The sequence below is a fragment of the Arthrobacter sulfonylureivorans genome, assembly GCF_047607445.1.
Lineage (GTDB): Bacteria > Actinomycetota > Actinomycetes > Actinomycetales > Micrococcaceae > Crystallibacter > Crystallibacter sulfonylureivorans_A.
In genome coordinates, this window is the sequence record NZ_JBLKRT010000033.1 from 1 (window position 1) to 41,593 (window position 41,593).

Genomic DNA, 41,593 nt, shown 5'->3' on the forward strand with positions numbered 1-41,593 from the left:
GCGACTTGGCCCGCTCAATAGCCAGGTTCTCCGCGACGTCTACGTGTTCACACCCGCCGTAATAGCGGCGTCCCGGGTACCCCTCGGCGTACTTGTTGGTCAGGACCGAGCCCTGGACTTCAAGCACCGAACGCGGCGCGAAGTTCTCGGAGGCGATCATTTCAAGGGTGTCGCGCTGGCGGCTGAGTTCGGCGTCGATCACAGCTGCGATTTCAGGATCAACCTGGGACAACGGCAGATCGGTCACAGAGGGCGTGGAAGTCACGGGGAGAATCTCCTGGGTGGTGGGCTTATCTCACTGCTACAGGCCAGATTACCGGGTGCCGGTACCGCACGCATGACGCGTTACCAACCCCGGACACAGTCCGGCCCAAACGTGACCTTACGTCCCAGGCGTGCGATCCGTGGTCTGCATCTACAGGGCGGCAATCGAAGAATCCCCGTCCCTGCTGCCGCTTCCTGGTGGTGTCCCACCTAACGCCAGTCGCGGCGAGCCAATCCTAACAGTTGGTCACCCCGCCGATCCGGTCGGCCCGGAACTGCCGTTACCGGTGCAACCGGCCAGAGCGAGAATGACTGCGGCGGCCACTAGGACCCGCCCGGTTTTGCGGCGCAGCGAGTTGTGACGTTCCAGATGCGTCATGGCAAGGCCTTCCGTCATCGCTGCTGCCACCCTAGCCCCAGCGGAGCCAGGAAAATATGACTTCGGGATAGCCGACCGCGCCGGAATACCCAGGGCCCTGCCGCCGTTACAGGCCATAGAAGTTGAAGCGTCAACAATCGGCAGAGGAGCACCGTGGCGGACCAGGCAACAGACAGCGGCCAGCAACTGCAGACCGTGGTGATCGGCGCGGGCCAGGCCGGGCTGAGCGCCGCCTATCAACTGGCCCGCCGCGGGCTGGTTCCCGAACGAGACTTCGTGGTGCTCGACGCCAATGACGGTCCGGGCGGCGCCTGGCGCCACCGCTGGCCCTCGCTGACCTTCGACGCCGCGCACGGCCTGCATGACCTTCCCGGCCTGCCGCTGGGGGTTCCGGATCCGCACGAGCCGTCCTCCGCCGTCGTCCGCCGTTATTACGGTGCCTATGAGCAGCAGTTCGAGCTGCCCGTGCACCGCCCGGTCCGTGTCACCTCAATTGACGACGACGGTGCCCTCCTGAGGGTGCGCAGCGACACCGGCGGCGAATGGCTGGCACGCACGGTGATCAGCGGCACCGGAACCTGGGACAAGCCGTACTGGCCGCACTACCCCGGGCAGGAGACCTTCCGCGGCCGCCAGTTGCACACCCGGGATTTCTGGTCGGCCGATGAGTTCCGCGGGCAGCGGGTACTGGTGGTCGGCGGCGGCACCTCGGCGCTGCAGTTCCTCCTGCAACTGGATGCCGCCGGGGCCGGCACCCTCTGGTCCACCCGCCGCGCCCCCGACTTCACCGCCACCCCGTTCGACAAGGAGTGGGGCGTCGACGTGGAACGCCGCGTCAACGAGCGTACCCGCGCCGGCCTGCCCACGCTCAGCGTGGTGGCCGCCACCGGCCTGCCGCTGACCGAGACGTACCAGCACGGCATCGAGGCCGGCATCCTGGTGTCCCGCGGGAAACTGGAGCGCATCACCGAACACGGCGTTGAGTTCGCCGACGGCTCCATGGAGAACGTGGACGTGATCCTCTGGGCCACCGGTTTCCGGCCGTCGCTGGACCATCTGGTGCCGCTGCGGCTGCGCGAACCAGGCGGCGGGATCTTGATGGCCGAGGATGGTGTCTCGGTGGTGAAGGAGCCGCGGCTTTTCCTGGTCGGCTACGGAGCGTCTGCGTCCACGGTCGGTGCCACCCGCGCCGGGCGGGCCGCCGCCGTTGCGGCCACCCGTCGCCTTGCCGCAGAAGCCCAACCCCAGCCGGTACCCTAGGACTCGTGACTGACGCTGCCGCTCCCACCGCCTACACCCTCACGCTTTCCTGCCCGGACCGCCCCGGCATAGTGCATGCCGTTGCCGGCGCCCTGGTGCAGGCCGGGGGGAACATCACCGAGTCCCAGCAGTATGAGAGCCCGCAGTCGGGTCGCTTCTTCATGCGGGTGGCGGTGGCCACCCACCAGTCCTACACATCTCTCCACGAACGGCTGCAGCCGGTGGCGCAGGAGTTCGGCATGACCTGGCGACTGCGCCGCGAGGGCGTCAAGATGCGCACGCTGCTGATGGCGTCGAAGTCGGCCCACTGCCTCAACCACCTGTTGTTCCTGCAGCGCTCCGGCACACTGCCGATCGAGATCCCTGCCATCGTCTCCAACCACCCGGATCTGGCCGATCTCGCCGCGTTCTACGGCATCCCCTTCCACCACATCCCCGTCACGCCGGACACCAAGCCGCAGGCCGAGCAGGCCCTGCTGGACCTGGCCGCCGAGCACGACGTGGAACTGGTGGTCCTGGCCCGCTACATGCAGGTGCTCAGCAACGAACTCTGCACGGAACTAGCCGGCAAGGCGATCAACATCCACCATTCCTTCCTGCCCAGCTTTAAGGGCGCCAGGCCGTACCACCAGGCACATGCCCGCGGCGTGAAGCTCATCGGCGCCACCGCGCACTACGTGACCGCGGACCTGGACGAGGGCCCGATCATCGACCAAGAAGTCATTCCGGTGCGCCACTCCCACACCGCCGAACAATTCGTGGCGCTGGGCCGCGACGTCGAAGCCCGCACTTTGGCCCGCGCGGTGCAGTGGCATGCCGAGCACCGTGTGCTGCTGGACGGCAACCGCACCGTCGTCTTCAACTAGTCCGGCCTGCAGGGCACCCCCGGGACGCTTGATCACGACGGCGGCGCCCGGCTCTGCCGTGGGGCGTCCGGCCCGCCGGGCACCCCGGGGACGCTTGATCACGACGGCGGTGCCCGGCTCTGTGCCGCGGCGCGCCGGAGGCGTACGCTCGACGGATGGGCAACCATGAGCCGGAGCTGAAGGCGTTCTATGACCGCCAAGCCCCCGCCCGTGATCTGCGCGCCCGGGATCCGAAGCGGGACGAGGCCAGGCAAGCGTTCATCGCGTCCCTGATCGCGGCACACCGGCACAGTGTGCTGGAGATCGGCTGCGGCACGGGTGCGGACGGATTGGCGTTCAAGGCCGCCGGTATCCACTACACCGGCGTCGACTTGTCCGAGGAAAATGTCCGCTTCGCCCGAGCCAAGAACCTGGACGCGGTGGTCGGTTCGGCGCGCGAGCTGCCGTTCGCCACCGGCACGTTTTCGGCAGGCTGGACGATGAGCACACTGCTGCACATTCCAGATCAGGACCTCCCAGAGGTCTTGGCCGAGACGATGCGTGTGCTGGCCGAGGGCGCTCCGCTGGCGGTCGGGCTCTGGTCCGGCGACGACGAAGAGGTCATCGTTGCCCACGACGACTTCGAGCCGAACCGCTTCTACAGCCGCCGCCGAGACGACGCCGTGCGCCGGCTCTTCGGCGAACATGGCCTGGTTTCCGGCTTCACTACCTGGGACCGTCCGGGGACAGATCGGCACTACCAGTTCTTCATCGTCACCAAGCCCTGACCGGGCGCAGCCAGCGCGGCCAGCCGTCACGAACCCCCTGAAGCTCCGTCGACTGGCTAGGCTGGTGCAATGGCCCACATCATCACCATTGCCGGCATGCTGCCGGCCGTCGACTTGTCCGCCTTCGTTGCCCCCACGGCCACGCTTAGCGGGGACGTGGCCCTGGCCGCTGACTCCAGCGCGTTCTACGGCGTGAGCGTCCGCGGTGACACCGCTCCAATCCGGGTCGGTGAGCGCAGCAACCTGCAGGACAACGTGGTCCTTCATGCGGACCCCGGTTTTCCCTGCACGGTCGGCGCCGGCGTCAGCGTCGGCCATGCCGCCGTGATCCACGGCTGCACCGTCGAGGACAACTGCCTGATCGGTATGAGCGCCACCATCATGAACGGAGCTGTGGTGGGCGAAGGTTCGCTGGTGGCAGCCGGCGCCGTCGTGCTGGAGGGAACGCAGATTCCACCGCGCTCCTTGGTTGCAGGTGTCCCCGCCAAGGTCCGCCGCGAGCTGACCGAGGAAGAGTACCAGTCCGTGCTGGACAACGCCGCCCGCTACGTGGAGATTGCAGCCCTGCACCGCGATGCGATCGACGACGCCGCCGAGCAGTAGCCCTCCGTACCGCACCACCAGCCGCCCCGGTGCAACCGCTCCGTACCGCACCACCAGCCGCCCCGGTGCAACCGCTCCACCCCGCACCACCGGCCGCCCCGGTGCAACCGCTCCACCCCGCACCACCGGCCGCCCCGGTGCAACCGCTAAACCCCCGGTACCGGCCGCCCCGCGTCGCATTCCGGACGATCTTGCGTTAACTTCTTGACTACAAGTCGCCGCTGGCGCACGCTTTTGTGTATGTCAGCCGATCCGCCGTCCACCCTCGAGGCCTCGTCGCGCTCCGTTCCGCGCGGAGCCGAGCACCGGCCCGGTTCCCAGAGCGCCCTGCGCCGGCGGAACAGCCAGCGGATCCTGCAGGCGCTGATGGCTCGCGGCCCGCTGACGCAGGCCGAATTGTCCCGGCAGACCGGGCTGTCCACCGCGACCGTGTCCAACATCGTCAAGGCCATGGCCGACGACGGGTTGGTCAGCACCTCACCAACCACCAGTTCCGGCCGCCGCGCACTGTCGGTCAGGATCGACGGCCGCGGCGCGGTCGCCGTCGGGGTGGATTTCGGCCGACGGCACGTTCAGGTTGTACTGGTCAGCCTTGACCACCGGGTGCTCGCCGCGGACGCCGTGGAACTGCCCCTCGGCCACGACGCCGAGCAGGGCATCGACGCCGCCGCCCGACTGGTCCAGCGCCTGCTGGACGAACAATCCATCTCTCCGGGGGCAGTGCTCGGCGTCGGGGCCGGCATTCCCGGGCCGATCGACCGGCGGACGGGCACGGTGATCCACGGTGCCATCCTGCCCGAATGGGTGGGCATCAACCTGCTGGACCGGCTGCAGGAACGGTTCGGCGCCGACGTTTTCGTGGACAATGACGCGAATCTGGGAGCTCTCGCGCAGGTCAGTTGGGGCCCGTTCCAGCACGCCCAGAATCTGGTGTTCCTGAAAATCGGCTCCGGGATCGGTGCCGGCCTGGTCCTCAACGGCGAACTGTTTTACGGCCACATGGGAGTCACGGGCGAAATCGGCCACGCCACCGTCGCCGAGCACGGGATCATCTGCCGCTGCGGCAACCGCGGCTGCCTGGAGACCGTCGCGTCCACCTCCACCATGATCGATTTGCTCAGCCACGGCCGCGGCACCCCGCTGGGCACGGAAGACATTATCCGGATCGCCTTGGACGGAGACCCGGCAGCCCTCAGGGTGATCGACGACGCGGGTGTAGCGGTGGGTCGTGCACTGGCCAACGTCTGCAACCTGCTCAACCCCGAATTCATCGTGGTCGGCGGCCCGCTCACGGGGCTCGGCAGCATCCTGCTCGACCCGGTGCGGCGCGGGCTGCTGCGGCATGTGGTGCCGGTCGTCGGTGAATCGACTGAGCTGGCGATGTCTACCCTGGGCAACCGCACGGAGGCCCTGGGGGCCGCCACGCTGGTGCTGCAACAGGCCGAACTTCCGTTCGTCTAAGCTGGCCGCCAACCCCACTGTTGCGTAACGCTTTGCGTTCAACTCTTGACGACAAGGCCTGTGACGGAGTTAACTTCCTTCAAGCCACACATCCGTGTGCGGGTCGTGCAGACCCCGTGGCCAGAGACAGTTGATTGATGGAGGCGTTATGCGACGCATAACTATGCTCGCCAGCGTTGCGGCTGCAGGTTTGCTCCTGTCCGCGTGCGGCGGGGGAAGCGCGGTTGAGGATGCCAACCCCTCAGAAGCGACGGGTTCGGTCGGAGTCTTCACCTGGTGGGCGGACGGTTCCGAGAAGGTCGGGCTGGACGCACTGGTGGACATCTTCTCCGAGCAGTATCCGGACCTGAAGTTCGACAACCTTGCCGTAGCTGGCGGCGCCGGCAGCCAGGCCAAGAGCGTGCTGGCCGCGAACCTGAAGTCGGGCAATCCGCCGGACTCGTTCCAGGCCCACGCCGGCGCCGAGTTGCAGGACTACATCGCCGCAGACCAGCTCGAAGACCTCAGTTCTTTCTACGAGGAATCGAAGCTGAACGAGGCCTTCCCGCAGGATCTGCTGGACCGTCTCACCGTTGACGGCCAGATCTACTCCGTCCCGTCGAACATCCACCGGGCCAACGTGGTGTGGGCCAACGTCGAGGTGCTGGAGAAGGCCGGCCTGGATCCGGAGAAGCCGCCGGCCGACCTGGATGCCTGGTTCGCGGACATGGACAAGATCAAGGAATCCGGGACCACCCCGCTGGCCGTGGCCGGCACCTGGACGCAGGTACAGCTGTTCGAGAACATCCTGCTGGCCACCCTCGGCGCCGAAGGCTACAACGGCCTCTGGGACGGCACCACCGATTGGGCCGGCGCCGACGTGACCAAGGCCATCGAGAACTACAAGAAGGCACTCAGCTACACCAACTCCGACCGTGACACCCTCAGCGACTGGGGTCCTGCCACGCAGCTGGTGGAGGACGGCGCCGCGGCCTACAACGTGATGGGCGACTGGGCCGAAGCCAAGTTCTCGCAGGACGGCAAGAAGCCCGGCGAGGACTACGTCTACTTCCCGACTCCCGGGACCGACGGCGTCTTCGACTTCCTGGCGGATTCGTTCACGCTGCCCAAGGGCGCCCAGAACCCCGATGGCTCCAAGGCGTGGCTGACCACGATCTCCAGCGTTGACGGCCAGCAGGCCTTCAACGCGGCGAAGGGCTCCATCCCCGCCCGCACGGACGTGCCGTCCGACAAGTTCGGCGAGTACCAGAAGAGCGCCATCGAGGACTTCTCCACCGACACGATCGTGTCCTCGCTGGCCCACGGTGCCGCAGTACCCGTGGCCTGGCTGAACGAATTGAGCACCGCGGTGAGCAAGTTCGGCGGCCCGCAGGATGTGGCGGCGCTGCAGGAGTCGGCGGCGTCCATCGCCGAGAAGTTCCAGCAGTAACCAGCACACCCGGACGGGCGGGCGCGGCAGAACCACCGCGCACGCCCTTCCACGTCCCACCGGTGTGCCGGCGGCACAAGGAGAATTCAATGTTCAAAAAAGCCAAGACCTGGGGCCCGGCGCTGGCCCTGATCTCCCCCACCCTCATCCTGCTGGCCGTCTTTGTCTATGCACTGATTGCAGAAAACGTCCGCATCTCGATGACCAACCAGCACACCGCCCGGCCATCATCGGACTTCGTCGGCCTGGAGAACTACGTCCGGCTGTTCGGGGACGCGGATTTCCAGCACGCGCTGCGCAACCTGCTCCTGCTCACCGTGGTGTTCCTGGCCGGCACGCTGATCTTTGGTTTCCTCTGGGCCTGGATCCTGGAACGGCCCGCATTTGGCGAAGGTTTCTTCCGCTCTGTCTACCTCTTCCCGATGGCTGTCTCCTTCATCGCCTCCGGCGTGGTGTGGCGCTGGCTGCTCTCCAGCCTGCAGACCGACCAGTCCGGGGGCGAGCGCACCACCGGCCTGAACCGACTGCTGGACAGCGTGGGTCTCGGCTTCCTGCAGAACAGCTGGTGGTCGGACCCGAACTGGGGCATTGCCGCCATCGCCGTGCCGGCCATTTGGCAGCTCTCCGGCTACGTGATGGCCTTGTTCCTGGCCGGGTTCCGCGGCATCCCTGAAGAACTCCGCGAAGCGGCGCGGATCGACGGCTGCAGCGAATGGAAGCTCTACCGGCACGTGATCTTCCCGCAGCTCAGCCCGGTGATGCTCTCGGCCGTCATCATCATCGGCCACATGTCCTTGAAGTTGTTCGACCTGATCCGCGCCATCGTCCCGGATGCCAACACCTACGACATCCAGGTCCCGGCCACCATGATGTGGGTCAAGTACATCGGCAGCGACTACGCCGACTCGGCCGCCATCGGCACCATCATGCTGGTACTCGTGGCGCTGGTAGTCGTGCCCTACCTCGTCTACACCTCGCGGCAGGAGAAACGCTGATGACCACCGCAACCGTCCCGCCGCCCGTCGAGGTCGCCAGGCCCCGACCCCCGGCACCGCGCACCGGCCGGCAGCGCATGAACCGGACGCTCAAGTACGCCATCCTGCTGCTGTTCGTGTTCGTGGTGCTGATCCCGGCCTACGTCCTCTTCATCACCAGCTTCAAGGGCCCGTCCGACGCCGACCCCTCCACCGCATGGCTCTTGCCCACCACATGGGAGACCGCGGGCTGGGAAAAGGCATGGGACACCCTGGCCCCGGCACTCGGCCGCACCTTCGCGATGGTCATTCCGGCGTCGATCATCTCCGCTTTCCTCGGTTCAATGAACGGCTTCGTGCTGTCGCGCTGGCGTTTCCCGTACGCCAACGTGGTCTTCACGCTGATCCTGTTCGGCATGTTCATTCCGTACCAGGCAGTGATGATCCCGCTGACCCAGCTGATGCAGGGCCTTGGCGTACCCAACGGCATCCCCTCGCTGCTGGTCCTGCACATTGTCTACGGCCTGCCCATCTGCACGCTGATCTTCCGCAACTACTACGAGTCCGTCCCGAACGAGCTGATCGAAGCCGCACGGATGGACGGCGCGGGGCTGCTGCGCACCTACGCCTCGGTGATCCTGCCGATCTCCACCCCAGGTTTTGTGGTGGTGCTGATCTGGCAGTTCACCTCGGCGTGGAACGACTACCTGTTCGCGGCGTTCTTCTCCTCCGGCTCCAACGGTCCGGTGACCATCGCGCTGAGCTTCCTGGCCGGCGGGCAGCTGACCGACTACGCCGCATCGATGGCCGGCGCGCTGATCGCCTCGCTTCCCACGCTGCTGGTCTACATCATTCTGGGCAAGTACTTCGTCGGCGGCCTGATGAGCGGCTCGGTCAAGGGATGACCCCAGCGGGTCAGCCTCGGCGCCCGGGGCTGACCCGTCCGCGGCGGTACTTGTTGCAGAATGGGGAGCGTGACTTCGCATCGGGTATGGCAGACGGCGGCCTCTTCGGTGCTGCTGGTGCTGGGGCTGTCGGCCTGCTCGGCAGACCCCGCGCCGTCTTCTGCAGCCCCCTCCCCTGCCGTCTGCGTACCCCGGGACGGTTCCGCGTTGGCCCCGGCGTCCGGAATTCTCTCCGGCGTGAACCTGGACTGGGAGCAGGAGACGCTGCAGGAATACGGCAAAGCCCTCGGCCACCGACCGGCCGTGGTGGTCAGCTTCGCTTCCTTTCCGCTGAGCAGCGATGCTGCGGCAAACGTCGAAGCAGCGTTTGAACAGGTCAGGTCGGAGGGCGGAATCCTGCTCCTGACCCTCGAGCCGCGGGCCGGTTTGTCAGCGGTAACGTCCCAGGTCACGGATGATCTTGCCACCACCGCGGACCGTTACAACCGGGCCGGTGTGCCCGTGATCGTCCGCTTTGCCCACGAGATGAACGGCTCTTGGTACGAATGGGGCCAGCAGCCGGCCGCGTACAAGAAGGCGTTCCGCCAAGTGGCGGAATCGATCCACCGAATCGCCCCGGGCAGCGCCACCATGTGGGCGCCCAATTATGGCGGCGGCTACCCGTTTGCGGGCGGACGGCATCAGGTCGAGCCGCAGACCCAGGATTTCCTGCACCTGGACACGAACCAAGACGGGAAGATCACCGGCGATGACGATCCGTATGCGCCTTACTATCCGGGCGACGAGGCGGTCGACTGGGTGGGGATGTCGCTGTACCACTGGGGCAACAGCTACCCCTGGGGTGCCAACGTTGTGCCGGAAGAAGGGAAGTTCTTGCAGCAGCTGACCGGCACCTACAACGGCGACGGCGGTGACGACCGGGGCGTCCCCGATTTCTACGCGGAGTATGGCGAGGACCGCGGCAAGCCCGTGGCTGTCCCGGAAACGGCCGCACTGAGCATCCCCGGACGTCCCGGAGCCGAGGAGCTGGCGATCAAGCAGGCTTGGTGGCAGCAGCTGTTCGATCCAAGCATCCCGGAGGAGTACCCGCAGCTGAAGATGGTCAATTGGTTCGAATGGAACAAGAACGAGGTAGAGGTGGACGCGGTAGTTGACTGGCGCTCCGCCGGCACATCCGGCATCGCCCAGGCTTTCACCGCGGACCTTCCGGACTGGTTCCTCTTCGCCGAACAGCCACCGTCCTGCCGTCCCGCACCTTGATCCCGCTGACGCTCCAGCAGGTGATGGCGGCCTTGGGCTCGGCCGCGCTGATCGGGTTTGTGGACTACCGGCTGTTGATCCTGCCGGCCGGGGCCGGCTGCCTGTTGAGTATCCTGCCGATGCTCAGCAGGGCCAGCCGGCCGACGGCGAAAGGGCCGGTTTCCGCCTAGATGCTGTGGCTGCCGCCTTCGCCGCGGCGGGGGTCATCGGGATGCCGGGTGTCGTCGATGTGCCGGCCTGCCTGGTCGCCCTGCGCTGCGGAAGTATCGCCGTCGCGGGTCGTGTCCGCCCCGGGATCCGTGCCGCGGGTCGTGTCGGCGCCTGTTCGGCGGTCGGTATCGAAGTCGCCTCGCGGGGCGCCGCCGTCGTTCTGGGCACCTGCATCTCGCTGGGCGCCGCCGTCGTACTGGGCACCTGCGTCTCGCTGGGCACCGCCGTCGTACTGGGCACCGCCGTCGCGGTGGCGGTCCGACCTGCTGTCACGGTCCTTGGTGTTGATGTCCGGGTCCAGGTCATCGGCCTTGCGGAGCGTCTCTTCGCTCTCGCGGCGGATTCCCTGCGCGTCCTGCTGCCGCTGCTCGGCGTCCTGGCGCAGCCGCTCGGCTTCCATTTTGGCGCGCTCGGCCTCGGCGTCCGCGCGCTGGGCCTCGGCCTGCGCCTGCATCGCGTCTGCCTCACGCTCCCGCGCCTCCACCGACGAGGCTTGCGCGCCCTGCCGCATTTCGGCCGCCTGACGGCGGTGTTCTTCCTGTTCCTCAAGCTTCCGCTGCGCGCTCCGCTTCCGAGCAAAGAAGACGATGACTCCAATGATGATCAGGAGTACGACTATCGCGACGATGATGCCGATAAGCATTCCGGTATCCATGTGCAGTTCCTCCTCGTAGTGTCGGAAATACTGAGCCTGCTTACTTTGTACCACCCATAGGTCGGCACCGGTAGGGCCCCGCTTCCGTGCGGGAGGGTTGGGACAAAGGTTGATCAGCCCATGGACGTCCGGACCGGCCGGCAGCAAGATGGAGCCATGACACACATGCCCCGCATCGCGACGCCGCCCTGTGTTGAGCCCGGTTCGGCCGGCCCGCTCGAGGCCACCGGGCGGCCGCTGCGCTGGGGCGTGGTGTCCACCGGCGCCATTGCCACGCTGATCAGCGGAGACCTCACCCGGTTGGACGATGCCGTGCTGCAGGCGGTCAGCTCGCGGAACCAGGCCAATGCCGTGGCCTTCCAGCGGCGTTTCGGTTTCGCCACTGCCTATTTCGACGGCGCTGCCGGTGCCGGCTACGACCAGCTTTTCGCCGACCCGGAGGTGGACGTGGTCTACGTGGCTACCCCGCACGGCCAGCATTACGCCATCGCGCGGCGGGCGCTGGAAGCCGGAAAGCACGTGCTGTGCGAAAAGTCCCTGACCATCAACGCGAGGGAAGCCGTGGAGCTGACCGAGCTGGCCGCCGCCCGCGGACTGTTCCTGATGGAAGCGGTCTGGACCCGGTTCCTACCCATCATCAACCGCGCATGGGAGATCCTTGCCTCCGGCGAGCTCGGCGAGGTGCGCTGGGTGCAGGCCGACCTCGGGTTCCCGGCCGTGTACGATCCGGCGGCCAGGCTCTGGAATCCAGCAGCCGGCGGCGGCGCGCTGCTGGACCTGGGCGTCTATCCGCTGACCTGGGCGCTGGGCACGCTGGGCTTCCCGCAGACGGTCTCCGCTACCGGCTATGTCAACGACGACGGGGTGGACGCACAGAACGCCATGACGCTCAGCTATGGCTCAGGCGCGCAAGCGCAGCTGGCCTGCTCGCTGCAGGCATCCTCACCGCGCACCGCCACCGTGGCGTGCACCGGCGGCTGGCTGAAGAGCAACGCACCGCTGCACCACCCCACCGAGCTGACCGTCCAGCCGCATCTGGGCGAGGTACGGGTGGAAACCTTTCCGAGTGTCGGCCACGGCTACGTCTTTGAACTGCGGGAAGTCACCCGCTGCATCCAGGCCGGTCTGCAGCAGAGTCCCACCATGCCCTGGGCCGACACCGTGGACACCATGCGGCTCTTCGACGGCGTGCGCGCCCAGCTGGGCGTGAGCTACGTGAACGACCATGCCGTCCCGGTGGCGGACTGAGCTGCGCGAGCACGACGGCGGCCGGGCACCTTCACGCGGAAGGTGCCCGGCCGCCGTCGTTGTGCGGGGCGGAAGCCGGGCGAAACGCCCGGCATTTCCCGCCCGGTGCGGGTTAGTCCGTTGCGGTCAGCGTGGCCACAATGCCGTTCAGCGTGGCGGACGGGCGCATGACCTTGGCGGCCTTGGCCTCGTCCGGCCGGTAGTAACCGGCCAGGTCCACCGGGGAACCCTGCACGGCGTTGAGCTCGCCGACGATGGCCTCTTCCTGCTCGGCCATCTGGGCGGCGATCCCGGCGAAGGCCGCCGCCAGCTCGGTGTCGGCGGTCTGCTTGGCCAGCTCCTGGGCCCAGTACAGGGCCAGGTAGAAGTGGCTGCCGCGGTTGTCCAGCTCGCCGGCCTTGCGCTTGGGCGACTTGTTCTCCAGCAGGAACGTTCCGGTGGCCGCGTCCAGCGTGTCGGCCAGGATCTGCGCACGGGCATTGTCCGTGCTGGTGGCCAGGTGCTCGAAGGATACGGCCAGGGCCAGGAACTCGCCCAGCGAATCCCAGCGCAGGTGGTTCTCGGAGAGCAGCTGCTGGACGTGCTTCGGAGCCGAGCCGCCGGCACCGGTCTCGAAGAGGCCGCCGCCGTTGATCAGCGGCACGATGGAGAGCATCTTGGCGCTGGTGCCCAGTTCCAGGATCGGGAACAGGTCGGTCAGGTAGTCGCGCAGCACGTTGCCGGACACCGAGATGGTGTCCTCGCCCTTGCGGATGCGCTCCACCGTGAACGCGGTGGCCTCCACCGGCGACATGATCTCGATCTGCAGGCCCTCGGTGTCGTGGTCCTTGAGGTACTCGTTCACCTTGGCGATCAGGTTGGCGTCGTGCGCACGGGTCTCGTCCAGCCAGAACACCGCCGGGGTCTGGCTGGCGCGGGCGCGGGTCACGGCCAGCTTCACCCAGTCGCGGATCGGCAGGTCCTTGGTCTGGCAGGCGCGCCAGATATCGCCCGGGAAGACGTGGTGCTCGATCAGCACGGTGCCGGCTTCATCCACAATCTGCACGGTGCCGGCGGTCTGGATCTCGAAGGTCTTGTCATGGCTGCCGTATTCTTCGGCGGCCTGGGCCATCAGCCCGACGTTCGGGACGGTGCCCATGGTGGTGGGATCGTAGGCGCCGTTGGCGCGGCAGTCGTCGATCACTACCTGGTAGATGCCGGCGTAGGAGCTGTCCGGCAGCACCGCCAACGTGTCGGCTTCCTGCCCGTCCGGTCCCCACATGTGACCGGAGGTGCGGATCATGGCCGGCATGGATGCGTCCACGATCACGTCGGAGGGGACGTGCAGATTGGTGATGCCCTTGTCCGAGTCCACCATGGCGATGGCCGGTCCCTGGTCCAGCCCCTTGTCGATCAGTTCCTGGACGCCCTTGCGGTCCTCGGGATCCAGCGCGTCCAGCCCGTTCAGGATGGAGGCCAGGCCGTTGTTCGGGCTCAGGCCGGCTGCTGCCAGCTTGCTGCCGTAGGCTTCGAACAGTTCGGAGAAGTAGGCCTTGACCACGTGGCCGAAGATGATCGGGTCGGAGACCTTCATCATGGTGGCCTTCAGGTGCGCGGAGAAGAGCACCCCTTCTTCCTTGGCGCGGGCAACCTGGGCCGCCAGGAACTCGTCCAGCGCGGCGGCGCGCATCACGGTGCCGTCAATGACCTCGCCGGCCAGCACCGGGAAGGAGTCCTTCAGCACCGTGACGGTGCCGTCCTCGGCCACCAGCTGGATCTTGATCTTGCCGTCGGCCGGCATCACCACGGACTTTTCGTTGGAGCGGAAGTCGTCGGCGTCCATGGTGGCCACGCTGGTCTTGGAATCGGCGGTCCAGGCACCCATGCTGTGCGGGTTCTGGCGGGCGTAGTTCTTGACCGACAGCGGCGCGCGGCGGTCCGAGTTGCCCTCGCGCAGCACCGGGTTGACCGCGGAGCCCTTGATCTTGTCGTAGCGGGCGCGGATGTCCTTCTCCTCATCGGAGGACGGATCGTCCGGATAGTCCGGCAGTGCGTAGCCCTGCTCCTGCAGCTCCTTGATGGCGGCCTTCAGCTGCGGCACGGAGGCGCTGATGTTCGGCAGCTTGATGATGTTGGCTTCCGGCTGCTTGGCCAGTTCGCCCAGTTCGGCCAAGGCGTCCCCGATCCGCTGCTCCGCGGTGAGGTAGTCGCCGAAAACGGCGATGATCCGGCCGGCGAGCGAGATGTCGCGGGTCTCCACTTCCACACCCGCCGTGGAGGCGTAGGCCTCAACGATCGGCAAGAACGAATACGTGGCCAGCATCGGCGCTTCGTCGGTGTGGGTATAGATAATCTTGGCCATGGGTGAGGCGTCTCCCTGCAAAAAGTGGGTCTTCAGTGTTTACTCAACTCCTCCAATTTACCCGAGGAGGCTGAATCGGTCCCGGTCGAAGACGTGCACCCTTCATCCTGAACAGCCGCTGGGAGGCTCAGCGCGGCCCGGGTCATCTGCCCAAGGGCCGACCCTGGCTGAGGGCCGCGCCCTGCCTGCCCCCGAGCACGACGGCGGCACCCCGCCTTGCGGAGGCGGCTCGCCTCAGAGTCCGCGCTCAAGCACGACGGCGGCACTCCGCCTTTTCAAGTCGGCTCGCCTCAGAGACCCGTCCCGGGACCGAAGACCTGCGAGCGGTGTGCGGCGTTTCCTTGTTCCAAGTGGGTGTCCTTGGCGCCGCCCGGCCGGGATGCCTCGGCTTCCCGCACGGCCTCATGCTGGTCGGCCGACTCGTAGGAGCGCGGCTTGCGCAGCCTGGAGGCCATGAAAAAGGCCACCGCACCGGCCACGATGACCGCCACGATCACCACACCCAGCCAGATGTCGCCCGTTCCTGCCGCCGCCGTCGTCTGCATCGCCAGCACAGTGTGCCTCCCTTAACCGCCGGTGCCGGACAGACCGGTTCCCTTTGAACCTATGTGCCCGGCACCGCGCTGGCAAGCGCCAAGACAGGGTTTGTCGTCGAGGGCAGGGTCCACGGAGGGTGCCCTCGACGATATACCCCGCCCTCACGGCGGCCGCTACCGTGCCCGGATCCGTTCCCGGGCGGAAGCCGCCGGAGACGGCACCCTGCTAGTGGAAAAAGTGGCGCGCTCCGGTGAAGTACATGGTGATGCCGGCCGCTTGGGCCGCCGCCACTACTTCCTCATCACGGACGGATCCACCGGGCTGCACCACGGCGCGGACACCGGCGTCGATAAGGATCTGCAGTCCGTCGGCGAACGGGAAGAAAGCGTCGGAGGCCGCCACGGCGCCACGGGCCCGCTCGGGTGCTGCCGCGTCCTGCACATTGGCCGCCCCGCCGGCAGCGTCGGCTCCGCCGCCGACCGCCACGCCCAGGGTGTTGGCGCGCTCCACCGCGAGGCGGCAGGAATCGAGCCGGTTGACCTGGCCCATCCCGATGCCCACGGCCGCGCCATTGGCTGCCACCAGGATGGCGTTGGACTTCGCCGAGCGCACCGCATGCCAGGCGAAGGCCAGATCAGCCAGCGTCGCGTCGTCGGCAGCCTCGCCGGCAGCCAGCGTCCAGTTGGCGGGATCGTCGCCATCGGCGTTGATCCGGTCCGAAGCCTGCAGCAGCATGCCGCCGGAGACCTGCTTGTATTCCACCGTGTCCCGGGCGAAGCCCTCGGGCAGGACCAGCAGCCGGATGTTCTTCTTCTGCGACAGGATCTCCACGGCCTCGGGATCGAATCCCGGGGCCACGACGACCTCGGTGAAGATGTCCTTGACGGTGTTCGCCATCCCGGCGGTCACCGTCCGGTTTGCTGCGATGACACCGCCGAACGCGGACACCGGGTCGGTCGCGTGCGCCTTGGCATGCGCATCGGCGATCGGATCTGCGGCGCCCGGAGAGGCGACGGCGATCCCGCACGGGTTGGCGTGCTTGACCACGGCAACGGCAGGCTGGGCGAAATCGAAGGCCGCCCGCATGGCCGCATCGGCGTCGACATAGTTATTGAAGCTCATCGCCTTGCCGTGCAGCTGCACGGCCTGGGCGATACCGGGCTCCGCGCCGGCTTCCACATACAGTGCGGCGGCCTGGTGCGGGTTTTCGCCGTAGCGCAGCGATTCGGAACGCTCCAGCGCCAGTCCCGCGTAGGGCGGGAACTTCGGTGCCACGGCTGCGCCGGAGTCGGCGGCCTCGGCATCGTCGCCGAATTGCTCGGCGGTCCACTTGGCCACCGCAGTGTCATAGGCGGCGGTGTGCGCGAAGGCAAGGGACGCCAACCGGCGACGGGTCTTCAGGTCGAAGCCGCCGGCGGCCGCAGCCTCTACAACATCGCCGTAGCTCGCCGGATCAACAACCACGGCCACGCTCGGGTGGTTCTTCGCGGCGGCGCGCACCATCGAGGGCCCGCCAATGTCAATCTGCTCCACGACGTCGTCCTGGCTGGCACCGGACTTCACGGTCTGCACGAACGGGTAGAGGTTGACCACCACCAGGTCGAACGGCTCGACGTCGAGCTCCTGCAGCTGGCGGACGTGGTCGGCCAGCCGGCGGTCGGCCAGGATGCCGGCGTGGACGCGCGGATGCAGGGTCTTGACCCTGCCGTCCAGGCATTCCGGGAAGCCGGTGATCTCGGAAACCTCGGTGACCGGAACGCCCGCGGAGGCGATCTTCTTCGCCGTCGAGCCGGTGGACACTATGCTCACCCCGGCGGCGTGCAGGCCCTGCGCCAGCTCCTCCAGCCCGGTCTTGTCGTACACCGAGATCAACGCACGGCGAATGGGAACACGGTCAAGCTGCTTTAAGCTCACGCAAAACTCCAAGTATGGATGGCTTCGGGGATGGTCCCAGTCTAGCGCCGGGCACGTCTCGGGCCCCGAGTGTGAAGCCGGTCCGCGGTGTGGGTAACCTCATGAAGGCAGCAGAAGGAGAACAGCAGAACATGTCAACACCGGCGGCGGAAGACGCGGCACTGCGGATCGGGCGCTTTTCACTGGCGGTGTGGCTGGTCGGGCTGCTGATCCTCGGCGGTTCGTTGGCCGTTGCCGTGCCCCGGCTGGTCCCGCACCTGTTCGGCGCAGGCAGCGAGGCAGGTTCCGCAGCAGATTCGGCGGCAGAACCAGCAGCAGAGGCTGGCGCCGGCGATGCTCCGGTTCCCGGAACCGCCGACGGCGGCGGAACCAACGGGGGCGGCGGGGATGACGGGGGCAGCGGAGCCGACGACGGCGGGGATGCCAACGGCGCAGGGACAGCCCCGGAGAACGCACCCCCCGTGCAATCCGACCGGCCCGGCAGGTATGCGGGCTCCCGCAATGGCGCCATCAAGTACCAACGGCCGTCCGACTACGACGGCCCGTTCGAGGTGGTCGTTAACAGCGGCGTTGATGTCAGCGTGGCGGTGGACGACCCAGACAACCCGAAGTGGCCGGTCGACTTCCTCTACAACTCCGCCGACCGGACCGAACCAGCCACTGCGCTGCTGGCCCCGGCCCGGGACGAGTTCACCCTCACCATCGAGGCTGAAGGCGACTGGCAGTTGGAGGTCCGGCCGGTCCCCTACGCCGAGCTGGAAGGCGGCACGGTCTCCGGTTACGGGCCGGCACTGGTGCGCTATGAGGGCGAGGAAGTGCTGGCCGAATTCACTTACAAGGGGGAATCGAATATCGCCGTCTACACCTGGCAGGAATCACGCCGAAACCTGGTGGTCAACAAGATCGGCAACAGCTCCACCAAGTTCTCTTGGCAGCCGTACCCGGTGACGTATTTCCTGGTGGACACGACCGACGGCGAATGGAGCTTCCGAGTGGGCAGCTGAGGACCACGGCTGAACTGTGCCTAAAGTAGAGCCAGATCCCGAATCAGGTCCTTTAAGGGGAGACACCCATGTCGTTTGCCGAAACGCTTGACCAAGCGTTCAAGGCCCGCATCCCGGTGCTGTACGTGGAGAGCCACGAAGAGGCACGGGTCCACGCCGAAGTGCTCAAGTGCGCCGCTGCGCTGCGCACGCCGCGGCCTGTGTGGACCTGGAACGCCAGCAGCGGGCTGATCTCTCCCGGCGACGGCCAGCAGTCCAACACCACCGCCCCGGCACGGGCCCTGGACCGGGTGCTTGGCACGCACGACCCCGGCGTGTTCATCTTCTTCGACCTGCATGCCTATTTCGGCACCGAGCAGCGCCCGGCGGACCCCGAAGTGGTCCGGAAAGTCCGCGAGATCTCCGCCGCCTTCCGGCAGGGCAGCGCCGGGCGGGTGCTGATCATTGTCGCCCCGCTGCTGCGGATTCCGCCCGAGCTGGACAAAGCCGTCACGCTGGTGGACTTTCCGCTGCCCAGCCACGCCGAGATCCAAGCCATGCTCACCCACATGATCAACCAAAATTCCGACGGCGGACGGATCAAGGTCGCACTCAGCGAAGCCGACCAGGAGAACATGGTCCAGGCGGCACTCGGCCTGACCATGGCGGAAGCAGAGAACGCCTTCGCCCGTGCCATGGTCGACGACGGCGAGTTGACCGCCGACGACGTCCAGGTGGTACTGGACGAAAAGCGCCAGACCATCCGCAAGTCCGGGCTGCTGGATTACGTGGACGTCAAGATCAGCCTCGACCAGGTCGGCGGCCTGAACAACCTCAAGCGGTGGCTGGCCAAACGCCAAGGCTCCTGGCTGGATGCGGCCGCGGACTTCGGCCTGCCCTCCCCCAAAGGCGTGCTGATCACCGGCGTTCCCGGCTGCGGGAAGTCGCTGACCGCCAAGGCGATGGCTTCGGGCTGGGGGCTGCCGCTGCTGCGCATGGACATCGGCCGGGTCTTCTCCGGGCTGGTCGGTTCCAGCGAGCAGAACATGCGGAACGCCATCGCCACCGCCGAAGCCATTTCCCCCGCCATCCTGTGGATCGACGAGATCGAGAAGGGCTTTGCCGGTACCAATGGCGAAGGTGATTCCGGCACCTCCGCCCGGGTCTTCGCCTCCTTCCTGACCTGGATGCAGGAGAAACGCCATCCGGTGTTCGTCGTCGCCACCGCCAACAACATCGACCGGCTGCCGCCGGAATTCATGCGCAAGGGCCGGTTCGACGAGATCTTCTTCGTCGACCTGCCCAGCGACGCCGAACGCCGGGTGATCTGGCAGATCCAGATGGCTGGCCAGAGCACGCCGGCCAACCAGTTGGGCGCCATTGCCAACGATCCAGCCGCCGTCGAGCAGCTCGCCGCCGCTTCGGAGAACTACTCCGGTGCGGAGATCGAGCAGGCCGTGATCGCCGCGCTCTTCGACGCCTACGCCGAACACCGCCACGTACTCCTGTCCGACCTGCAGCGCGCCGTGTCCAACATGATTCCGTTGGCCATCACCCAGGCGGAGGAAGTCAGCGCCATCCGGCAGTGGGCAGCCTTGCGGGCGGTCGGTGCCACCGGCAGCGAAGACCTGGACGACGGTTCCCGGCATCCCACGGATCCGCAGCACCCGGCAGCTACCCGGCCAGCCGTAACCTCGGGCCAGCCGGTCCGCGGCGGCCGCACCGTGGACTTCTAGACCGCACCCGATTCCGAAGGAGAAGCGATGGACCAGCAACAACTCATTGTCACGGTCGGCCCCGACGGCGCCGTGGCGGCGGAAACCCGGAACATCTTCGGGAGCGACTGTCTGGACTACATCACGCTGTTGGAAGACTTGCTGGAAGCGGAAACCGTCTCCAGCTCATACACAGAGGACTACACCCGCACCGCGGTCACTGCCAGCGACTATGTACGCAATGAGTCGGCAGACTAGCCCCGGTGCGCCCGAGCAGCTAACCGCACTGGCACCGGCCCCCCGGATCAACAACCGCGCCGTGCCGCCGCGGACCGATGCCGGAACCATCCGGTATGCGCGGTTCCTTCCGGCCACCGATGCCGAAGGACCCGGCCGGCGGGCTGCGCTCTGGCTGCAAGGATGCTCCATCCGCTGCCCCGGCTGCTTCAACCCGCACCTCTGGGCCGACCGCGGCGCAGCCCTTGTCCCGACCGGCGACTTCGCCGCCGAGCTTGTTGACCAGGCGATCGCCGCCGGGTCCGAGGGACTGACCCTGCTGGGCGGAGAACCGTTCGAGCAGGCGGCGGCCAGCGCCGTCGTCGCGCGTTCCTTCCGGGAGGCCGGGTTGTCCGTGATGACCTTTACCGGCTACCTCCACCAGGACCTGGAGCGCTGGTCGGTCGACCGCGAGGACATCGCCGGCCTGCTCGCTGCCACCGATCTGCTGGCAGACGGGCCCTACCTACAGGACCGGCCCGACCTGCAACGGCCGTGGATCGGTTCCACCAACCAGGGCCTCACCGCGCTGACCGGCCGCTACCGGGACCTGCTGAAGGACATCGGCGCCCAGCCGGACCGGATCGAAATCCGCGTTGCCCCCGACGGGACCATCGGGTTGAACGGCTGGGCCTCCGACGACCAGTTGGACGCCCTGCTGGCCAATCTGGGCGCCCGCGCCGACCGGCCTGGCTCCGGCAGCCCCGCCGCGAACCGGCCCCGCTCCGGCCGTCCGGCTGCCGCCCACTCCAGCCGCGCACCGGTAGCCCGCTCCACCGCGTCCGGCCGCGCTTTTGTCCCCACCATCACGCCCCGCCCGGTCCCGGCCGGCGCCCGATCAGGAGAAACCCCGTGAGTGTTTCCGTACTGCTCATCCCCGCTGCCATCGCCGCGGTTGCCGCCGTCAACGCCGCCATCGACAACAAAGCCAAGAACAATGAAACGAATAAGGCGGCTGAGGTTGAAGCGGTGCCGCAGGTCCAGGTGCGGACACGCATGAGGGATCTGAACCTGCTGCAGGACGCCTTGGCGGACACGCAGGCCGAGGTCGTCCGCGTCGAGGAGGACTCCCTTGAAGCTGCCTGGACGGACGCTACCGCGGTGTTCAATCGCGACAGCGAAGGCATCTGGCAGGTCCACTTCAGCGGTGAGGACGTCGACCGGCCGCGGGCGGCGGAAATCGTGCAGGCCATCGACGAGGCTTACGCCCGAAGGGTCCAGCAAGCGGTGGTCCGGAAGCTCCGTGAACGGGCGCACACCGCCGGCCTGGAGCTCGCATCGGAGACGGTCGAAGAAGACCAAAGCGTCACCATGGTCCTGAATGTCCGCCGCTGACCACACCCGCACGCTCGCCTCCCGGACCGGGAAACCGCCTGCACTCTGGCTGGCTGCCGGCAGTCTGTGGTTGTTGCTGCCGCTGCTCGGCATCGGATTCCTGGGCTGGGCCGGCTTCCTCATCATTGGCTTGTTGGCCCGCCGCGCCGCCTGGCTCTCCGCTGCCGGTCTCTATTTGGTGGTGCTGCTGGTCTCCCTGGCTATGAACCCGGAAGCCGGCGGCACCGCCCGTACCCTGCTGTGGACGATCAGTTCCCTGCATGCGCTGGGAATCAACCCGGCCTGGCTGCGCAACCGCTGGGAGCTTGCCACCCGATCCTCCGGTCCTGCCTTGGCCGCCCTCATCCGCCGCGCACCAGCTGACGTTGGGACAGAAACAACGACGGCGCGTCCCACCGCCCGGGCGATTTTCGGCCGCAGGTCCCGCACAGCGGCTGCGCGCCCTGCCGGCACGGCCCCGGCCCCGCGCCCCGCAGGCAACGCTGCCGAGCTGCTCGATGATCCCGGCCTCGATGCCACCAGCTACTACGCCGGCCCTGCTCAGTCCCCCGCCGCCGGACCTTCCCGGTCCCCGGCCGATCCCGTGGACGTCAACAGTGCGTCGGCGGTAGCTCTGCAGAAGCTGAACGGAATCAGCCGACACAAGGCACGCAAGGCCATCCGGCTGCGCAACGAACGCGGACCGTTCCGCTCGGTCGAAGACTTCGGTGCCGCATTGGGGATCTCCCAGCCGGATCTGGTGGTGTTGCGTCCGCATTTGGTCTGCAAGCTCCCGCCGGCCCGGCCGGTGTCCTTTGGAAGATCGGTGGATTACTGATGGCAGCCGCACAGCCCACGCTGGGATGGAACATCCGCCAGAGCTGGTGGCTGCTGGTACCCGTGGGGACCTTTGGATTCCTTGGCGGAGCGGCCCTGCTGGTGGTTGGTTCCCGCGCGAAGCGCCCGCTGTGGTGGATTCTCGGTCTGGTCCATCTCACGCTCAGCGGTGTTGCGCTGGCCCTGCTCGATGGAGTCGGCGTCCAGGAGGAGATCGCCACGTGGCTGCTCCTGACCTGCTGGCTGGCCGGGAGCAGTTTCGCCGTCGCGATCAACCCCGAGTACTTGCGCTTCAAGTGGGACCGGGATCGCGCCACTGCCCAGCCGGCCCGCACCACGGGTCGCACCGTCCGGGCGCGCTCCGGCAGCCAATTGAACAGCCGGCGCCAGCCGCATGACCGGGCCCGGGCAGCCAACGCCAAGCCCGCGCGCCGTACACGTGCCGGCTCCCGCAACACCGCCAAGGCACGAGGTACGCAGGCTTCCGGGAAATCCCGAGCTGCACGCCGCGGCTCGGCGACTCCGACCGGCACCATGACCACTGCCGGCAGCCCACGCTCGACGCATTCGAATCCGGCGGGCGTTGCCTCCTCGGCGGGCGCCACCACAGCGGCCGAGGCCGGAGATGCTCATACCGTGGACGTCAATACCGCCTCCGCGCGCGAGCTCGAAGCCCTGCCCGGTTTCTCCCGGACGCTCGCCGAGAAGGCGGTCGAGGTTAGAGAGAAGCGCGGCGGCTTTAGCACGGAACAGGATTTCGCCGCGGCCCTGGATCTGCCGCCGCACATCTTCCAGCGGCTGCGCGGACGCATCGTCTGCGGACGCACGCCGCAGGCACCGCCGTCGTTCGGACGGATCGTGGACTACTGACGCCGTGCCGTGCCCGGCCGCGCTGCGCAATCCGCGGTTAAATGCGCCAGGTCCCGATGCTGTGGGGAGATCCGGGACCTGGCGGGCTTTGAAGGACTGCTGGTCAGTCAGCACTCTGCGCGCTCGGGGCCGAAGCAGCGGACTGGGCTGAGACCGGCGACGGCGCACTCTGCGCGGACACCGGACTGGCCGCAGTCTGGGCCGACACCGGCGACGGCGCACTCTGCGCGGAGGCCGGGCTGGCTGCCGACTGCGCGGAGACCGGCGACGGCGCACTCTGCGCGGACACCGGGCTGGCTGCCGACTGCGCGGAAACCGGCGACGGTGCGCTCTGGGCCGTCACCGCGGACACCGCGGTCTTCACGTCCTGCTTGTCCAGATTCACCGCAGCCGGGGAGATGCTGGTTTCCGCGACGGGGACAAGTGCGGGCACCTCCGCCTGCTGGACGACACCCGATGCCGGGTCCCCGTTCCCGAAGGCGGAATCCGCGACCGCAGATCCGGCGCCGATTGCCATCACGCCGAGGGTTCCGGTTGCAATCCACAGAGTGCGCTTGTTCATGTTCTGCCTTTCACAGTGCATTGGGAGGTGATGATGACTCCAGCATGCACACCCAACGTGAGACCTTGAGGAGAACTCCATGAGAACCCTCTCATCTGCCGAACGCGACTAAAGTGTGGATAGCGACTCCCCTGGAAGGCCACGAATGACGCAGACCGCCCACCTGCCTACCGGCGACCAAATTGTGCAGGAACTGCCCTGGCGCTGGCGGGTCCAAGGCAAGATCTTCCTGCTTGGCGGACTAGGTTTCATGTTCGATGCCTGGGACGTCACGCTCAACGGCGTTCTGATCCCGCTGTTGTCCGACCACTGGGACCTCGTCCCAGCCCAAGCCGCTTGGATCGGCACCGCCAATCTGATCGGCATGGCTCTGGGTGCTTTCATCTGGGGGTCCATCGCCGACCTCATCGGCCGCAAAACGGCGTTTACCGCCACGCTGCTGGTCTTCTCGGTCTTTACCGTCCTGGGAGCATTCGCACCGGACATTGTCTGGTTCTGCGTTTTCCGGTTCATCGCCGGTTTCGGACTAGGTGGCTGCGTACCCGTGGACTACGCGCTGGTCGGCGAATTCACGCCGCGCCGCCAGCGCGGCCGCGTCCTCACCGCCATGGACGGGTGGTGGCCCGTGGGCGCCGCGCTCTGCGGTTTTGTTTCCGCGATCATCATGGCCACCGTGGCCGATTGGCGCTTCACCATGCTGATCATGGTGCTGCCCGCCCTGTTGGTCTTCTGGGTGCGCAGGTCGGTGCCCGAGTCCCCCCTCTACCTGGTCAGCCGCGGGCGCACAGCGGAAGCCGAACAAGTCATCAACAGCATGGTCGAACGCACCGGCGGAACCGTACGCGAATGGCGGCTGCCCGAAGCATCCGAAGCACCACGCTTGTCCGCCGTCAACGTCCTGGCGCAATTCAAAGCCGTCTGGAAATTCAACTGGAAGATTACGACGGCGGCCTGGGCCTTGTTCTTCAGCATCCTGCTGGTCTACTACCTGGCGCTGACGTGGATGCCGATCATCCTTATCGACGCCGGATTCGCCGCGGCTCGCGCCTTCCTGACCACTGCCGGCATGGCCGCCGTCGGTCTGGTGGGCGTCATCATCGCCGCATACTTCGTCGAAAAGACCGGGCGGAAGTGGATCCTCGCCATCACCGGCCCGCTGTCGGCGCTGATGCTCGTCGTCGTCGCGCTCCTCATCGAAGTGCCTCCTGCGGTGGTGGCCCTGCTGTTGGTGTACGGGATGGTGGTGCAGATCGCTATTCCGGTGCTGTACACCTACGTCTCGGAGCTCTACCCCACCGAGCTGCGCGGGTCGGGCTTCGGCTGGGCGTCGACGTTCTCCCGCGTCGGGGCCGGCTTTGGCCCGCTGATCTTCGCGTCAGTCATGTGGCCGTATCTGGGTCTCGCGTGGTCGTTCGCCATCGCCGGGATCCTGGTGCTGTTCGCCGTACTGTGGATGTCACGCTTCTCCCCCGAGACCAAGGGCGCCGAGCTCCTCTAGTTCGGGGGTCATTTGCCTGGCGCCCACACGCAAAAGCGCCCCTCCGCCACCAGGCGGAAGGGCGCAGGCCAACCGTAGTTGTCCGAGAGAGCCTACTGAGGGATGCCGGCGTCCGGAGTCTCCTTGACAGACACCATCGACCACGCGCCGTCGGCGTAATTGGCGGTGACCGTCAGCGTGGTTCCGTCCGAATCCCATTTCTTGGTATCGACGGTCTTGCCGTCCTTGTCCAGGGTCGTGCTGCCGTCTTCCATGTACGGAACCACGGCGCTGAGATTGCCCTTGTCGTCCTTGGCCTCGTCCAGCGCCACCACGTTCAGCGCCTTCGGCTGGCCGCCCACAATCCAGCCACCATCGGCGTAAACAGCCTCGATGTCGTCCGCCTCGGCCAGGCAGCTGGCGCAGTCTGCGGCGACTTCACGCATCAGGTCTGCATCGCCCGTCTGGATCGCATAGTTCTTGGCATCAAAGTAGTAATACGTGAAGGACGCCAGACCCTGCGCGGTGTCCTCAGCCATCCGGTCATTCTTCTCCGGCGTCCGGACGTTCTGCGCCGGCGCGTCAGTGGTGGCCGACACCGGCTTGTTGCTAGTTTCGGGCTTCTCCGATGCGGCCCCGCTGCCACAGCCCACAAGTGCAACAGCTGCCACAGTCAGCACGGCACCCGACATCATCAACTTCTTCATGGTCTCCCCTTGGATAACGGATTGAGAGGGAACCGACTTCTACGCATCTAGGCGGCGTCAGCACCGTCAGATACCCTACCGCCGGGAGACATGCCAAAGTCTGAAAAGAGTGCTTCAAGTGTGCTAGATCACACCAGGATTGTGCCGCTTCAGCAACCCGCGCCCTCCGGATTGTCCAGACAGTTGTCCGCGTAGTTATTCACCACTGACCGCCAGACGCTGATCGCGACCGGGGCGGAACTAAAGTCCGCAGTGTTAGGGATCGGGATCTCCTGGCCTCCATTGACGGAGTAGTAACCCTTGAAAGTAGTCGTCAAGACAATCCCATAGTCGCCAGTGTCTTGATAAACGTGACTTGTCGCAGTCTGCTCACCCCAACGCTCCTGCGGCACCGGACCGCCCGGATCCGCTACCGGCCCAAAGCTTTGACCATCACCATAAGTCCACGTGTAACCCACGGGTTCCACCCGGATAACGACATCTTGGCCGAGCATATTCAGATCGAACGTCTGTTCTTGGGCAGCCGCATAAATGTTCGTGTGGGCACCGCGAAGAGTGTGCTCACTCGGCTGAATGAGCACCGTCCCAGCGACCACCGGTCTCTGTTCAAGCTGATGTTGGATCCGTGCCGCAATTTCTTCGAGAACGTCAACAGGGTCCTCTGAGTAGATGCACACCGGGCCTCCAAGTGGCATCCAACTCGAGCGTTCCGTGCCCAAAAGGCCCGTGTACCACTGGACTAGTCGGGGGCCCTCACTCTCCGTGCAGCGATCACGCTGCTCCAAACAAGGTGCACTTTGGTGACTCTTGTCCTCAAGGCACAGCGGCTCGAAGCGATAACCGTTCGTGTCTGATGGCAATGTATTAAAGGATCGGTGCCACATCCCAGTCGCAGGATCTTGTTGCCAGGCCTCCGCCGTTGCGTAATCATCCAAATAAACATTGTCAGTACGTGCGGCATGGGACGGCGTGGAGACCGCGGTCAGCGCGATGCACAAAAAGAGGGTGACCAGACCTCGCACACTGACTCCTGAGACAATCACTGTCAGCCAATTTTCTCGACGTTCTTAGCAGTCCAGTGCCCATCTTCGTGAACAGCGATCATTATTAGCACCGAAGAATCAACCGATTCTCCCTTGAGTTCATTCGTTCCGTCAGCCCGATAAACATCAATGGCCTCTTGCGCGTGCTGGAACAGTATCTGGTATTCGCCGTCCGATGTCGTCTTGAAATTCGTCTGTGTTGTGGCTGGAGTTATGGCTCCACCGACTACCCAACCGTCCTTGGTGTATATCTGGGAGATCCCCTCCGCGGCGTTACTACAAGCTGTGCATTCGTCACCGCTAATCGCCTTCATTGGCTTAAGATCACCGGTCGCGTAGGCGTAGGTCATCGTTTCCAACCAGTAGGCAGTGAATGCTTTTAAGCCCTGCTCAGTCTTTTTCGTCGCTGCCTTGGGGATTTTGGGCACGGGCACGTTCTCTGCTGGACCATCAGCAGTGGCCGGCTTGTAAGCGGCCGTGGCCGGCGGCGGCGTTGGAGTGGGCTCCGTCGACTGGCTGGCTGACGCCGAGGCAACAGGCGCGGGGCTCGATGACGGCTCGGCGCCGGCTGGTCCTGTGCAGGCGGAGAGGGCGAGGGCTGCCGCAGTGAGGAGGAAGGTGGTTCGGGCGCGCGTTGTAGCTATGAGTGTTGGCTGCTGGCTCACTCAGACCCCCGGGTGCTGGACGGGCTGGACGCTTAGTGCGAGACAGTCTAACCAGACGCATCAACGGATGCGGAGGTTTTCCACAGGTTTGGTGTGCAGCGGGTCTAAAGCGTGCGCCGCCCTTGACAGCGGCGGGTAAAGACCCGGTGTCTTGGCGCAAGAAAACCGCGCCGACGCCCCTAGCCGGGCACCGGCGTCGTGATTCAAGGAAGCCTAGGCGAGCTTGGCGAGTGTCTCCACGAGGAGCCGGCGTTCCTCTACCTTGATCCGTTCGTGCAGCGACTCCTCGGTGTCGTCGTCCAGTACCGGCACTGCGGCCTGGGCCAGAATGGGGCCGGTATCGACGCCGGAATCCACCAAGTGCACGGTCACGCCGGTGACTTTGACGCCGTGGGCCATGGCGTCGCGCACGCCGTGGGCGCCCGGGAAGGACGGCAACAGGGCCGGGTGGGTGTTGACCAGGCGGCCCTCGAAGCGACTGACGAATTCGGTGTCAAGGATGCGCATGAAGCCTGCCAGCAGCACCACCTCCGGGTTGTACGCCGCAACGGCTTCTTCCAGGGCGCGGTTCCATTCGGGCCGTGAGGCGAACCCGGCGGGCGCAACGGTGAAGGTGTGAATCCCCGCCGCGGCGGCACGTTCCAGCCCGCGGCAGCCGGGGACATCGCTGCCCACCGCGGCGATCTCGGCTTCCAACCTGCCCTCGCGGACGGCGTCGATGACTGCCTGAAGATTGGTGCCGGAGCCGGAAACGAGGACCACTATGCGCATGGAATCAACTTTATGCGTCCCTCTCGCCTAGGCTTAATCCATGCAGCAGACCACGCGCCCGGAGCCGACCGAGGAACAGATCAAGTCGGCCGGGCTGTTTGTCCGTGTGCTCCTGCTGTTGCTGGCGTCCACTTTCTTGGCAACGGCTCTCCCGCTCCCGTGGAAAGCGGTGGCTCCGGCGCTGGCCGTGGCGAGCATCGTGGTAGCCGTGATCGGTCTGGTGAAAGCAGTGCGTGCAGGGCTGCCGGGCTCGCTGCGGATCACCTATGTACTGGGCATCGGCGCCGGCGCGTTCTTCCTGCTGACCACCTTGGCGCAGGTGCTGTTCTGGCCTCTGACCGCTGCCTTCGAGGACTGCAACCAGCTGGCCGTCACGCAGTCCGCGCGCGAAGCATGCCTGGGCACTTATGAGGACAAGCTGCTGAACTTTTCCAACCTGCTGAACCCGTAGGTCACTTCCGGCTGCGGGCCCTGGCTGGTTCGCGCTCCAGCCACGGCGCCACGGCGTGGCCGATCATGGTGCCAAGCGCCACCTCGCCGGCAACCCACAGTGCGGTCCACAACGGATCCGGGCCGATCTCCGTCAGCCGTCCGATGCCCAGCGAACCGTTGGACAACCACACCAGCCCGGCGGCCGCGGCCCCGGCGACCGCGCCCACGAACAGTCCCAAGAGCAGCGTGGATGTGGAGGCGGTGAACCAGCGGGCCCGGATCTTGATGGAGAGCCACTCGTCGAAATGGTTCTCCCCCTCGCGCAGGAACCACCAGCCGGCCAGCACGCCAGCTACCACCGGCACGGCCAGCGCGGCCAGCCCGTAGGTCAGCTCGCCGGACGGCAGCGCGCCCAGCACCGGCAACGCGGGCATGGGTCCCACCGTGGTGGCCAGCGGCCCCAGCGAACTGCCGGAGCCGATGGCGAATCCGGCCCCCGAACTCCACGACAGCGCCCACACCACGAAGTTCGGTATAAGTCCCAGCTGCGCCACGGTCAGCACCACGCCGCCAACGATGCCGGGACTGAGCTGTTCGTAGATTTCAACCACTTCGGCCCAGTGCAGGCCCAGGTCCACGGCAAGCAGAACGGCCGAAAGTGCCACCGCAGCCGTCACCGCCAGCAGCCCGGCCCGGACTCCGGCCCACACGTAGGATCCGGCCCAGCGGGAATGCTGACTCGTGCGGGCCACCCATGCGGCCGCATCGACGCCGATCAGCCGAGCCCAGGACCCGGCTTCCCGGTACGCGCCCACAATCAGGCCCGCGCCCGCCGGCAGCAGCGGAATGAGTGCGCCGGCCAGGATGGAAATCTCCACTTCATCGGTCCGCACCAGGTATGCGGTCGCCGCTCCCACGGCAGCGTAGGTTCCGAGTGCACCGACCAGTGCCTGCCACAGTTGGTCCGTGTAGGAGGCCCTGGCTAGCCGCCGTCCGGCCCGCCAGGACAGGAAGAACGGGATCAGTGTGAGCCCCAACGGCACCAGGGACAACGTCCCGCGCATCGTTTCGGCCGAACTGGTTCCGGTTTGGATGGCCAGTTCCAGCGGGACACCGTGGATGAGCAGCCAGGCCTGGCCGCCGAGTCGAGCCAGCGAATCGAAACTGCGGTCGTCAAAACCGTCGGCAAACCACACGCCCACCAGCGGCAGCAGCACCAGGATGGCCGAGAGCAGGGCGCACTGGAAGAACTCGAAGGCACCCTGCAGCCACAGGGGCATCGGCAGTCCGGCCTGACCGCCCGGTCGCGACGTGAGTTTCATTGCTTCTATGGTGCCAGTCCGGGTGCCCCGGCCCGCTCAGCGACTCGGCGCCGTGGCCATCGGCACACGGTAACGCACCGCCGTCGTACTGTCACAAAGCACGACGGCGGAGGCTCGGCTCCCGCTGTTGGGTCCAGCCGGGCGGACTTCAGGCGGCGGGTGCGATGTTTTGGTTGCCGCTGAACACATTGAGTGGGTCGTACGTGTGCTTGATCCGGGCCAGCCTGTTGTAGTTCTCTTCTCCGAACGCTGCTTTGATCCGGTCCTGCCCCTCATGGCCGATGAAGTTCAGGTACACCCCACCGGTGGCAAAGTCGGAAATCTCGCGGCGGAATCCCTTCGCCCAACCGATGGCTTCCTCGGTCTGGGCAGGATCCTGCCACAGCGCGAAGGGGTGGCTCACCCAGGTGGCGTCGCGCCGGGCCATCGGTGTGCTTGCGCTTTCCGCCGTGGCGACGGCGCCTCCCCACGGCAGCAACAGCAATTGCGACGACGGGTGCGGCAACCTAGCACCGTATTGCAGGAAGACGTCGACTGCCGGGTCCGGAAACTCGTCATGGTATTCGGCGGACCAATAATTGAACTGGTCGGGTTGGTCGTCAAGCATGGACTGGAACTCCGCATACGGCCGCGGCGCCACAACGTCGGCAACGGGCCCCCAGCTGCGCACAGTCTCGAGCGTTCGCTCGCCCGTTTCGGGCTCTCCTGCGTGTACAAAGACCACGCCGAGCGCGGGCTTGTTCTGCAGGTCGGCCGGGACGAACTCCTCCGGAGGGGCAATCACCGACGCCAGCGCTGTCCCCACCCCCGCGGGAGCATCCGGTGCGAAGTCGCGGTACGCGCGGGCCACGTCGGGAGCAGCCTCGGCGGGCCACAGCATCAGGCCGGACAAGCTCTGCTCGCCGACCTGATGCATCCGAAAGGTCAGGGAAACCGCTACGCCCAAATTTCCGCCGCCGCCGTGCAGCGCCCAGAACAAGTCCGGATTCTCCCGCTCGCTGGCGGTGACCAGTTCGCCGGATGCCGTCACCAGGTCCACCGAGACCAGGTTGTCGCATGCCAGACCCCAAGTCCGTTCCATCCACCCGGATCCGCCGCCGAGCGTGAAGCCGGCGACGCCGGTGGTGCTGACCCGGCCGCCGGTGGTCGCCAGTCCGAAGGGCTGGGCCGCCCGGTCGAACTCGCCCCAGGTCGCGCCGCCACCTACGGTGGCTGTCCCGGCCTCGGCGTCCACCGTCACCGTCTTCATCGGGCGGACGTCGATGACGAGTCCGCCATCGTTCATGGACATGCCCGCTACTGAATGTCCTCCGGACCGCACAGCCACGTCCAACTGATGCGCCCGGGCGTACCGCAGGGCCTCCCCCACATCGTCCGGGCTGCCGCATTTGGCAATGACGGCCGGTCTCCGGTCAATCATTGCGTTGAAAAGTTTTCGAGCCTCGTCGTAGCCGGAGTCTTCCGGCCGGATCCACTCCATGGCGCTGGTCCTCTCCACATATCGGACCCCCAGCAAGAAAAACCGTACGCCGCTCACCGGCGACACGCCAGACTTCGGGCCCGCCGGAACGGACCGGGCGGGATGCCCTCCCGGCAGCCACCAACACGTCACTGAGCGCGGCATCCGCGGAAGCAATTGTTAAATGGAATGGGCGGCCGGATGAAGTTGAAATCATCCGGCCGCCCCGCAGGCGGATATTCATCGAACGGAAATTCAACGCAGGAAGACTAATTCCGCGGACTCTTTCCGTGGTTCCGCCAGTCAGCACGAACCGTGTTTCCACGGTTCTGCCGGCGCCATCGGCCCGTGCCCCCTCGAAACGTCAGCCCCGCAACTGGGCCGCGGTTCCCACAGGCGGTGATGGTTCCGGCGCGCTAACGCTTCCGGCGCTTGGGAATGGTTTCACTCTCCAAGTTCGCCTTTTCGCGCTTTTCGGCACGTTTTTCCTTAATGCTGCGGCCCTGTTTTTTTGCGCTTTCGCGCCCAGGCGTCTTTCCGGACATTCTTGCTCCTCTTTCTCAAGCGGGATGTCTTGCTAGAGACCATACCCGCTTTAGAAAATAAAGCCAGCCCCTATCTCCGGGAGCAAAAACAAACGCAAAGAAACGGCATTCAGGCCTGCAGATCCACCAGTCCTTTAACCAACGCACCGGCCGCTCCCAGAAAGGCCAGCACCACCACCGCAGCTCTGGCATGCTCGTCGCGCAGCCGCCGGCCGAGCCGTTCGCCGGCAAAGATGCCCACGATGATCGCGAGGGCAATGACTGCCCACATCCACCACGCCAGGTGTGGCACGCTGCCTGGATCCACGGCCAGTTTCACGCCCACGGTGATGAGACACAGCTGCAGGAAGAACGGCTGCAGGGTTGCTGCGAATGGTCGCGGCGGCCAATGGGACAGGATGGCGTAGGCGCTCACCGTCGGACCGCCCACTCCGGCGAGCGCATTGGTCAGCCCCGAGCCGAGCCCGGCGAGTGCCTTGGGCAGCTGCCCGGACACGGTGACCTGCGCGCGGCCCAGCACCACCGCAACGGCCAGCCCGGCCATCACCACCGCGCCCACCACGGTGGAGAGCACCGCGGGCTGGACCTGCACCGCTAGCCAGGAGCCCGCGACGGTGCCGACGACGGCGGGAACGGACAGCCACAGCAGCAGTTTCCAGTCGATCTCCTGCCACACCCGCGGCACAATCAACCCGCAGGAGACCACTGCGCAGATGTTGATCATCATGATGCCCTCGTGCGGCCCCAGCAAGATGGCCAGGATCGGCGCCACCAGCAGAGCGAACCCGATGCCCGCGATGCGCTGGGCCACCGAACCGAAAAAGATCGCGCCGGTGATCAGCGCCAAGAGTCCCATGGTCACCCGACCACCCTGCCAGAGCGGAGTTGGGCCGCCGTTCACCGACACGATCACGCCTGCTTGCCTGCGCGTTGCCGGCGGCAGGCAGGGTGGATGGCGTGAGGGTAGCTATCGTCGCCGAATCGTTCCTGCCGCATATGAACGGTGTCACCCATTCCCTGCTGCAGGTCATCGCCCACCTGAGGCGTCGCGGGGACGACGTCCTGGTGGTGGCACCGACGTCGTCGTGGCTTGAAGACACCGCACCGGCAACGGTGGAGGGCTACCCGGTCTACCGGCTGCCGTCCATCCCGCTGCGCGGCTACCCGAATGTGCGCGTGGCGGCCGGGACCGTGGCACGGATCCGCCGGGTGTTGGCCGGCTTCCGGCCGGACGTGGTCCATGTGGCCTCCCCCTTCATTTTGGGCTGGCGCGCGGTGCAGGCCGCGCAGCAGCTCGGCCTGCCCACCGTCTCCGTTTACCAGACCGAAGTCCCGGCCTACGCCGCCCGGTACGGCGCTCCGTGGCTGCAGGAACTGCTCTGGCAGCGCGTGGAGAGCATCCACAACGCGTCCACGCTGACTCTGGCGCCGTCGTCGTTCGCCATGCAGCAGCTGCGCAGCCGCGGCATCCGGGTCCACTTGTGGCGGCGCGGCGTGGATACCACCCGATTCCATCCGGACAAGTACGACGCCGGTTGGCGGGCTTCCGTCGCGCCCAACGGCGAACGAATCATCGGCTATGTGGGCCGCCTGGCGGCCGAAAAGCAGGTGGCGGATCTGGCCGTGTTGGCCGAACTCCCCGGGACCCGGCTGGTGGTGGTTGGTTCCGGCCCGCTGAAGGAGGAACTGCGGGCCGCATTGCCCGGGGCGCATTTTGACGGTTTCCAGACCGGCGAAGACCTGGCCCGACGCGTCGCCTCGTTCGACCTGTTTGTGCACCCTGGCGAATCGGAGACCTTTTGCCAGACCATCCAGGAGGCGATGGCGAGCGGCGTGCCCGTGGTGGCGGTGGGCCGCGGCGGCCCGCTGGATCTTGTTGACCCGTCGAGGACCGGCTGGATCTACCGGCCCGGGAACTTGGATGAACTGCGCGAGTACGTCCGGGACCTGACCGGCGACGATACCAAGCGCCGGGCGCTGGGCGAGGCGGCTCATCGCTCCGTGCAGGGTCGGACGTGGCCGGTACTCTGCGAACAGCTGGTGGACTATTACCGGCTTGCCATCAGGGTCAAGCGCCGGGAGCTGAACCTGGAAGCCCGGGGCGTGCTGGGTTTCCTGGCCGGGTGAATGCTTCAGCCAAAGATTAGGCTATTCAGCGCCTTGACCCGTTCCACTAGGATGTGCCCATGCCCACAGAAACCGGATCCGTATCGCCCGAATCTGCCCCGTCATCCCGGAAGGACCAGCGGCCGCCGGGCGCACCGTCCGTACCGGAACGGCTGGCCGAACAGCTCAAGTCGCTGGGCGTCGCCCGGACCTTTGGAGAACCGCTGCAGGTGGGCGGCGAGACCGTGGTGCCGGTGGCCTGGGTCCAATACGGTTTCGGCGGCGGCGGGGATGCCGATGGAGCCGCCGGCGGTGGCGGAGGCGGTATAGCCCTGCCGCTCGGAGTCTACGCCGGACGCGGCGACGGCCCCGCGACATTCCGGCCCAACACCGTGGCACTGCTGGCGGTGCTGATTCCCTTGGTCTGGTGCGCCGGCCGCGCCGTCGCCCGGGTTGTCCGCGCCGCCAAGAAGTAAGCCAAAACGGGGCCGCGCTGCCCGGTCTCCACGCGTTCGCTGGCGCTCACTTGGTCGACCACCGGAGTGGGCTTGGCGCTGTCGGTGGTCGAAGGAGGCGCGCCAGCGCCGAGTAGAGACCGGCCGACCACCGGTGTGGACACGGCACGCGGGGTCTCCGCGCGTTCGCTGGCGCTGTCGGTGGTCGAAGGAGGCGCGCCAGCGCCGAGTAGAGACCGGTCGACCACCGAAATCGACCACCAGAGGCATGGCACTAGCGGTCGGTGCGGCGGGACCGTAGGCTCGAACGTACCAGCGGACAACACAGATTCGAGGACTCCCGATGAAACTGAGCCATATTCCGTTGCGCCTCACCAGCGGCGCGTTCATCCTCAACTCCGGGCTGGGCAAGCAGAAGCTGGATAAGGAAAGTGCCGCCGGCATGCAGCAGATGGGCAGCCGTGCGTTTCCCGCTTTGAAGCAGATGGATCCGGAGAAGTTCGGCAAGATGCTTGCCTACGGCGAGACCGCATTGGGCGCGGCGCTGCTGCTGCCCTTCGTGCCCAGCCGGCTGGCCGGACTCGGCTTGGCCGCGTTCTCTGGGTCGCTGCTGGCCATGTACTTTAAGACGCCGCACATGACGCAGGAGGACAACGTCCGCCCCAGTGCCGAGGGCACTCCTGTAGCCAAGGACATCTGGCTGTTTGGCATTGCACTGGCCCTGATCCTGGATCCCAAGAACAAGAAGCCCGCGGCACTCCCGACCGCCTAGCTCTCTGGCGGAGAAAACGGCCGCGCCCGGGTCCTGCCCGGGCGGCCATTTTCGCTGTCCACAGCTTCAGCGTCTGGTGCTGGCCTCCGCTTCCACCATGAGATGATGGAGGCCATGGCCGCACACACTTTTCCGCTGGTTGACGTCAGCGAAATCATCAGGCTGGTGGGCGGCGCCGCCTTTGCCCGCGGCAAAATTTATGCCTCCGACGGATCCGTGGCTGAGCTGGACTGGGACCCGTCCGTCCGACTCCTGACCGCCAAAGTTCTCGGCACCGCCGCGCTGCCGTACCGCTGCCGGATTTACTTGGAGATCGGTAAGAGCGGCCAATGGCGTCCGGCCTCGGCCTCCTGCAGCTGCCCGGTGGGCTCCGACTGCAAGCACGTGGCCGCTGTGCTCCTCAACAGCAACAGCCAGCACCTGATCACCAATCAGGCCTTTGCGCGCGAGCCGGAACCGGAGCAGGCCGGCTGGCAGGATTCATTGGCCGGCCTGATCGGCGGTACCCCGGACGGCGCCAAGGGCAGCGCAGGCAAAACCGCGAAGACCAAGGCGAAAAGCACGTCCGGGCTGGGGCTGCAGTTCGAGCTGATGGAGCCGAGCCGCCGGAACGACCGCCAGTACCGCCCCTCGGGCCTCTCCATGCCGCAGACCTCCGCGGCGGGACCGAGCTGGAGCCGCAAGGCCGGAAACCGGTTGCGGGTGGGCGTCCGCCCCGTACTGCAAAACGAGACCGGACGGTGGATCCGCAGCAAACTGCGCTGGAACACCATCAGCTACAAGACCTACGGCCTGCCGCTGGACACCGAACAGCACCGCTGGTTCAGCCAGTTCGCGCCGCTACACCGGGCCACCGGGCTGACCTACTTCGGCGAAGACAACGACTGGCTCTTCCTCGACGAGTTCAGCAGCCCGCTGCTCTGGGAGCTCTTCGCCGAAGCCAAGCGGCTGGGCATCGCACTGGTCGGCGCCAAGGCGGACACCGTCGTCGAAATCCGACATCAGGCCGTGATCGGCTTGGACGCCCATCTCGACGGGACAGCGCCAGCCGCCGGCGCCGACGACAGCGGCGCCGCCGGAGACCACCCGGGAACCGCAGACCTGGTCCTGACCCCATCGCTGCGGATCGACGGCCAGGAACTTTCCACGGAGACCGCGGGCATTGTCGGCACGCACGGCGTATACCACTACGACCTCGCGGGCCAGACCGTCATCACGCTGGCTCCTACCGCCCATACCGTCACCGACCAGGAAGCGAACCTGCTGCTCTCAGGCACCCCGCTGACGGTGCCGGCCGCCGACGTCGAGCAGTTCATGGAGCGCTACTACCCGGCGCTCAGCCAGCGCATTGCGGTGGCCAGCAGCGACGAATCGGTCAGCTTCCCCGAGATTGTCCCGCCGGCGCTGGTGCTGACCGCGTCCTACCGCAAGGGCAACGTGCTGCAGCTCGGCTGGCACATCGAATACCGCCACGGGGACAAGCCGCTGCGGTTTCCCGTCGACGCGGAACCGGACTCCAGCCACTACCGCGACCTGCCCGCCGAGCAGGACCTGCTGGAGGCCGCCGCGGCGGTGCCGGGGGCGGGCACGACGACGGCGCGCACCCTGCGGGACATGGCCACGGTGGACTTCACGCGCTATGCGCTGCCCGCGCTGGAGCAGCTGGACGGCGTACGCGTGGACATTGTGGGCGAAAAGCCCGACTACCAGGAGCTGACCGAAGCGCCAGAACTGACCATCAGCACGGTGGAGACCGAGGAGAGCGACTGGTTCGACCTCGGCGTCATGGTCCGCGTCGCCGGCCGCACAGTGCCGTTCGGAAACATCTTCAAGGCGCTGGCCCGCGGCCAAAAGCGGCTGCTTTTGGTGGACAAGTCCTACCTCTCGCTGGAGCAGCCGGTCTTCGACCGACTCCGCCAACTGGTGGATGAAGCCCGGCAGATGCAGGACCGGGTATCCGGGGAACTGCAGATCAGCCGCTACCAGGCCTCGCTCTGGGAAGATCTGGAGGAAGTCGCCACCGAAACGGTGCAGGCCCGAGCCTGGCGGGAATCGGTCCAGGGCCTGCTGTCGCTGGAGGAAGTGGAACAGACTCCCCTGCCGGCCGGTCTGGACGCCGAGCTCCGCCCCTACCAGGCCGAAGGTTTCAACTGGCTCGCCTTCCTCTGGCGGCACCGGCTGGGCGGTGTGCTGGCGGACGACATGGGGCTGGGCAAGACGCTGCAGGCCTTGGCCCTGCTGCTGCATGCCAAGGAGAATGGCGAGCCGGCCGTGGCCCGCCCGTTCCTGGTGGTAGCGCCCACTTCCGTGGTGTCGAACTGGGTCCACGAGAGCGGCCGCTTCGCACCCGATCTGAAGATCGAGGGCATTACCGACACGCAGATTCGCAGCCGGCGCCCACTGTCGGAGCTGGCCGCGGACGCCGACGTCGTGGTCACGTCCTACACGCTGTTCCGTCTGGATTTCGAAACCTACCAGGAGACGGACTGGGCCGGGCTGATCCTGGACGAGGCGCAGTTCGTGAAGAACCGCGCCACCAAGGTCCATCAGTGTGCCCGCGATCTGCGCGCGCCCTTCAAGATGGCCATCACCGGCACGCCGATGGAAAACAACCTGATGGAGCTGTGGTCCATCTTCTCCATCGTGGCGCCCGGACTGTTCCCCTCCGCCGTGCGGTTCGTTGACCAGTACCAGCGGCCGATCGAACGCAACCAGGACTCCGAACTACTGCAGAAGCTGCGCCGCCGGATCAAACCGCTGATGATGCGCCGCAGCAAGGAAGCGGTGGCCCGCGACCTGCCGGAGAAGCAGGAGCAGGTACTGGAGGTGGAGCTGACGCCCAAGCACCGGCGGATCTACGACACGCACCTGCAGCGCGAGCGGCAGAAGGTCCTGCGCCTGGTCGAGGACATGGACAAGAACCGGTTCACCATTTTCCAGTCGCTGACCCTGCTGCGCCTATTGAGCCTGGACCCATCGCTGGTGGACTCGAAGTACGCCTCGGTGCCGTCCAGCAAACTCGGCGTGCTGTTCGAACAACTCGAAGACGTCATCGGAGAGGGCCATCGGGCCCTGATTTTCAGCCAGTTCACCGGCTATCTGAAAAAGGCCGCCGAGCAGCTGGACGCGGCCGGCATCGACTATTGCTACCTGGACGGTTCCACCCGACGCCGTGCCGAGGTGATCGAGACGTTCAAGAACGGCAGCGCGCCGGTGTTCCTGATCAGCCTCAAGGCCGGCGGCTTCGGCCTCAACCTGACCGAGGCCGACTACTGCTTCCTGCTGGATCCGTGGTGGAACCCGGCCACCGAGGCCCAGGCCGTGGACCGCACGCACCGGATCGGCCAGACCAAGAACGTCATGGTCTACCGCATGGTGGCCCGCGGGACGATCGAGGAGAAGGTGATGGCGTTGAAGGAGCGGAAGGCCAAGCTGATCTCGTCCGTGCTCGAAGACGACGCGATGTTCTCGTCCAAGCTCACAGCCACTGACATCCGCGGCCTGTTCGGCGACTAAATCCGGAGCGCCGCCCGGAACAGGTTCCCGCCCCGGACAGACGTTGCCATGCGCCGGGTGGTACCTTCCCGCGGGGTCCATCCTCTAACCGGGGGGGTCCTTCCGGCCGGGACTACTTGGTCAAGATCTGCAGCAAGCGCCAGCCTTCCGGCACCTGCGCTTCGAGGGCAGCCCTTGCGTCGGCATACGACTCGCCTTCAGCCGACAATTCCTTGGTTTCGACCGGCTGGATGATTCCCACAACTTTGACCACGCACTAAAGGTATCCTCGACCCCGCCGGGATCGCGGCACCCTCGGGCATGGTTCCGGTCACGTTCGCGGGGAAGCCCACGGCTTCTCCCACCGAGAGCGGCATGTCGGTTCGCGGGGCAGACACACCGGTGACCGCCCTCAGCGGCCCCGCCCATGGCTGTGCCAGACCAGGTCCAGGCCGGCGTGCGCGCAATCGAGGTTCCATTCCGTGTGTTCCACACCGAGCGAGTCGGGGTGGTCCGAGGCGAACAACACCACGCCTGGGTAGTCCCGCAGGAAGTCTGCCAGCATCGCGGTCCCCGAGCGGTCCAAATCCGCGTCGAGCCGGTTCAGGACCAGCAAGGGCGGCGTGCCGATCGATGCCCTGGCCAGCAGCAGCCGGGCCAGCTCGGAGGTGCTCAGCGGTTCGCCGCCCCTCTTGAGTTGCGTCTCTTCTCCCCGCTCCAGCTTGGCGATTCGTCCGGCCAGTCCGACCCGCACCAAGGCTGCCGAGCCGTCCGCCGGCGGAAGATCAGGCCGCCGGTATCTCACACTGCGTGCAATCGAACCTCGCTCCAGATACATCCCCGTCGCCGCGTAGCCCACCAGCCTCCGGCGTCTCCGGCCGCCGCTCGCCAGCAGCGGCTCGCCGTCCACCATGACCACCGCGTGCGCGTCGGTCTGGATGCCGATCAGTATCTCCAGGGCTTGGGTCTCCGCGGCCGGGTCGGCAGACCGGATCCGGATGCGGGAGCCGGGGCCGGCGGACAGCGGCGGCGCCGGGCAGTTCCGGCAGGCGGCCAGTCCGTCCACCAGCACTCTTCCGCGGGCTGGGTGGTGCGGCCCGTCAGGCACCGGCGCGCCGTTCACCGCGGCGGCCGCACGGCCCTCCACCGCCGACGCTGCACCAATCTGGGCCTCACGTGCCCCGGTGCCGCCGGCGGCAGGCAAGCGCCGCCGTCGTTCTTGGTTGGCCGCGGCCCCGACGGCGAGCGCTGGGCCGAGGATGCGGCGGGCTGCCCGGAAATTCTGTCGATACTCCACGACCCGCCCCATGTCAGTGACCGGCGCGGAAATCATGCCCACGATGGTCAGGCCGGCGGCGATGGCGGCAGTGGGCACCATCTGCCAGGTTCCGACGGCGGCCACCGCGGCGCTGCCCAGCGAGGCGGCGGCCGCGGCGGCTCCACGGATGTAGCCCGCGGCAGCGGCACGGTGCACGGCCGCGTCAACCACCTTCCGTCCCGCCTTGTCGATCTGCTTGACCTCCCTTTCCTCGCCGCCGGCGGCTCGGATCGTCCCCGCTGCAATCACCGTGTCGGCCAGCCGCGCGGCCAGACGCCCGCGCTGCCGGCGCAGCTCCTGGGCACGGCGGAAGGCGGGGCGGGAGAGCAAGGCCAGTACCGCGGCCAGTAGCAGCAAGGGTACGACGACGGCGAGCGCCAGTGCCGGGGACAGGAACCACAGTGCCGCGGCGGTTCCCAGGATCAGCGGGATGCCGACCGCCAGCGGCGCTATGCCCAGCGCGATCCAGTTCCGGATGCTGGAGAGGTCGTTCGTGTTGCGGGCAATGGTCACTCCCGGCGATGGACCGCGATCGCTGGCCAGCGACGCAGCGACCAGCCCCTTGCGGATCTCATGGATGTAGTCCTGCCCCAGCTTCTCCGCCAGCAGCCGTTCGGCGGCACGCAGGACGCCCAGTCCCAGCGCCGTGGCGGCGAGGCCGAAGCCGAGCGGGAGGATGCCCGCGGCACCGGCCGGCGAGGAGCCGTCAAGCAGCCGGATCATCAACAGCGCGCTGGCTCCGGCCGCGGCGGCCATCAGCAGGCCGGTGCCCACCAGGGCCGCCATCAGCCAGCGGCGACGGCCCTGCAGCAGTCTTGGCAACGAGGCGTCCATGCCCTTCCGATGCAGCCGCGCCGGCACGGACCCCGTCTGTGCCGACCCCGCCTGGGCAGCGGCTGGCATGGCTACTTCCGCTCCGGCAGCAATTGCAGGGCGGTGACCGGCTCGCACAGGTCGTAGGTGTTGATCACCGGTGCGCCAATGACGCCCGAGGCCTCGCGGGCGGCCAGCGGCGAAGCGGTCAGCAGACCCGAGACGGCGGGCACGCTGACACCGGCGTCGCGCAGTACCGCGATGCCTGCTGTCGCACCCAAGGCATCGGCCGCGGAGAACACCACGTGATCCACCGCGGCGTGGAACACCGGGTCTGCCAGCAACCGTGCCGTTTCGCCCTGGTAGACCCCGTCCGCAATCTCCACCACCACCACATCGGTCTCGGAGCTGGTCAATGCGTCGATCAGGCTGGTCAGCAAGCCGCGCACCCGCTTGTAGTCCAGCCGGTAGGTGGTGGGAAAGCCGAAGTCGGTGAAGTCCAGCACCCGGCTCGCCCCGGCGTCGGCAAACAGCAGCGGATCGTTGCCGGCGCCGGTTCCGGTGGCTTTGCCCGCCGCAACGT

39 protein-coding genes and 2 pseudogenes are annotated in these 41,593 nt (G+C 66.8%); 24 read left to right on the forward strand and 17 right to left on the reverse strand.

Features of this window, described 5'->3' with window-relative positions:
- Positions 1–265 (reverse strand): annotated as a pseudogene (locus ACMX2H_RS15080) (serine hydroxymethyltransferase); the annotation flags it as partial.
- A gap of 531 nt (positions 266–796) precedes the next feature.
- On the opposite strand from ACMX2H_RS15080, the gene ACMX2H_RS15085 reads away from it, so the two are divergent.
- The 10 genes from ACMX2H_RS15085 (at position 797) to ACMX2H_RS15130 (ending at position 10,338) form a co-directional block, all read left to right on the forward strand.
- On the forward strand, positions 797–1,903 hold the full coding sequence (locus tag ACMX2H_RS15085; RefSeq protein WP_414961530.1) for an FAD-dependent oxidoreductase: 1,107 nt from the start codon (positions 797–799) through the stop codon (positions 1,901–1,903).
- A gap of 5 nt (positions 1,904–1,908) precedes the next feature.
- Complete coding sequence (gene purU, locus ACMX2H_RS15090; RefSeq protein ID WP_414961532.1) at positions 1,909–2,769, forward strand: formyltetrahydrofolate deformylase; 861 nt, start codon at positions 1,909–1,911, stop codon at positions 2,767–2,769.
- A 155-nt stretch (positions 2,770–2,924) separates the two neighbouring features.
- Complete coding sequence (locus ACMX2H_RS15095) at positions 2,925–3,536, forward strand: class I SAM-dependent methyltransferase (protein WP_414961534.1); 612 nt, start codon at positions 2,925–2,927, stop codon at positions 3,534–3,536.
- A gap of 69 nt (positions 3,537–3,605) precedes the next feature.
- Complete coding sequence (locus ACMX2H_RS15100) at positions 3,606–4,139, forward strand: gamma carbonic anhydrase family protein (protein ID WP_414961536.1); 534 nt, start codon at positions 3,606–3,608, stop codon at positions 4,137–4,139.
- Between the two features lie 240 nt (positions 4,140–4,379).
- Complete coding sequence (locus ACMX2H_RS15105) at positions 4,380–5,600, forward strand: ROK family transcriptional regulator (RefSeq protein ID WP_414961538.1); 1,221 nt, start codon at positions 4,380–4,382, stop codon at positions 5,598–5,600.
- 148 nt (positions 5,601–5,748) lie between these two features.
- Positions 5,749–7,029 carry an ABC transporter substrate-binding protein gene (locus ACMX2H_RS15110; RefSeq protein ID WP_414961540.1) on the forward strand — a complete coding sequence of 427 codons (1,281 nt, stop codon included), beginning with the start codon at positions 5,749–5,751 and terminating at the stop codon, positions 7,027–7,029.
- An 89-nt stretch (positions 7,030–7,118) separates the two neighbouring features.
- Positions 7,119–8,024 carry a carbohydrate ABC transporter permease gene (locus ACMX2H_RS15115; protein ID WP_414961542.1) on the forward strand — a complete coding sequence of 302 codons (906 nt, stop codon included), beginning with the start codon at positions 7,119–7,121 and terminating at the stop codon, positions 8,022–8,024.
- Positions 8,024–8,908 carry a carbohydrate ABC transporter permease gene (locus tag ACMX2H_RS15120; protein WP_414961544.1) on the forward strand — a complete coding sequence of 295 codons (885 nt, stop codon included), beginning with the start codon at positions 8,024–8,026 and terminating at the stop codon, positions 8,906–8,908. The genes ACMX2H_RS15115 and ACMX2H_RS15120 overlap by 1 nt, the downstream gene beginning before the upstream one ends.
- 69 nt (positions 8,909–8,977) lie before the next feature.
- Positions 8,978–10,168, forward strand: a complete 1,191-nt coding sequence (locus ACMX2H_RS15125; protein ID WP_414961546.1) for a glycoside hydrolase family 26 protein — start codon at positions 8,978–8,980, stop codon at positions 10,166–10,168.
- Positions 10,169–10,188: 20 nt separating this feature from the next.
- The gene (locus ACMX2H_RS15130) at positions 10,189–10,338 is read left to right on the forward strand and encodes a hypothetical protein (RefSeq protein ID WP_414961548.1); all 150 of its coding nucleotides are present in this window, start codon (positions 10,189–10,191) and stop codon (positions 10,336–10,338) included.
- Here the strand turns inward: ACMX2H_RS15130 and ACMX2H_RS15135 are convergent.
- Positions 10,335–11,033 (reverse strand): hypothetical protein, encoded by a 699-nt coding sequence (locus tag ACMX2H_RS15135; RefSeq protein ID WP_414961550.1) that lies wholly within the window; start codon positions 11,031–11,033, stop codon positions 10,335–10,337. The two genes, ACMX2H_RS15130 and ACMX2H_RS15135, sit on opposite strands and share 4 nt — an antisense overlap.
- 156 nt (positions 11,034–11,189) lie before the next feature.
- Between ACMX2H_RS15135 and ACMX2H_RS15140 the strand changes: the two genes are divergently transcribed.
- Positions 11,190–12,281 (forward strand): Gfo/Idh/MocA family protein, encoded by a 1,092-nt coding sequence (locus ACMX2H_RS15140; protein ID WP_414961552.1) that lies wholly within the window; start codon positions 11,190–11,192, stop codon positions 12,279–12,281.
- 112 nt (positions 12,282–12,393) lie between these two features.
- Here the strand turns inward: ACMX2H_RS15140 and ACMX2H_RS15145 are convergent, their stop codons facing one another.
- The 3 genes from ACMX2H_RS15145 to purH form a co-directional block, all read right to left on the reverse strand.
- Entirely contained in the window at positions 12,394–14,622 is a 2,229-nt protein-coding gene (locus ACMX2H_RS15145) for an NADP-dependent isocitrate dehydrogenase (RefSeq protein ID WP_414961554.1), read from the reverse strand.
- A gap of 290 nt (positions 14,623–14,912) precedes the next feature.
- Positions 14,913–15,176, reverse strand: coding sequence for a hypothetical protein (locus tag ACMX2H_RS15150; RefSeq protein WP_414961555.1), 264 nt, complete (start codon positions 15,174–15,176; stop codon positions 14,913–14,915).
- A gap of 208 nt (positions 15,177–15,384) precedes the next feature.
- Entirely contained in the window at positions 15,385–17,073 is a 1,689-nt protein-coding gene (gene purH, locus ACMX2H_RS15155; RefSeq protein ID WP_414961557.1) for a bifunctional phosphoribosylaminoimidazolecarboxamide formyltransferase/IMP cyclohydrolase, read from the reverse strand.
- A gap of 131 nt (positions 17,074–17,204) precedes the next feature.
- On the opposite strand from purH, the gene ACMX2H_RS15160 reads away from it, so the two are divergent.
- From ACMX2H_RS15160 to ACMX2H_RS15190, 7 genes are all read left to right on the forward strand, one after another.
- Positions 17,205–18,077: a hypothetical protein gene (locus ACMX2H_RS15160; protein ID WP_414961558.1), complete on the forward strand. Its 873-nt coding sequence runs from the start codon at positions 17,205–17,207 to the stop codon at positions 18,075–18,077.
- A gap of 68 nt (positions 18,078–18,145) precedes the next feature.
- The gene (locus ACMX2H_RS15165; RefSeq protein ID WP_414961560.1) at positions 18,146–19,792 is read left to right on the forward strand and encodes an AAA family ATPase; all 1,647 of its coding nucleotides are present in this window, start codon (positions 18,146–18,148) and stop codon (positions 19,790–19,792) included.
- Positions 19,793–19,819: 27 nt separating this feature from the next.
- Positions 19,820–20,029 carry a DUF2997 domain-containing protein gene (locus ACMX2H_RS15170; RefSeq protein WP_414961562.1) on the forward strand — a complete coding sequence of 70 codons (210 nt, stop codon included), beginning with the start codon at positions 19,820–19,822 and terminating at the stop codon, positions 20,027–20,029.
- Positions 20,013–20,903 (forward strand): 4Fe-4S single cluster domain-containing protein, encoded by an 891-nt coding sequence (locus ACMX2H_RS15175; RefSeq protein WP_414961564.1) that lies wholly within the window; start codon positions 20,013–20,015, stop codon positions 20,901–20,903. The genes ACMX2H_RS15170 and ACMX2H_RS15175 overlap by 17 nt, the downstream gene beginning before the upstream one ends.
- The gene (locus ACMX2H_RS15180) at positions 20,900–21,382 is read left to right on the forward strand and encodes a hypothetical protein (protein ID WP_414961566.1); all 483 of its coding nucleotides are present in this window, start codon (positions 20,900–20,902) and stop codon (positions 21,380–21,382) included. Before ACMX2H_RS15175 ends, ACMX2H_RS15180 begins: the two co-directional genes overlap by 4 nt.
- Positions 21,369–22,199 carry a ComEA family DNA-binding protein gene (locus tag ACMX2H_RS15185; RefSeq protein ID WP_414961568.1) on the forward strand — a complete coding sequence of 277 codons (831 nt, stop codon included), beginning with the start codon at positions 21,369–21,371 and terminating at the stop codon, positions 22,197–22,199. Before ACMX2H_RS15180 ends, ACMX2H_RS15185 begins: the two co-directional genes overlap by 14 nt.
- Complete coding sequence (locus ACMX2H_RS15190; RefSeq protein WP_414961570.1) at positions 22,199–23,068, forward strand: ComEA family DNA-binding protein; 870 nt, start codon at positions 22,199–22,201, stop codon at positions 23,066–23,068. The genes ACMX2H_RS15185 and ACMX2H_RS15190 overlap by 1 nt, the downstream gene beginning before the upstream one ends.
- A 103-nt stretch (positions 23,069–23,171) precedes the next feature.
- Here ACMX2H_RS15190 and ACMX2H_RS15195 read toward each other — a convergent pair whose 3' ends face one another.
- Entirely contained in the window at positions 23,172–23,630 is a 459-nt protein-coding gene (locus ACMX2H_RS15195; protein WP_414961572.1) for a hypothetical protein, read from the reverse strand.
- A gap of 145 nt (positions 23,631–23,775) precedes the next feature.
- On the opposite strand from ACMX2H_RS15195, the gene ACMX2H_RS15200 reads away from it, so the two are divergent.
- Positions 23,776–25,128 carry an MFS transporter gene (locus ACMX2H_RS15200; protein ID WP_414961574.1) on the forward strand — a complete coding sequence of 451 codons (1,353 nt, stop codon included), beginning with the start codon at positions 23,776–23,778 and terminating at the stop codon, positions 25,126–25,128.
- Positions 25,129–25,220: 92 nt separating this feature from the next.
- On the opposite strand, the gene ACMX2H_RS15205 is transcribed toward ACMX2H_RS15200, so the two are convergent.
- The 4 genes from ACMX2H_RS15205 to purN form a co-directional block, all read right to left on the reverse strand.
- Positions 25,221–25,814, reverse strand: a complete 594-nt coding sequence (locus ACMX2H_RS15205; protein WP_414961576.1) for a DUF6318 family protein — start codon at positions 25,812–25,814, stop codon at positions 25,221–25,223.
- A gap of 149 nt (positions 25,815–25,963) precedes the next feature.
- On the reverse strand, positions 25,964–26,836 hold the full coding sequence (locus ACMX2H_RS15210; protein ID WP_414961578.1) for a hypothetical protein: 873 nt from the start codon (positions 26,834–26,836) through the stop codon (positions 25,964–25,966).
- Positions 26,837–26,859: 23 nt separating this feature from the next.
- Entirely contained in the window at positions 26,860–27,522 is a 663-nt protein-coding gene (locus ACMX2H_RS15215) for a DUF6318 family protein (RefSeq protein WP_414961579.1), read from the reverse strand.
- A 213-nt stretch (positions 27,523–27,735) separates the two neighbouring features.
- A complete protein-coding gene (gene purN / locus ACMX2H_RS15220) occupies positions 27,736–28,293 on the reverse strand; it encodes a phosphoribosylglycinamide formyltransferase (protein WP_414961581.1) in 558 nt (185 codons plus the stop codon).
- A 40-nt stretch (positions 28,294–28,333) separates the two neighbouring features.
- Between purN and ACMX2H_RS15225 the strand changes: the two genes are divergently transcribed.
- Positions 28,334–28,744, forward strand: coding sequence for a hypothetical protein (locus ACMX2H_RS15225; RefSeq protein ID WP_414961583.1), 411 nt, complete (start codon positions 28,334–28,336; stop codon positions 28,742–28,744).
- A gap of 1 nt (position 28,745) precedes the next feature.
- Here the strand turns inward: ACMX2H_RS15225 and ACMX2H_RS15230 are convergent, their stop codons facing one another.
- The 4 genes from ACMX2H_RS15230 to ACMX2H_RS15245 form a co-directional block, all read right to left on the reverse strand.
- Positions 28,746–30,047: a cell division protein PerM gene (locus ACMX2H_RS15230; RefSeq protein ID WP_414961585.1), complete on the reverse strand. Its 1,302-nt coding sequence runs from the start codon at positions 30,045–30,047 to the stop codon at positions 28,746–28,748.
- A gap of 148 nt (positions 30,048–30,195) precedes the next feature.
- Positions 30,196–31,527 (reverse strand): FAD-binding oxidoreductase, encoded by a 1,332-nt coding sequence (locus ACMX2H_RS15235; protein WP_414961587.1) that lies wholly within the window; start codon positions 31,525–31,527, stop codon positions 30,196–30,198.
- A gap of 395 nt (positions 31,528–31,922) precedes the next feature.
- Complete coding sequence (locus ACMX2H_RS15240; RefSeq protein ID WP_414961589.1) at positions 31,923–32,051, reverse strand: hypothetical protein; 129 nt, start codon at positions 32,049–32,051, stop codon at positions 31,923–31,925.
- A 109-nt stretch (positions 32,052–32,160) separates the two neighbouring features.
- Positions 32,161–32,907, reverse strand: a complete 747-nt coding sequence (locus ACMX2H_RS15245) for a sulfite exporter TauE/SafE family protein (protein WP_414961600.1) — start codon at positions 32,905–32,907, stop codon at positions 32,161–32,163.
- 101 nt (positions 32,908–33,008) lie between these two features.
- Here ACMX2H_RS15245 and ACMX2H_RS15250 point away from each other — a divergent pair, with 101 nt between their 5' ends.
- The 4 genes from ACMX2H_RS15250 to ACMX2H_RS15265 all read left to right on the forward strand — a co-directional run bounded on the left by ACMX2H_RS15250 (position 33,009) and on the right by ACMX2H_RS15265 (position 38,900).
- Positions 33,009–34,178 carry a glycosyltransferase family 4 protein gene (locus tag ACMX2H_RS15250; protein WP_414961591.1) on the forward strand — a complete coding sequence of 390 codons (1,170 nt, stop codon included), beginning with the start codon at positions 33,009–33,011 and terminating at the stop codon, positions 34,176–34,178.
- A gap of 59 nt (positions 34,179–34,237) precedes the next feature.
- Positions 34,238–34,633, forward strand: coding sequence for a hypothetical protein (locus ACMX2H_RS15255; protein ID WP_414961592.1), 396 nt, complete (start codon positions 34,238–34,240; stop codon positions 34,631–34,633).
- Positions 34,634–34,955: 322 nt separating this feature from the next.
- Complete coding sequence (locus ACMX2H_RS15260) at positions 34,956–35,384, forward strand: hypothetical protein (protein ID WP_414961594.1); 429 nt, start codon at positions 34,956–34,958, stop codon at positions 35,382–35,384.
- 114 nt (positions 35,385–35,498) lie between these two features.
- Positions 35,499–38,900 (forward strand): DEAD/DEAH box helicase, encoded by a 3,402-nt coding sequence (locus tag ACMX2H_RS15265; protein WP_414961596.1) that lies wholly within the window; start codon positions 35,499–35,501, stop codon positions 38,898–38,900.
- Positions 38,901–39,012: 112 nt separating this feature from the next.
- Here the strand turns inward: ACMX2H_RS15265 and ACMX2H_RS15270 are convergent, their stop codons facing one another.
- The 3 genes and pseudogenes from ACMX2H_RS15270 to ACMX2H_RS15280 form a co-directional block, all read right to left on the reverse strand.
- Entirely contained in the window at positions 39,013–39,153 is a 141-nt protein-coding gene (locus ACMX2H_RS15270; protein ID WP_169303897.1) for a hypothetical protein, read from the reverse strand.
- 138 nt (positions 39,154–39,291) lie between these two features.
- Complete coding sequence (locus ACMX2H_RS15275; RefSeq protein WP_414961599.1) at positions 39,292–41,100, reverse strand: ABC transporter transmembrane domain-containing protein; 1,809 nt, start codon at positions 41,098–41,100, stop codon at positions 39,292–39,294.
- Positions 41,101–41,102: 2 nt separating this feature from the next.
- A pseudogene (locus ACMX2H_RS15280) lies at positions 41,103–41,593 on the reverse strand (DUF1611 domain-containing protein); the annotation flags it as partial.

Excerpts from the sequence above, each read along its gene's own strand:
- ACMX2H_RS15240 (WP_414961589.1), bottom strand. The coding sequence starts at position 32,051 with ATGTCCGGAAAGACGCCTGGGCGCGAAAGCGCAAAAAAACAGGGCCGC.
- ACMX2H_RS15140 (WP_414961552.1), top strand. The coding sequence starts at position 11,190 with ATGACACACATGCCCCGCATCGCGACGCCGCCCTGTGTTGAGCCCGGT.
- ACMX2H_RS15115 (WP_414961542.1), top strand. The coding sequence starts at position 7,119 with ATGTTCAAAAAAGCCAAGACCTGGGGCCCGGCGCTGGCCCTGATCTCC.
- ACMX2H_RS15275 (WP_414961599.1), bottom strand. The coding sequence starts at position 41,100 with ATGCCAGCCGCTGCCCAGGCGGGGTCGGCACAGACGGGGTCCGTGCCG.
- ACMX2H_RS15265 (WP_414961596.1), top strand. The coding sequence starts at position 35,499 with ATGGCCGCACACACTTTTCCGCTGGTTGACGTCAGCGAAATCATCAGG.
- ACMX2H_RS15225 (WP_414961583.1), top strand. The coding sequence starts at position 28,334 with ATGCAGCAGACCACGCGCCCGGAGCCGACCGAGGAACAGATCAAGTCG.
- ACMX2H_RS15255 (WP_414961592.1), top strand. The coding sequence starts at position 34,238 with ATGCCCACAGAAACCGGATCCGTATCGCCCGAATCTGCCCCGTCATCC.
- ACMX2H_RS15105 (WP_414961538.1), top strand. The coding sequence starts at position 4,380 with ATGTCAGCCGATCCGCCGTCCACCCTCGAGGCCTCGTCGCGCTCCGTT.
- purN (WP_414961581.1), bottom strand. The coding sequence starts at position 28,293 with ATGCGCATAGTGGTCCTCGTTTCCGGCTCCGGCACCAATCTTCAGGCA.
- ACMX2H_RS15245 (WP_414961600.1), bottom strand. The coding sequence starts at position 32,907 with ATGGGACTCTTGGCGCTGATCACCGGCGCGATCTTTTTCGGTTCGGTG.
- ACMX2H_RS15160 (WP_414961558.1), top strand. The coding sequence starts at position 17,205 with ATGTCAACACCGGCGGCGGAAGACGCGGCACTGCGGATCGGGCGCTTT.
- ACMX2H_RS15185 (WP_414961568.1), top strand. The coding sequence starts at position 21,369 with ATGTCCGCCGCTGACCACACCCGCACGCTCGCCTCCCGGACCGGGAAA.
- ACMX2H_RS15230 (WP_414961585.1), bottom strand. The coding sequence starts at position 30,047 with ATGAAACTCACGTCGCGACCGGGCGGTCAGGCCGGACTGCCGATGCCC.
- ACMX2H_RS15100 (WP_414961536.1), top strand. The coding sequence starts at position 3,606 with ATGGCCCACATCATCACCATTGCCGGCATGCTGCCGGCCGTCGACTTG.
- ACMX2H_RS15175 (WP_414961564.1), top strand. The coding sequence starts at position 20,013 with ATGAGTCGGCAGACTAGCCCCGGTGCGCCCGAGCAGCTAACCGCACTG.
- ACMX2H_RS15165 (WP_414961560.1), top strand. The coding sequence starts at position 18,146 with ATGTCGTTTGCCGAAACGCTTGACCAAGCGTTCAAGGCCCGCATCCCG.
- ACMX2H_RS15205 (WP_414961576.1), bottom strand. The coding sequence starts at position 25,814 with ATGAAGAAGTTGATGATGTCGGGTGCCGTGCTGACTGTGGCAGCTGTT.
- ACMX2H_RS15260 (WP_414961594.1), top strand. The coding sequence starts at position 34,956 with ATGAAACTGAGCCATATTCCGTTGCGCCTCACCAGCGGCGCGTTCATC.
- ACMX2H_RS15195 (WP_414961572.1), bottom strand. The coding sequence starts at position 23,630 with ATGAACAAGCGCACTCTGTGGATTGCAACCGGAACCCTCGGCGTGATG.
- ACMX2H_RS15135 (WP_414961550.1), bottom strand. The coding sequence starts at position 11,033 with ATGGATACCGGAATGCTTATCGGCATCATCGTCGCGATAGTCGTACTC.
- ACMX2H_RS15110 (WP_414961540.1), top strand. The coding sequence starts at position 5,749 with ATGCGACGCATAACTATGCTCGCCAGCGTTGCGGCTGCAGGTTTGCTC.
- ACMX2H_RS15095 (WP_414961534.1), top strand. The coding sequence starts at position 2,925 with ATGGGCAACCATGAGCCGGAGCTGAAGGCGTTCTATGACCGCCAAGCC.
- ACMX2H_RS15120 (WP_414961544.1), top strand. The coding sequence starts at position 8,024 with ATGACCACCGCAACCGTCCCGCCGCCCGTCGAGGTCGCCAGGCCCCGA.
- ACMX2H_RS15170 (WP_414961562.1), top strand. The coding sequence starts at position 19,820 with ATGGACCAGCAACAACTCATTGTCACGGTCGGCCCCGACGGCGCCGTG.
- ACMX2H_RS15145 (WP_414961554.1), bottom strand. The coding sequence starts at position 14,622 with ATGGCCAAGATTATCTATACCCACACCGACGAAGCGCCGATGCTGGCC.
- ACMX2H_RS15190 (WP_414961570.1), top strand. The coding sequence starts at position 22,199 with ATGGCAGCCGCACAGCCCACGCTGGGATGGAACATCCGCCAGAGCTGG.
- ACMX2H_RS15235 (WP_414961587.1), bottom strand. The coding sequence starts at position 31,527 with ATGGAGTGGATCCGGCCGGAAGACTCCGGCTACGACGAGGCTCGAAAA.
- ACMX2H_RS15200 (WP_414961574.1), top strand. The coding sequence starts at position 23,776 with ATGACGCAGACCGCCCACCTGCCTACCGGCGACCAAATTGTGCAGGAA.